At 64.8% G+C, this 43,345-nt stretch carries 30 protein-coding genes (1 of these 30 running past the window's edge); 19 read left to right on the top strand and 11 right to left on the bottom strand.

Annotation, left to right across the window (positions count from 1 at the left end; all coding sequences use genetic code 11):
• Positions 1–187 precede the first annotated feature (187 nt).
• From ACIQUS_RS19920 to ACIQUS_RS19910, 3 genes are all read right to left on the bottom strand, one after another.
• Complete coding sequence (locus tag ACIQUS_RS19920; RefSeq protein ID WP_403050221.1) at positions 188–1,534, bottom strand: MFS transporter; 1,347 nt, start codon at positions 1,532–1,534, stop codon at positions 188–190.
• A 108-nt stretch (positions 1,535–1,642) separates the two neighbouring features.
• Positions 1,643–2,122, bottom strand: a complete 480-nt coding sequence (locus tag ACIQUS_RS19915; RefSeq protein ID WP_403050218.1) for a histidine kinase — start codon at positions 2,120–2,122, stop codon at positions 1,643–1,645.
• A gap of 177 nt (positions 2,123–2,299) precedes the next feature.
• On the bottom strand, positions 2,300–2,776 hold the full coding sequence (locus ACIQUS_RS19910; RefSeq protein ID WP_403050215.1) for a sigma-70 family RNA polymerase sigma factor: 477 nt from the start codon (positions 2,774–2,776) through the stop codon (positions 2,300–2,302).
• A gap of 270 nt (positions 2,777–3,046) precedes the next feature.
• On the opposite strand from ACIQUS_RS19910, the gene ACIQUS_RS19905 reads away from it, so the two are divergent.
• The 3 genes from ACIQUS_RS19905 to ACIQUS_RS19895 are packed head-to-tail and all read left to right on the top strand — an operon-like array spanning position 3,047 to position 7,609.
• Entirely contained in the window at positions 3,047–4,225 is a 1,179-nt protein-coding gene (locus ACIQUS_RS19905) for an efflux RND transporter periplasmic adaptor subunit (protein WP_403050212.1), read from the top strand.
• Complete coding sequence (locus ACIQUS_RS19900; protein ID WP_403050209.1) at positions 4,226–6,193, top strand: MacB family efflux pump subunit; 1,968 nt, start codon at positions 4,226–4,228, stop codon at positions 6,191–6,193.
• Between the two features lie 3 nt (positions 6,194–6,196).
• Positions 6,197–7,609 (top strand): efflux transporter outer membrane subunit, encoded by a 1,413-nt coding sequence (locus ACIQUS_RS19895; RefSeq protein ID WP_403050206.1) that lies wholly within the window; start codon positions 6,197–6,199, stop codon positions 7,607–7,609.
• A 108-nt stretch (positions 7,610–7,717) separates the two neighbouring features.
• Here the strand turns inward: ACIQUS_RS19895 and ACIQUS_RS19890 are convergent, their stop codons facing one another.
• Complete coding sequence (locus ACIQUS_RS19890) at positions 7,718–9,340, bottom strand: twin-arginine translocation signal domain-containing protein (RefSeq protein WP_403050203.1); 1,623 nt, start codon at positions 9,338–9,340, stop codon at positions 7,718–7,720.
• A 145-nt stretch (positions 9,341–9,485) separates the two neighbouring features.
• Between ACIQUS_RS19890 and ACIQUS_RS19885 the strand changes: the two genes are divergently transcribed.
• Positions 9,486–10,457, top strand: a complete 972-nt coding sequence (locus ACIQUS_RS19885; protein ID WP_403050200.1) for a siderophore-interacting protein — start codon at positions 9,486–9,488, stop codon at positions 10,455–10,457.
• 119 nt (positions 10,458–10,576) lie between these two features.
• Here ACIQUS_RS19885 and ACIQUS_RS19880 read toward each other — a convergent pair whose 3' ends face one another.
• The 3 genes from ACIQUS_RS19880 to ACIQUS_RS19870 form a co-directional block, all read right to left on the bottom strand.
• Entirely contained in the window at positions 10,577–11,989 is a 1,413-nt protein-coding gene (locus ACIQUS_RS19880) for an aspartate aminotransferase family protein (RefSeq protein ID WP_403050197.1), read from the bottom strand.
• Between the two features lie 158 nt (positions 11,990–12,147).
• Positions 12,148–13,470 (bottom strand): ATP-binding protein, encoded by a 1,323-nt coding sequence (locus ACIQUS_RS19875; RefSeq protein ID WP_403050194.1) that lies wholly within the window; start codon positions 13,468–13,470, stop codon positions 12,148–12,150.
• Complete coding sequence (locus ACIQUS_RS19870; RefSeq protein ID WP_403050191.1) at positions 13,467–14,150, bottom strand: response regulator; 684 nt, start codon at positions 14,148–14,150, stop codon at positions 13,467–13,469. Before ACIQUS_RS19870 ends, ACIQUS_RS19875 begins: the two co-directional genes overlap by 4 nt.
• 172 nt (positions 14,151–14,322) lie before the next feature.
• Here ACIQUS_RS19870 and dsbD point away from each other — a divergent pair, with 172 nt between their 5' ends.
• Genes dsbD through dsbG form a run of 3 tightly spaced genes read left to right on the top strand, consistent with a single transcriptional unit; the run spans position 14,323 to position 17,632 of the window.
• Complete coding sequence (dsbD, locus tag ACIQUS_RS19865) at positions 14,323–16,026, top strand: protein-disulfide reductase DsbD (protein ID WP_403050188.1); 1,704 nt, start codon at positions 14,323–14,325, stop codon at positions 16,024–16,026.
• On the top strand, positions 16,026–16,883 hold the full coding sequence (locus ACIQUS_RS19860) for a prolipoprotein diacylglyceryl transferase family protein (protein ID WP_403050185.1): 858 nt from the start codon (positions 16,026–16,028) through the stop codon (positions 16,881–16,883). The genes dsbD and ACIQUS_RS19860 overlap by 1 nt, the downstream gene beginning before the upstream one ends.
• Positions 16,868–17,632, top strand: a complete 765-nt coding sequence (dsbG, locus tag ACIQUS_RS19855; RefSeq protein ID WP_403050182.1) for a thiol:disulfide interchange protein DsbG — start codon at positions 16,868–16,870, stop codon at positions 17,630–17,632. Before ACIQUS_RS19860 ends, dsbG begins: the two co-directional genes overlap by 16 nt.
• Positions 17,633–17,716: 84 nt before the next feature.
• Here the strand turns inward: dsbG and ACIQUS_RS19850 are convergent, their stop codons facing one another.
• Positions 17,717–30,646 carry a non-ribosomal peptide synthetase gene (locus tag ACIQUS_RS19850; RefSeq protein WP_403050179.1) on the bottom strand — a complete coding sequence of 4,310 codons (12,930 nt, stop codon included), beginning with the start codon at positions 30,644–30,646 and terminating at the stop codon, positions 17,717–17,719.
• 335 nt (positions 30,647–30,981) lie between these two features.
• Between ACIQUS_RS19850 and ACIQUS_RS19845 the strand changes: the two genes are divergently transcribed.
• Positions 30,982–31,512 (top strand): RNA polymerase factor sigma-70, encoded by a 531-nt coding sequence (locus ACIQUS_RS19845; RefSeq protein WP_403050176.1) that lies wholly within the window; start codon positions 30,982–30,984, stop codon positions 31,510–31,512.
• 59 nt (positions 31,513–31,571) lie between these two features.
• Here the strand turns inward: ACIQUS_RS19845 and ACIQUS_RS19840 are convergent, their stop codons facing one another.
• Both ACIQUS_RS19840 and ACIQUS_RS19835 read right to left on the bottom strand, forming a co-directional pair.
• Complete coding sequence (locus ACIQUS_RS19840; RefSeq protein WP_403050173.1) at positions 31,572–32,579, bottom strand: GNAT family N-acetyltransferase; 1,008 nt, start codon at positions 32,577–32,579, stop codon at positions 31,572–31,574.
• Between the two features lie 60 nt (positions 32,580–32,639).
• Positions 32,640–33,416 (bottom strand): substrate-binding periplasmic protein, encoded by a 777-nt coding sequence (locus ACIQUS_RS19835; protein ID WP_403050170.1) that lies wholly within the window; start codon positions 33,414–33,416, stop codon positions 32,640–32,642.
• Positions 33,417–33,612: 196 nt separating this feature from the next.
• Between ACIQUS_RS19835 and ACIQUS_RS19830 the strand changes: the two genes are divergently transcribed.
• Together ACIQUS_RS19830 and ACIQUS_RS19825 are read left to right on the top strand one after the other, a co-directional pair.
• Positions 33,613–34,164, top strand: a complete 552-nt coding sequence (locus ACIQUS_RS19830; RefSeq protein ID WP_403050167.1) for an exonuclease domain-containing protein — start codon at positions 33,613–33,615, stop codon at positions 34,162–34,164.
• A 70-nt stretch (positions 34,165–34,234) separates the two neighbouring features.
• Positions 34,235–34,519 carry a pyrimidine/purine nucleoside phosphorylase gene (locus ACIQUS_RS19825; protein ID WP_010225980.1) on the top strand — a complete coding sequence of 95 codons (285 nt, stop codon included), beginning with the start codon at positions 34,235–34,237 and terminating at the stop codon, positions 34,517–34,519.
• A 76-nt stretch (positions 34,520–34,595) separates the two neighbouring features.
• On the opposite strand, the gene ACIQUS_RS19820 is transcribed toward ACIQUS_RS19825, so the two are convergent.
• Positions 34,596–35,282, bottom strand: coding sequence for an alpha/beta family hydrolase (locus ACIQUS_RS19820; RefSeq protein ID WP_403050163.1), 687 nt, complete (start codon positions 35,280–35,282; stop codon positions 34,596–34,598).
• 49 nt (positions 35,283–35,331) lie between these two features.
• Between ACIQUS_RS19820 and ccoN (ACIQUS_RS19815) the strand changes: the two genes are divergently transcribed.
• The 9 genes from ccoN (ACIQUS_RS19815) to ccoG all read left to right on the top strand — a co-directional run.
• Entirely contained in the window at positions 35,332–36,756 is a 1,425-nt protein-coding gene (gene ccoN / locus ACIQUS_RS19815; protein WP_403050160.1) for a cytochrome-c oxidase, cbb3-type subunit I, read from the top strand.
• Between the two features lie 10 nt (positions 36,757–36,766).
• Entirely contained in the window at positions 36,767–37,375 is a 609-nt protein-coding gene (ccoO, locus tag ACIQUS_RS19810; protein WP_285862359.1) for a cytochrome-c oxidase, cbb3-type subunit II, read from the top strand.
• Between the two features lie 5 nt (positions 37,376–37,380).
• Positions 37,381–37,578, top strand: a complete 198-nt coding sequence (locus ACIQUS_RS19805; protein WP_403050156.1) for a cbb3-type cytochrome oxidase subunit 3 — start codon at positions 37,381–37,383, stop codon at positions 37,576–37,578.
• A complete protein-coding gene (gene ccoP / locus ACIQUS_RS19800) occupies positions 37,575–38,522 on the top strand; it encodes a cytochrome-c oxidase, cbb3-type subunit III (protein ID WP_403050153.1) in 948 nt (315 codons plus the stop codon). Before ACIQUS_RS19805 ends, ccoP (ACIQUS_RS19800) begins: the two co-directional genes overlap by 4 nt.
• Positions 38,523–39,009: 487 nt before the next feature.
• Positions 39,010–40,452: a cytochrome-c oxidase, cbb3-type subunit I gene (gene ccoN / locus ACIQUS_RS19795; RefSeq protein ID WP_403050150.1), complete on the top strand. Its 1,443-nt coding sequence runs from the start codon at positions 39,010–39,012 to the stop codon at positions 40,450–40,452.
• On the top strand, positions 40,452–41,060 hold the full coding sequence (gene ccoO, locus ACIQUS_RS19790; RefSeq protein ID WP_403050147.1) for a cytochrome-c oxidase, cbb3-type subunit II: 609 nt from the start codon (positions 40,452–40,454) through the stop codon (positions 41,058–41,060). The genes ccoN (ACIQUS_RS19795) and ccoO (ACIQUS_RS19790) overlap by 1 nt, the downstream gene beginning before the upstream one ends.
• A 5-nt stretch (positions 41,061–41,065) precedes the next feature.
• On the top strand, positions 41,066–41,263 hold the full coding sequence (locus tag ACIQUS_RS19785; RefSeq protein ID WP_028945389.1) for a CcoQ/FixQ family Cbb3-type cytochrome c oxidase assembly chaperone: 198 nt from the start codon (positions 41,066–41,068) through the stop codon (positions 41,261–41,263).
• Positions 41,260–42,240, top strand: a complete 981-nt coding sequence (ccoP, locus tag ACIQUS_RS19780; RefSeq protein ID WP_403050143.1) for a cytochrome-c oxidase, cbb3-type subunit III — start codon at positions 41,260–41,262, stop codon at positions 42,238–42,240. The genes ACIQUS_RS19785 and ccoP (ACIQUS_RS19780) overlap by 4 nt, the downstream gene beginning before the upstream one ends.
• A 262-nt stretch (positions 42,241–42,502) precedes the next feature.
• A protein-coding gene (gene ccoG, locus ACIQUS_RS19775) for a cytochrome c oxidase accessory protein CcoG (RefSeq protein WP_403050140.1) crosses the window boundary here: on the top strand, positions 42,503–43,345 show its 5' portion. 573 nt of this gene lie beyond the right edge of the window; 843 of the gene's 1,416 nt are visible here — the first part of the coding sequence; its start codon is at positions 42,503–42,505; its stop codon lies off the right edge, out of view.

The raw sequence follows: 43,345 nt of genomic DNA, 5'->3' as shown, positions 1-43,345 counted from the left end.
AAGCGCAGCGTAGGGCCGTATGCAGGAGCGAGCGGTTTTGCCTACTTTTTCCAAGAAAAAAGTAGGCCGCCGTAAAGGCGGAAGGGGCCAGCAGCCTCGCCGCATGAAACGGATAAGCCCGCAACACCAACCCAACCCAACCCAACCCAACCCAACATCGTCCCCAGGACTCCGTGAAGAACCCTCTTTATTCCTGTATTGGCCTGGCAAGCATTGCCACACCGCCCCCTCGCGACTCCAGCGTTTCGTCAGCACATTCGATAGGCTCCCGCGCGGAAAAATACATCGCCGTCAGCAACCCCACCGCCCCCATGACCAGACAGAACCCCACGCACACCCAGGGGCTCCAGGGCGTCAGCGCGATCAGCATCAGGGGCGTGGTACTGGCCCACAGCGCATAGGCGATGTTGTAGGTAAAGGAAATACCCGACACGCGGATGGCCGCAGGGAACAGCCCGACCATCACCGAAGGCACCACCCCCACGACGCCACAGGCAAGGCCAGCCAGGGCGTAGGCCAGCCCCGGCCACTGCCAACCCATCACCAGGCTTGCGTACAGGGCACCGATCCCCAGGGGCAGCAGCAGGCTGTAAATCATCAGGGCACGCCAGGCGCCAATCCGGTCCACCAGCAGGCCGGCCAGCACACAACCGATATTGAGAAAGACAATGCCCAGGCTGCTCAAGGCGAAGGTGTGCCCGGCGCTCATGCCGAAACGTTGCTGCATCAGGGTCGGGGTGATCACCACCAGCACCACCACTGCCGAGGTCAGCACGCAGGTCAGCAGCACCGCCGGAACCAGCGCCCGCCGGTGCTCGCTCAGCACGCTGCGCAAGGGAAAGGCCACCGGCTGCTCACGGCGTTCGCGCAAGGCCAGGAATACCGGCGTCTCGCTCAACCAGCGGCGCAACCAGACACCGATCACCCCGAACACACCACCGAGCAGGAACGGGTAGCGCCAGGCGTAGTCGAGGATCTCCTGCGGGGTGAACCAGTGCGCCAGCGCGGTGGCGGTCAGGGCGCCGAGCAGGTAGCCGAAGGTAAGCCCGGCCTGGAGAAAGCCCAGGGCATAGCCACGGCGCCCGAGCGGTGCGTGTTCGGCAACGAACACCCAGGCGCTGGGCACTTCCCCGCCCACCGCCGCGCCCTGCAGGATACGCAGAGCCAGCAGGATCAGCGGCGCGAAGTAGCCAATGTCGGCGTAGGTGGGCATGAGCCCGATCAGCAGGCACGGCAGGGCCATCATCAGGATGCTGAGGCTGAAGACCTTCTTGCGCCCCAGGTGATCGGCAAAATGCGCCATCAGGATCCCGCCCAAGGGCCTGGCCAGGTAGCCGGTGACGAAAATCCCGAAACTTTGCAGCAAACGCAGCCACTCGGGCATCTCTGGCGGGAAGAACAGCTGGCTCAAGGTCAGGGCGAAGAACACGAAGATGATGAAATCGTAGATTTCCAGCGCGCCGCCCAAGGCCGCCAGGCCCAGGGTCTTGTGGTCGCTGCGGCGCAGGCGTATCGCTGGCGTGGTGGCGGTCATAAGGGCATCCGTCTATCGGTGGGCAACGCAACGCGCACTCCGGCGCGCCAAGGCAAACGCAAGAGCATAGCAAAACGTGCCCGGGGAATGCGCAGCCGATGCCGCGGTTCAGGGCTGGCGGGAGAAGACCGTAGGCGCGAAGTTCATCCGCCGTGGCGTGTACGCCGGATGCGTTCGCTCAGGCACGGGCAACTGGCCGATGACCTTCGGCGAGTCGATGATCGCCATGAAGGTCTGCATGGTCTCGTTGTCCGGGACCTTGGGCAGGCTGACGTTCACCGCCTGGCGCTCGCCACTGGGAATGGCAGGGACCTTCAGGTGCTGGGACTGGTAAAGCAGGGCGTGCTGGATCTGGGGGTTGACCCGGCAGAAACGCTCGAGGTCGACACCGACATGACTGGCCAGGTCGATATTGCCGACCAACAGGTTGAATGGCTGCAGTGCGGCTTGCACCAGGCGCTGCAGGTCTTCGAAGCACTCCACCGGTGCAATGCGGTAATACCCCATGCCATTGAGCATCTTCTCCAACTGCAGAAGTTGCATCGGATGTTCATCGGCGATCAGGATCCGCATTGATTTGTTCGGCATCATCTATGACCAAGGCATAAGAGCGTGGGTGACGTTCCTTGACCATACGGCGCCGAATCACAACTACAGGCAGGTGGCGGGCACTTCGCCGGGTTTAGGGTCTTTATTGATAGTTGTTGGGAAACGTTCAGAAATCAAGGAAGCCCTGACGGAATTTTCACACTCCCTTCACCGACCTCAGGACTCCCACTGCTTCATCCGCACACGGCAATGCTTCATGGCATTGACGATGTGCTTTTCCACCAGGCTGCGGGAAATCCCCAATCGGTCGGCAATCGCCTGATGGGACAGGCCTTCGAGCTTGCGCAGCAGGAAACTGTCGCGACACGCTCCGCTCAATTCGTCGAGGGCCCGTTGCATCAGCTCCAGGCGCTGATGCAACTCCATGTCCTGGGAGGGCGCAGGGGAGAAGAATCGCTCGTCGCTGTCGAGCACGTCCAAGGGCTCGACCTGGCGCAACAGGCCACGGCGATGTCCGTCGATCACCAGATTCAGCGCAGTGCGGTAGAGAAAGGCGCGCGGGTGTTCGATTTCGGTGTCGCCCGTGCGCTCCAGCACCCGGGTGTAGGCGTCATGGGCAACGTCTTCCGCCGCCTGGCGGTTACCCAGGCGGGCGCAAAGGAAACTCACCAATTCTCGATAGTAGTTTTCCAATACAGCACCTGGCCGCGACATCGACGGAGTCTTCCTGACGCTTGTTGAGCGGATCTGAATGATGGCAGTTTGCAATAATACAAATTATAATGATTCTCAGCAAGATCAGGCCGTCGGATCTTTTCCACCGGCCAGCCGCTCATCCGCTGAACGCTTCCCACCACGGTAAATTCCGTCATGAGTCTCTCGTTTACCTGGGAGCCTCCCGTGTCTGTCGTGCGTACCCGACAGTCTGACTCCACGGCCCACCCCTTTTGGCTGGAACCCTGCATGAGACGTCCTTCGAACAAACGCCGCCTGCTGCTCTGCGGCCTCGGTCTGCTCAGCCTGAGCGCCCTGCTCGCCTGGAAAACCCTGCCCGCCGGTGGTGACCCGCGCAGTACCGTCAGCGTGACCCGCAACGATATCGAAAGCAGTGTCACGGCGCTCGGCACCCTGCAGCCGCGACGTTATGTGGATGTCGGCGCCCAGGCGTCCGGCCAGATCCGCAAGCTGCATGTCGAGGTCGGGGACCAGGTCAAGGCCGGCCAGCTGCTGGTCGAAATCGACCCTTCAACGCAACAGGCCAGGCTCGATGCCGGACGCTTCTCGATCGACAACCTCAAGGCCCAGCTCGCCGAGCAGCAGGCCCAGTTCCAGCTCGCCGAACAGCAGTACAAGCGTCAGCGCAACCTGGCCGCCGGCGGTGCGACCCGCGATGAGGATGTACAGATCGCCCAGGCCCAGCTCAAGGTCACCCAGGCGCGCATCGACATGTACCGCGCGCAGATCCGCCAGGCACAGGCCAGCCTGCGCAGCGATGAAGCGGAACTTGGCTATACACGCATCTATGCACCAATGGCCGGCACCGTGGTGGCCGTGGATGCCCGCGAAGGCCAGACCCTCAACGCCCAGCAGCAGACACCGTTGATCCTGCGGATCGCCAAATTGTCACCGATGACGGTCTGGGCCCAGGTCTCCGAAGCCGATATCAGCCATGTCAAACCCGGCATGTCGGCCTACTTCACCACCCTGGCCGGCGGCAAGCGTCGTTGGACCAGCACCGTGCGCCAGATCCTGCCCGTGCCCCCCAAACCCCTGGACCCGTCCGGCCAGGGTAGCAGCAGTGCTGCCAGTGCCGGCGGCAGCAGTGCCAGCAGCAAAGTGGTGCTCTACACCGTGCTGCTGGACGTGGACAACCCGGACAACGCGCTCATGGCAGAAATGACCACCCAGGTGTTCTTCGTCGCCGGTCGCGCCGACAAGGTGCTGACCGTGCCGGTGGCGGCCCTTGACGACGATGCCGGTGACGACAACCTGCGCATTGCCCAGGTGCTCGACGCCGACGGCAAGGTCGAGCAGCGCCGGGTGCGCACCGGCCTGAGCGACCGCCTGCGCGTACAGGTGCTCGACGGCCTGGCCGAAGGCGAGCGCTTGTTGATCGGCGCCCCTGCCGCCAGCGGAGGTTGAATGAACACGCCGTTGATCGAGTTGCGCGACATCCGCAAATCCTACGGCGGGGTCGACACCCCGAAAGTCGAAGTGGTACGCGGCATCAGCCTGGCGATTCACCCCGGGGAGTTCGTCGCCATCGTGGGGGCGTCCGGCTCCGGCAAGTCGACCCTGATGAACATTCTCGGCTGCCTGGACCGCCCGACGTCCGGCGACTACCTGTTCGCCGGCAAGGACGTGGCCAACCTGGACAGCGACGAGCTGGCCTGGCTGCGCCGTGAAGCCTTCGGTTTCGTGTTCCAGGGCTACCACCTGATTGCCTCGGGCTCGGCTCAGGAAAACGTCGAGATGCCGGCCATTTATGCCGGCACCCCCGCCAGCGAGCGCCATGCCCGCGCCGCCGCCCTGCTCGAACGCCTGGGCCTGGCCAGCCGCACCGGCAACCGCCCCCACCAGCTCTCCGGCGGCCAGCAACAGCGGGTGTCGATTGCCCGGGCGCTGATGAACGGCGGGCATATCATCCTCGCCGACGAACCCACCGGCGCCCTCGACAGCCAGAGCGGCGCCGAGGTCATGGCCTTGCTCGATGAGCTGGCCGCCCAGGGCCATGTGGTGATCCTGATCACCCATGACCGTGAAGTGGCAGCCCGTGCCAAGCGGGTTATCGAAATCCGCGATGGCCTGATCGTCAGCGACTCGGGCAACGAACCGCCAGCGTCCCCTGCCGGCGCACCGGGCCTGCAGGCCGAGGACCTGCGCCAGCGCCTGGACCAGGGCGCAACCCACAGCGGTGCCTGGAAAGGCGAGCTGGTCGAGTCCCTGCAAGCGGCCTGGCGGGTCATGTGGATCAACCGCTTTCGCACCGCCCTGACCCTGCTTGGCATCATCATCGGGGTGGCCTCGGTGGTGGTAATGCTTGCCGTCGGCGAAGGCAGCAAGCGCCAGGTCATGGCGCAGATGGCCGCCTTCGGCTCCAACATCCTCTACCTCAGTGGCAGCGCGCCGACCCTGCGCGAACCGGCCGGTGTCATCACCCTGGACGATGTTGCCGCAGTGGGTAGCCTGCCCCAGGTGAAGATGATCATGCCGGTGATCGGCAACAAGCTGATGGTTCGCTACGGCAACAACAACCAGCAGTTCTACGTCGGTGGCAACAACACCCACTTCCCCGAGATCTTCAACTGGCCGGTGGTCCAGGGCAGCTTCTTCACCGAGGCCGACGAGCAGGCGGCCGCCGCAGTGGCGGTGATCGGGCAAAAGGTCAGCGAGAAGTTGCTTGGCCCGAACATCGATCCGATCGGCCAGTACATCCTGGTGGAGAACGTCCCCTTCCAGGTGGTCGGCGTGCTGGAAGGCAAGGGCGCAAGCTCGGGCGAACAGGACAGCGACCAGCGCATCGTGGTCCCCTACTCGGCCGCCGCCATTCGCCTGTTCGGCAGCCGCGACCCGGAATACGTGACCATCGCCGCCGCCGACTCCGCACGCGTGGCGCAAACCGAAGCGGCCATCGACCGGCTGATGCGCAAACTGCACAACGGCAAGCACGACTACGAGCTGAGCAACGACGCCGCCCTGATCCAGGCCGAAGCGCGCACGCAGAACACCCTGTCGCTGATGCTCGGTTCGATCGCCGCGATCTCGCTACTGGTCGGTGGCATCGGCGTGATGAACATCATGCTCATGACCGTGCGCGAACGTACCCGCGAGATCGGTATCCGCATGGCCACCGGCGCCCGCCAACGCGACATCCTGCGCCAGTTCCTCAGCGAAGCGGTGCTGCTGTCGATGGTCGGCGGCCTTACCGGCATCGCCCTGGCCCTGGCGATCGGTGGCGGCTTGTTGCTGGCCGACGTCGCCGTGGCCTTTTCCCTGGCGGCCGTGCTCGGCGCCTTTGCCTGCGCAGTGGTCACCGGGGTGGTGTTCGGCTTCATGCCGGCGCGCAAAGCCGCCCGCCTCGACCCGGTCAAAGCCCTTACCAGCGAATAGTCCATGAACTTGCCCAGCCGTCTCAGTGTATTGTCCATCAGCCTGTTCATCGCTGCCTGCAGCGCCACGCCTGCCCCGCCGCAAAGCGGCCTGCAGCCACCCGGGCGCTGGCAAGGCAGCGACCGTAACCTCAACCAGCCGTTGCCGCAGCACGACTGGTGGCAACAGTTTTCCAGCGCCCCGTTGAACGCCCTGATCGAACAGGCTCGCCAGGGCAGCTTCGACCTCGCTGCCGCTGCCGCCCGGGTCCGCCAGGCCCAAGCCTCGGCGATCATCGCTGGTGCGCCGCTACTGCCGGAGGTCAAGTTCGGCCTGGACGCCAGCCGCCAGCGCCTGTTGCGTGGCGATGGCTTCGATCAGCTCGACGCCAGTGACCGCGAACGCACCAGTACCTCGTTCAACACGCGCCTGAGCGCCAGCTACGAAGTCGATTTCTGGGGCGGCAAGGCCGCCGCCCACGACAGTGCGCTCCATGGCCTGCAGGCCAGTCGCTTCGACCGCCAGACCGTCGAACTGACCCTGCTCAGCGGCGTTGCCACCAGTTACTTGCAGAGCCTGGCGCTGGCCGAGCAAGTGCGCATAGCCCAACTCAACCTGGCCAATGCCGAGGATGTGCTGCGCCTGGTACAGACCCGCCACGACGCGGGCTCGGCCACAGCACTGGAACTGGCCCAGCAGCGTAGCCTGGTCGCCGGCCAGGCGCGCCAGGTGCCGCTGTTCCAACAGCAACTGCAGGAAGCCCGGATCACCCTGGCGACCCTGCTCGGCGAACCGGTGCAGGGGCTGGCGCCGATTCGGGAGTCCATCGATGGGCTGCGCTGGCCCGGCATTGGCAGTGGCGTACCGAGCGATCTGCTCAGTCGCCGGCCCGACATCGCCGCCGCCGAGGCACGCCTGGCTGCCGCCCAGGCCGATGTCCAGGTCGCTCGCGCCGCCATGCTGCCGAGCCTGACCCTGGGCGCCGACCTGGGCTCCGGCGCCGACACCTTCGCACAGATCCTGCGCAGCCCCTACTACACCCTCACCGCCGGGCTGGCCGCACCTGTATTCAACAACGGTCGCCTGCGTGCCGAGCGGGACAAGGCCCGGGCCGTGCAGGAAGAGCTGCTGCAAGACTATCGCGCCAGCATCATGGCCGGCTTTGCCGATGTCGAGAAAGCCCTCAACGGCATCAGCGGGGTCGACAGCCAGCGGCAATGGCAGGATCAGGAAGTGGAGCAGGCGCGCCGGGCATTCGAACTGTCGCAAAGCCGCTACCGGGCGGGTGCCGAAACCTTGCTGACCGTGCTCGAAACCCAGCGCACCCTGTACCAGGCCCAGGACCAGCAGGTGCAGTTGCGCCTGGCCCGACTGCAAGGCAGTGTGGCCTTGTACAAGGCGCTGGGCGGGGGCTGGCAGACGGCGGCCACCTTGTAGGAGCGGGCTTGCCCCGCGATACGTCGCAGCGCTCAATCGCGGGGCAAGTCGAATCGTCGCACCGTCGCTCCCACCGATCGCAGCCTGGCGGCTGCGGTTACAGGGCGATCAGGTAACGATCCCGCGCAGCGACAGGTGCCGCGCATACCACGGCCGTTGCGGCACACGGCGAACCAGATCGCCGATCTTGTCGTCTTCGCCGAAGGTGATGCGTAGCGCCAGCTTCATGGTTTCCACGTCCATTTCCACCGACTTGCCCGGGGAAGTCCCCGGCACCGTGCTGCAACCATGGGTGTCCGGCCCCAGCCAGGGGTCCTCGATCTGGACCCAGCGTCCCGGCACGAACCACTGCACACCGTTGACCTCGCGCCTGCGCACCTGACCGGGGTTATGCTGTTCATGGGCGCGATACCAGTCCTCGATGCGGTCGTCGATCCAGCCATGAAAGCCCCAGAACACTGGATGCACGTGGGATGAAAACGGATCGCCGAGAAAGTCGTTGTCGGCACCGAACCAGCGCGAGGCGAAGTCGGCCGGGTCCCGGGCAAAGGGCACTGGCGCGCCGTTGACCGGATCCCTTGGCACCGATGCCCAGCACATGTGCAACCAGTCGTGCAGGTTCATCTCCAGCTCCGAGCCGAAGGCGCCCAGGGTCAGTTTCGACAGGTACAGCGGGTCGCGGTAGCGGGATTCCCAGACCTGGAAGTTGCTGCAAAACGTCTCGCCCGCCTTGATCGCCGACACCCACTGGCCATAAGCCGCATCACCCGGCGCCTGCCAGGTGGGGGGCACGCAGTTGCCGTCGTGATTGTTGAAGTAGCGGGCAAAGCCCTGGCGGTCCTGTTCAACGTTGGGCTGGGGTAGCGGAAAATGAGGCCAGGAGGGCAGGTCCTGCATCGAGCGGGCCGTGCCAAGCATGTGCCGGTGCATGAACAGGAAATCTTCGCCCGAGCCATTGCGGTGCTTGCGCGGGCCACGGGCATCGCGCTCCAGCTCCCGGGGTCCGGGCTGCCAACCCAACCCGCGCAAGGCGCCGCGCTTCTCTTCGGGCAGCTTGTGCCACTTGTCGCGTGAGGCATGCCAGAGCTGGTGGAACAGACGATGCTCGGCACTGACCAGCCAGGCCTGCAGTTGCGGGGTGTAGGGCAGCCGCTCGCGAGCTTCGGGAAACAGTCGCTTGACCGCAACGAAATGGCTGTCCAACAGCGGCAGGGCCATGGATCGATCCAGCGGCTGCAGACGACCGCTCAAGGTGCCGCTGCCGGCATTGCCAAAAGCGCCCCAGACCTCGTCCAGGCTGGCGATGCACTCGTAGTCCGTTGCCCCCCGATTGCTCAGCAGCCGCCAGCGCACCTGGGCGCTCGATGCGCCCACCAGGTCGCCCAGCACCCGGTAGGCAACCGGTCCCTGTCCCTCCAGGCGCCCGGGTTCATCGACGAAACCCCGCAACCCTCGCCCCTTGGTCGCCACATCCAGGTACATCTGCAGCCCCTGCTGCGGCAACCCGGCCAGGCCGGCCTGGGTACCGTGAAAGCGCAAATCCCAGATGCCACGCAGTTGGTCTGCCAATTGCTGGCCCGCGGCATCGGCCAACTCAACGCTGGCCTCGCCCGGTGTGACAATGTCGTCCTCGGGGTCATGGGTCAGTCGCTTGTGCGCGTAATAGGCCGCAGGCGCCGCTGCACCCGCCACTGCCAGCCCTGCAATGAATCCTCGCCGCGATATCGTCATCGTCCTACCCGTGTTTGCCATGAAGCAGGCTTTATCCCTGCTAGGACGTATGGCCGGCGGGGAAATTTAACGGGCGGCAACACGGTTAATTCGGCTCGGCGGGCGTTCGTTTCCAGGGAGAACTCTTTGCCAAAAGGTATCGCCCATGTCCTCCTCCACCTCCCTGGCCAGCGCCCTGGGCAACGGCCTGCGCAAGCTGGTGGGCAAGCCGGCCAAGGCCAGCGCCTATCGATTGTTTGATGTGCAGCTCAAGCGGATCATCGCCTTGAGCCCCTCCCTCGCCCGCTTCGTGTTCACGGGCGCAGAGGTCGGGCAGATCTGCACCCTGGCCGCCGACCAGCGCATCAAGATCTTCTTCCCCAGCGCCAATGGCCAACCGCCGCAGTTACCCAGGCAGGGCTCCTGGCAAACGGCCCGGCGCAACCTCGACGCGCAGAGTTGCCCGCCCATGCGCACCTATACGATTCGTGCCTTGCGCCGCGAAGCCCTGGAGCTGGATGTCGATTTTGTCCTGCATGGCATCAACGGCCCCGCCTCGGCCTGGGCAACCCGGGCCAGCATCGGCGATCGCCTGCAGATCTACGCACCCGACCGGGCGTTTGCCGGCGACCCTGGCGGCTACGAATGGCGACCGCCCCGTGACCTGCGCTCGCTCCTGTTGATCGGTGATGAAACCGCCCTGCCCGCCCTCGCTGGCATTCTCGAACACATGGCGCACGCCTTCCCCGAGGTGCCGGCACAGGTCTTTATCGAAGTGCCGGGCGAAGAGGACTGCCTGGAGTTGACCCGAAGTCCGGCGACCGAGCTGAACTGGCTGCCCAGGGGCCTGCTCGACGCCGGCCATGGCGAGGCGATGGTGCATGCCGCACGGGAGCTGGCACGGCTTCCCCGGCCAGATAGCCACGCGCGCAAGTGCAACGCCCTTGAAGAGATCGATATCGAACGGCAGATCCTGTGGGAACGCGGCGCACCCGACACGGGCGGATTCCATGCCTGGATCGCCGGCGAGTCGGCGGCGGTCATGCACATCCGCCGCCACCTGATCCAGGAACGCGGCCTGGACCGCAAGACCCTGACCCTGATGGGCTACTGGCGCGCCGGCCGTTCGTTCGATTGAAGCACGAGGGCCGCCCTGCGGCCCATCGCGGCCTATGGCCGCTCCCACAAGGCCAAGCCTGCCCCGCCTTTGTGGGAGCTGGCGAAGCCTGCGATGGGCTGCAAAGCAGCCCCTGTCCCTCAGAGACCGGCCACCGCCGCCGCCAACGCACGACCAAAGCGCGCCGCCACCTCATCGACCTGCTCGGCGGTGATCACCAGCGGCGGCAGGAAACGCACCACCGCACCGTGCCGCCCCCCAAGCTCCAGAATCAAGCCACGCTTGAGACACTCCCGCTGCACCAGCGGCGCCAGGCGCGCACACGCGGCCGGGTGCCCCTGGGCGTCGCGGGCACCGACCGGATCGACCAGCTCGACCCCAAGCATCAGGCCGCGGCCACGAATATCCCCCAACTGCGGGAAGTCCGCCTGCAGCTGGCGCAAGTGCCCGACCAGACGTTCGCCCATGCGCTGCGCATGGGCGCACAGGTCGTGGTCCTTGATGTATTTCATCACCGCCGACCCCGCCGCCATGGCCATCTGATTACCGCGGAAGGTCCCGGCATGGGCACCAGGCTGCCAGGTATCGAGCCACTCGCGGTAGACCACCACCGCCAGCGGCAGGCTGCCACCGATGGCCTTGGACATCACCACCACGTCAGGCGTAATACCGGCATGCTCGAAGGCGAACATCTTGCCGGTGCGGGCAAAACCACTCTGGATTTCGTCGACGATCAGGGCCACACCGGCCTTTTCGGTGATCCGCCGCACACCCCGCAACCATTCCAGGTCGGCCGGAATCACCCCGCCTTCGCCTTGTACGGCCTCGACGATCACCGCCGCCGGCAGTTGTACACCCGCTTCCGGATCGCTCAGCAGGTTTTCCAGATAATGCAGGTTGACCTTGACCCCGGCCTCGCCGCCCAGACCGAACGGGCAACGGTAATCGTAAGGGTACGGCAAGAACTGCACGCCATTGTTCAACAGCCCGGCCAGTGGCTTTTTCGGACCCAGGCTGCCCATCAGGCTCAAGGCGCCCTGGGACATGCCGTGGTAGCCGCCCTGGAACGACAACACGGTGGTGCGTCCGGTGGCCGTGCGGACCAGCTTCAAGGCAGCCTCCACCGCGTCGGTTCCGGTCGGCCCGCAGAACTGGATTTTCGCCTGATCGCGCAGCGCTTGCGGTAGCAGGCCGAACAGGTCCTGGACAAAGCGGTCCTTGACCGGTGTGGTCAGGTCCAGGGTATGCAGGGGTAGTTCGTCAGCCAGCACCTGCTGGATCGCGGCAATCACCACCGGGTGGTTGTGGCCCAGCGCCAAGGTGCCGGCACCGGCCAGGCAATCGATGAATTGACGCCCCTCGACGTCCTCGACATAGAGACCACGGGCCTTTTTCAGCGCCAGGGGAATACGCCGCGGGTAACTGCGCGCATTGGATTCCTGCTGCTTTTGCCGGGCCAGTAGCGGCGATTCATCGAAGTGGTAGAGCATTTCGGCAGCGGCCGCGTCCGAAGACACCGACAACGGCTGGGCAAGGCTGATAGCGACTGACATCTGGAGAAACCCTCGCAAGCAAGCGTATGTGCCCGTCACGCCCTGTTACCAGATGTGTGTCGGGTGGTTATCGCTTGAAAAACGCTTCAGCGCGCTACGGATTTAGCCGTATTCGCTGTCTCGCGTGGGATTTTTCCGAGATAGGCATCAGGCCTTGCTTAAACCGATTGCGTACGCAACGGCACCTGCAACAGCACCCGCAGGCCATCGCTGCGACTGTCGAACCGCAACGACCCGGCGCAACGCTGGACAATGGCCTGGACAATGGCCAGCCCCAGGCCGCAACTGCCACTCTGGCCACTGCGCCAGAAGCGCTCGGTCAGGTGCTCCAGGTCTTGTTCGGCGATGCCCGGGCCATGGTCGCGCACGGTAAAGGCCACCCGCCCTTCGTCCATGCGCACGGCCAGTTCCACCGGCTCGCTGCCCCGGGTATGGCGCAGGGCATTGTCCAGCAGGTTGCGCAACGCAGTGACCGCCAGCGGAGCCGGCATGCCCAGGTAGACCTGGGCGGTGCCTGGTGCCAGTTGCAGGTCGATGCGCTGCCCGACGCCAGTGTCCTGGATCGCCTGACGCGCCACCTGTTCGGCGCTGCATTGCACGCCATCCTCGAACGACAGGCTGCCTTCGACCCGCGCCAGCAGCAGCAACTGCTCCAGGGTCCGGTGCATGCGATCGGCGCCCTGCTCGGCGTGTTCCAGGGCCTGCTCGCGCGCGGCGCCCTCGGTCATTCGCGCCACCTGCAGGTGGGTCTTGATCGCGGTCAGCGGCGTGCGCAGTTCATGGGCGGCATCATCGGTCAGGCGCCGCTCGCGCTCGATGGTCTGGGCGATGCGCTGGAACAGCTGGTTCTGGGTGTCCTGCAAGGGTTGCAGCTCGCTCGGCAGGCCACGCACCTGCAAGGGTTCCAGGGCGTCGGGGCTGCGCCTGCGCAAGGCGTCGCGCATGCGGTTGAGCGGTGCCAGCCCCTTGCCGATCCCCAGCCACAGCAACCCCAGGCTGCCGAGCAAGGCCACCAGCACCGGGGCCGAGGCCGCCAACAGGATCGAGCGGTTCAGCGCCTCGCGCTCCTGGTGCCGATCGGCCGTGGTGATGCGAAAGTCGCCGCGGTAATAGGTGAAGGTGCGCCAGCGTGCGCCATCGATGGTCTGGTCGCGAAAGCCGCTGCGATCGTCATCCAGCGCGTGATCCTTGGTGTGGTTGCGGGCGATGATCTCGCCACGCAGCGAACTGACCTGGCAGGCCATGCCGTCCGGCACGCTGAGCTGGTCGGCGCTCAGTTTCGCGCCCTCGCCCCTGGCCACCAGCGGCTGCGGCATCTGGTCGATCAGGCCGGCCACCATCCGCGCCGAGGCCACCAGGCGCTGGTCCAGGGAAAACATCATCTGGTGGCGCAGGTCGCGCAGCATCCAGGCCGCCGCCAGTGCCCAGATCACGACGAAAGCAGCGCCCAGGATCAGGGTCAGGCGTACACGCAGGCTCATGGTTGTTCCACTTCGGGCAACTGCGCAGGCCCCAGGCGATAACCCAGGCCGCGCACGGTTTCGACAATGCCATTGCCGAGCTTGCGGCGCAGGTGATGGATATGCACGTTCAAGGCGTTGCTCTCGACCTCGTCGCCGAAGCCGTAGACGCTGTCCTTGAGCTGTTCGCTGGAGAGCACCCGGCCACGGTTGTGCAGCAAGGCCTGCAAGAGTGCCTGCTCGCGCCGCGACAGGTCGACCGGCACCCCGCCCAGGCAGGTTTCGCGGCTGCTGGGGTCATAGCTGAGCGGGCCGTGTTCGATGACATTGACCGCCCGCCCGGCCGCGCGCCGCAACAAGGTGTGCAGGCGCGCCGCCAGTTCGCGCAGGTCGAAGGGCTTGAGCAGGTAGTCGTCGGCGCCGGCCTGCAGGCCGTCGACCCGGTCGGTGACGGCATCGCGCGCGGTGAGCACCAGCACTGGCAGGCTCTCGCCCTGCTGACGCAGGCGCTCCAGCAGTTTGAGCCCGTCTTCGTCGGGCAGGCCCAGGTCCAGCACCATGACGTCGAAGGTCGCTGCCTGGAGCATCGCCTGGGCCGCGCCGGCCGTGGCGACCCGGTCGACGGTCATGCCCTGGGCGGTGAGCCCGGCGGCAATGCCGCTGGCAATCAGGTCGTCATCCTCGCAGAGCAATACGTGCATGGTGGGTCTCGCAACTGAAAGTGGCAGTGAAGCGCAGGCGGATTAAGCCAGGATTATGCCGTGCCGCCAGCGGATCGTCGCGGTTGGGGCGACAATCGAACCTTGCGGGTTAACACTCGGTTAATCGTACTCGGCCAACATCGACCGTTCATCGCACTGCCAAGGCTTGAAGATGCGCGTTCTACTGATTGCCCTCATGTTCCTGTTCAGCGGCCTGAGCCAGGCCAACCCCTTTGCCCAGAGCGACTTCCTGCCGGTGGACAAGGCATTCGTGTTCACCAGCGAGCGACTGGCCACCGGCGAGATGCGCCTGCACTGGAAAATCACCGAAGGCCACTACCTGTACCAGAAGCGCCTGAAGTTCGACGGCCTGCCCGCCGAGCAGCAGCCTGCCCTGCCACCGGCCCTGCCCCATCAGGACGAGTTCTTCGGTGAAACCCTGGTTTATCGCGGCGAGTTGCAACTGATACTGCCTGCCGGCGCCACAGGCCAATTGCGCATGGGCTGGCAAGGTTGTGCCGATGCCGGTCTGTGCTACCCACCGCAAACCAGCCAGGTCGACCTGGGCGGTACGCCTGTGGCCGGACAGGCCAGCGATCAGGCCCTGGCCGGTGGCCTGCAGCAATCGGGCCTGGCCTGGAGCCTGCTGGCCTTCCTTGGCCTGGGCGTGTTGCTGGCCTTCACACCTTGCTCGTTGCCGATGCTGCCGATTCTGGCCGGGCTGGTCCTGGGCAATGGCGCCAGCGCCCGTCGCGGCTGGGCCCTGGCCAGTGTCTATGTTTTGAGCATGGCGCTGGTGTATGCCGCCCTCGGGGTGGTCGCCGCCCTGCTGGGCGCCAGCCTGCAGGCCTGGCTGCAACAGCCATGGCTGCTCGGCACCCTGGCGGCCTTGTTCGTGCTGCTGGCCTTGCCGATGTTCGGCGTCTTCGAGCTGCAGTTGCCGGCCTGGCTGCGTGATCGCCTGGAGCGCGCAGGGCACGGCACCCGTGGCGGCAACCTGTATGGCGCCGCCCTGCTCGGCGCCTTGTCGGGGCTGCTGATGGGCCCATGCATGACCGCCCCGCTGGCAGGCGCCCTGCTGTACATCGCCCAGAGCGGCAACGCGGTGCATGGCGCCCTGGTGCTGTTCACCCTGGGCCTGGGCATGGGCCTGCCGCTGCTGTTGCTGGTCACCCTGGGCAATCGCTACCTGCCGCGCCCCGGCGCCTGGATGAACCTGGTCAAGGGCCTGTTCGGCTTCGTGTTCCTGGCCATGGCCCTGTACACCCTGCGCACGGTGCTGGAACCTTCGCTCTGGTTGGGGCTGGCCGGTGCCTTGCTGATCGCCCTGGCCTGGGCGGCCTGGCCGGTACTGCATGGCCTGCGTCCGATCCGCGCCTTGCCGCTACTGCTGGGTTTCTGGGGCAGCCTGCTGGTCATTGGCGCCGCCGCCGGTGGCAGTGACCTCTGGCAGCCGTTGCACCCCTTTCGCGCTGGCGGCGTCGCCGTAGCCAGCAGCGCTCACAGCGATGCGTTCATCACCGTCAGCCAGCCGGCCGACCTGCAACGTGAACTGGATACCGCCAAGGCCCAGGGCCAATGGGTGATGCTGGACTACTATGCCGACTGGTGTGTGTCGTGCAAGGTCATGGAGAAACAGGTGTTTGCCCGCGCCGACGTGCTGGCGGCCCTCGACGGGGTACGCTTGCTGCGCCTGGACGTCACCGCCGATGCCCCGTCCAGCCGCGAACTGCTGCAACGCTATCAGGTACCGGGACCACCGAGCCTGATCTGGATCGGGCCCGAAGGCAGCGAACGCCGTGCCCAACGGATCACCGGTGAAATCGATGCCGCCAACTTCCTCGAACATTGGGCCCGGACCCGGAGTCAAGGCTGATGCTGACGGTGAACCTCGGGCCGCTGACCATGGCCTTCAACCATTTGCTGCTGCTCTGTGCCCTGGCCCTGGCCAGCCTGGTGGGCTGGCGGGTCGCCCGGCGCGGGGGTGACAACCCCGAGTCGGTGTTGTTCTACCTGTTCCTGCTGGGCCTGCTCGGCGCCCGCCTGGGTTTTGTGCTCAGCTACTGGCCCCTGTACCGCGCCGACCCGCTACAAATCGTCGACCTGCGCGACGGCGGCTTCCTGCTCTGGCCGGGGCTGGCAGTGGTCGCGCTCGGCGCACTCTGGCAAGGCTGGCGGCGCCCCACCCTGCGCCGCCCGCTGGGCTGGGGCCTGTTCAGCGGCGCCCTGCTCTGGCTGCTCGGCAGCCTGGCCAGCCACCTGTATGAAACCGGCACGCAACTGCCCGAGGTGAGCCTGCGCAAGGGCAACGGCCAGGCCGTGCAACTGACCGAGTACCGTGGTCGGCCGCTGGTGATCAACCTCTGGGCGACCTGGTGCCCGCCGTGCCGGCGCGAAATGCCGGTGCTGCAACAGGCCCAGCACGAACATCCGGACATCACCTTCCTGTTCGTCAACCAGGGCGAATCCCCGCAGACGGTCAGCACGTTCCTCGCCACCACCGGCCTCAACCTGTCCCATGTGCTGTTCGACAGCGGCGGACAACTGGCGCAGAAAGTCGGTTCCATGGCCCTGCCCACCACCCTGTTCTACAACGCCGAGGGCCGCCTGATCGGCAGCCACCTGGGCGAGCTGTCGCGGGCGAGCCTCAGCCACGCCCTGGAATCTTTCGAGCGCACCCCCGCACCCGCTGTCACCGACACTGCAAGGAACGACACATGCACGCTTTGCTGAAACTGCCCCTGACCCTTACCTTCGGCCTGCTGGCCAGCCAGGCCGTGGTGGCCGAAGAACTGCCCAAGGCCGTGCAGCAGATGGAAGCCAAGGGCGTGAAGATCAAGGGCAGCTTCGATGCCCCCAACGGCTTGCGCGGCTACGCGGCCCAATACCAGAACCGTGGCATGGCCCTGTACTTGACGCCCGACGGCAAGCATGTGCTGGTCGGCAGCCTGTTCGATGAACAGGGCAAGGACCTGAGCGAGGCGCCCCTGGAGAAGCTGGTCTATGCCCCCATGGCCAAGGAAATCTGGGCGAAGATGGAAAAGACCGCCTGGATCGCCGACGGCAAGGCCGATGCGCCACGCATCGTCTACCTGTTCAGCGACCCCAACTGCCAGTACTGCAGCCTGTTCTGGCAACAGGCACGCCCCTGGGTCGAATCGGGCAAGGTCCAGTTGCGCCATATCATGGTCGGCATCATCCGTGAAGACAGCCCGGGCAAGTCGGCGGCGCTGCTGGCCAGCAACGACCCGGCACAGGCCCTGCTGCAACACGAAAAAGCCGGTAAGGCCAGCAAGCTCAAGGCCCTGGACAACATCCCCGCTGCCGTGCAGGCCAAGCTCGACGCCAACCTGGCACTGATGGAGGAAATGGGCCTGGCAGCCACCCCGGCGATCTTCTACCTGGATGAACAGCAACAGCTGCAGTCCCAGCAAGGCGCCCCCCGTCCGGAACTGCTCGGCAAGATCCTCGGCAAACGTTGATCCGGTGCTGTAACACCAGCCCCCACGGCGTCTGGAGAGTCCCCCTGACCGCAGAGGCACTCTCCATGACCCGGCCCGCCTACCTCATAGCCCTTCGAGCTCTGCCATCAGGTCGCTGAGACGATCGACCTTGTCGTCGCTCAGCACCCCGGCCTTGAGCCCCTCCACGTAGTTCGCCAGTTCCTCCACGGTGCTGCACTCGAACATCGCCCGCAGCGGCACGTTCAACTGCAGCGCCTTTTGCACCCGCGAGGCGATCTGGGTCGCCAGCAGGGAGTGTCCGCCCAGCTCGAAGAAATTGTCGCGTACCCCGACCCGCCCGGCCTTGAGTACCTCGGCCCAGATCGCCGCCAGGGTCTGCTCCAGCTCGTTACGCGGCGCCAGGTAGTCCTGGGAGTGCAGCGCACCGATGTCGATGGCCGGCAAGGCCTTGCGATCGAGCTTGCCGTTGGCATTGAGCGGCAGTTGCTTGAGCCAGGCCCAGTGCAGCGGGACCATGTACTCAGGCAACTCGGCGCGCAGGCGTTGCTTGATCGTGTCGAGCAGCGCCGTCGTGTCTGCCGTTGCATCCGCAGCCACCAGGTAGCCGACCAGGTGCATGCCGTTGGCGCCCTCCTGAACGCCTACGGCGCCATCGCGCACCTCGACCTGCTCATGCAGGCGCGCCTCGATTTCACCCAGCTCGATGCGGTAGCCGCGGATCTTCACCTGGTGGTCGATGCGCCCGACGTACTCGAGCACACCATCGGCACGGCGCCGGGCCAGGTCACCGGTGCGGTACAGACGCTCCCCCGGTGCCCCGAACGGATGCGGGATGAACGCCTGGGCCGTGCGCAGCGGGTCAGCCACATACCCGCGCCCCACGCCGGTGCCCGCCACACAGAGCTCACCCACGGCGCCCAGCGGCACCAGTTCCTGATCGTCACCCAGCAGGTACAGGCGGTTGTTGTCGGTCGGCGTGCCGATAGGCAGGTAGCTGCCGCGGGTCGAGGCCTCATCGACGCGGAAGAACGCCACGTCATCGGAACATTCGGCCGGACCATAGGCATTGACCAGGCCAATGTGCGGGTAGCGCTTGAGCCATTGCGCGGCCAGTTCCGGCGGCATCGCCTCGCCGGTCGGCAGCATCCAGCGCAGGCCGTCGAGTTGCTGGTGCTCGTTGGCAAGCATGCCTTGGATCAGCGAGGGCACGCTTTCCAGCACGGTGATGCCACAGGCCTGGACATGTTCGAGCAAGCCTTGCGGATCATGGGCCACGGCGTTGGGCACGATGGCCACCTGGGCACCGAACAGCGGCGCGGCGAGGAACTGCCAGACCGAGATATCGAAACTTTGCGAGGCGGTCTGGGCAATCACGTCCCGTTCATCGAGCTGCAGGTACGGCACCTTGCTCAACTGGTTATTGAGCATGCCGCGCTGCTCGACCATCACACCCTTGGGCAGGCCGGTGGAGCCGGAGGTGTAGATCACGTAGGCGAGGTTGTCCGGCGCGCTGTAAATACCCGGGTTGCTGTCGGCCAGCCCGGCCTCCTGCACCTGTTCCCAGACCAGCAGCTTCGGCCTTGCGGCGCAGGACAATTCGTCCAGCAAGGCACGCCCCTGCTCGGCACAGGCCGCGCTGCAGACCAGCACCGGCGTGCGGCTGAGCTCGACAATACGCTGCAGGCGCGCAGCAGGCAGACCCGGGTCCAGCGGCAGGTACCCGGCGCCGGCCTTGAAGCTGCCGATGATCATGCCCAGCAAGGGCACGTCGCGCTCGGCCAGCAACGCCACCGGCTGGTCGAGCGTCACCCCGGCGGCTACCAGGGCATGCCCCAGGCGGTTGGCCTGGCGGTTGAGTTCGACGTAGCAGATCGAGCGGTCCAGGCAACGCGCCACGGTGCGTTGCGGATGAGCGGCGACGCGCGCTTCGAACTGTGCCACATAGCTCTGTTCCAGGTTGTAGGCCCGCTCGCTGTGGTTGCACGCTTCGAGCAGGAAGCGACGCTCCTGCTCACCCAGCAACGGCAACTCGCTCATGTCGCCCTGGAAGCCATCGGCCAGGGCCAGCAGCAGGCGCTTGAACTCGGCCAGCAGGCGTTCCACGGTCGGGGTGTCGAAGTAGCGCTGGTCGAACGACAGGTGCAGGCCCAGGTCGTCGCCCGGGTAGCAGACCGCGGTCAACGGGAAGTTGGTGTGGGTGCGTCCGGAGTCGGAGCTGGCATTGAGGTGCTGGGCACGGTCGAGCACCGTCACTTCCACCGGCGCGTTCTCGAACACGAACAGGCTGTCGAACAACGGCTGTCCCTTGGGCAGCTCGCTGCATTCCTGGATGCTCACCAGCGGCAGGTACTCGTACTCGCGCAGCTCCATGTTGCGTTCGAGTAGGCCCTTGAGCCATTGCCGCACGCTGCAGCGCTCACCGGCTGCCGGCAGCTTCACCCGCAAGGCGATACTGTTGATGAACAATCCGACGGTGCGCTGCATCTGCGGCATGCTCACCGGGCGACCAGCCACAGTGACCCCGAACACCACGTCGCGCTCCCCGCTGAAGCGGCTCAACACCAGGGCCCAGGCCGCCTGGGCAAAGGTATTGACGGTCAACTGATGGGCCTGGGCCAGTTCTCGCAGGCGGGCACCGTCGGTTGCATCGAGGCGGGTGTAGCAGTCGCCGACGATCATCCCGGCGTTTTCGCCGCCATGGTCGCGCAGCAACGGACGGTCGCTGGGTACAGCCGTGCTGCGTTCGAAACCCTGCAGGTTATCGCGCCACCACCGGCGCGCTTCGTCCAGGTCCTGGTGCTGCAGCCAGCCGATGTAGTCGCGATAACGCGGCGGCACCGGCAATTGCGCCTCACGGCCCTCGCCCATGGCCATGTACAACTCGAAGAAGTCGTTCATCAGCAACGAACGGCACCAGGCATCGATGAGGATGTGGTGGTTGCTCATCATGAACCAGTAGCGGTCGGCCCCGACGCGGATCAGGCGCAGGTGGAAGGGTGCCTGTTGCAGCAGGTCGAAGCCGGCCTCGCGTTCGGTCTTGTGCAGGGCCTGCAGGCGTGCTTCCTGTTCGTCCTCGGCCATGTCGGCCCAGTCCTGGTAGTCGAGCGGCGTATTGCCTGGCTTGTGGATGATCTGCAGCATGGCTTCGCCGGCGTTCCAACTGAACGAGGCGCGCAGTGCTTCATGGCGTGCCACCACGACCTGCCAGGCCTGGGCGAAGCGTTGCGGGTCCAGGGCGCTGTGAATCCGGTAGCGGTCCTGCATGTAATAGATGCCGGTGCCGGGTTCGAGCAGGGTGTGCAGCAACAGGCCTTCCTGCATCGGCGTCAGCGGGTAGACATCCTCGATCTGCGCCATAGGCACAGGCAAGGCGTCGATCTGCTCCTGGCTCAAGTGTGCCAGGGGGAAGTCCGACGGTGTGAAGCTGCCATTGCCCGGGGCCAGGCAATGCTCGACCAGACCGAGCAACTCGGCCTTGTACGCCTGGGCCAGTTGCTCGATGGTGCGCTGGTCGTAGCGTTCACGGCTGAAGGTCCAGCGCAGCTGCAACTCGCCAGCGTAGACCTGACCATCGACACTCAGCCAGTTGGGCAGCGGCGCGTCCAGGTCATGGGCGCTGCCGGCCGGCTCATCCACCGGCTGGTAAAGGGCATCGGCCTGGAACTGCTGGTCGAACTGCCCCAGGTAGTTGAAGGTGATCCGCGCCTGGGGCAAGGCGGCCATGGCTTCGCGCACCGGGGTATCGGCCAGGTAGCGCAGCACGCCGTAGCCCAGGCCCTTGTGCGGCACCTGGCGCAGTTGTTCCTTGATCGCCTTGATCGAGTCACCCCGCTCGGCCGCCGGGCTCAGGCTCAGCGGATAGGCGCTGGTGAACCAGCCGACGCTGCGGGTCAGGTCCATGTCGTCGAACAGGTTTTCCCGGCCATGGCCTTCCAGCTGTACCAGCACCGAGCTGTCGCCACTCCAGCGGCACAGGACGCGCGACAGGGCGGTCAGCAACAGGTCGTTGACCTGGGTGTGGTAGGCCGCTGGCGCATCCTTGAGCAATTGCCGGGTGTGCTCGGCGCCCAGGCTCATGCTCAGGGTATGGGCCTGCCTGTGCAGGTTCGCCCCTTGCGGATGGTCGCAGGGCAACTCGCGGTGCGCAGTGCTCAACTGACGCTGCCACCAGTGCTGCTCATCACGCAGCGAATCGCTGCCGGCATAGACGGCCAGGCGCGCGGCCCAGTCGCTCATGGCACGGGTCCTGGCGCCCAGGGCCTGGCCACGGTACAGCGCCTGCAGGTCTTCGAGCAGTACCCGCCAGGACACTCCGTCGACCACCAGGTGATGAATCGCCAGCAGCAGGCGCTGCTGCCCCTGGCTGTCCTCGACCAGCAAGGCCCGCAGCAACGGTCCTTCCTGCAGGTCGAGGCTACGCTGCACATCGCTGTACAACGCCTGGCAATCGGCAAGGTTGCTGACCGAGGCCTGCCATAGCAATTCACGTTGCTGTGCCTGGACGTAGTCGCCCTGCCACTGCCCTTGCGGCGCGGTAAAGCGCAGGCGCAAGGCATCATGGTGTTCGACCAGTTGCCGCAGGGCCTGCTCCAGTGCCTTGGGCACCAGCGTCTGCACCGGCGCCAGCAGCACCGCCTGGTTCCAGTGCTGGGGCTGTGGCACTTCACTGTCGAAGAACCAATGCTGGATCGGTGTCAGCGCCGCCCGGCCGGTCATCGGCCCCTGGTCGACAGGACGTTCGTCACTGCAGCGCACCACCCCGGCCAGGGTCTGGATGGTCTGGTGCTGGAACAGGTCGCGCGGGGTGAAATGCAGGCCCGCCTGGCGGGCACGGCTGACCACCTGGATCGACAGGATCGAGTCGCCGCCCAGTTCGAAGAAATTGTCCTGCAGGCCGACCCGCTGCACATTCAATACATCGCGCCAGAGGTCCGCCAGTTGTTGTTCAAGCCCGGTGCGCGGCGCCTCGAAGCGCTCGCGGCCCTGTTCAAGATCCGGCGCTGGCAGTGCCCGGCGGTCGAGCTTGCCATTGCCGGTCAGGGGCATTTGCTCAAGCAGCAGCAGATGAGCCGGCACCATGTAATCCGGCAGGTGCAGGCGTAGCTGCGCCTTGAGCGCCTCGCGCAGCGTCGATGGCTCGCCGGCCTGCTCACACACCAGATAAGCCGCCAGTTGCTTGCCCCCCGGCATGTCCAGGGCCAGTACCACCGCCTCGCGAACCGCCGGGTGCTCCAGCAGGCGTGTCTCGATCTCGCCCAGCTCGATACGGAAACCGCGAATCTTCACCTGATGGTCGATCCGGCCGACGTACTCGACCAGACCATCGGCGCGCTGGCGCACCAGATCCCCCGTGCGGTACAGGCGCCCGCCGCGGGTGCTGAACGGGTCGGCGACGAAACGTTCGGCACTCAGGCCGGGGCGCTCATGGTAACCCTGGGCCACGCCCGCGCCGCCGACATACAACTCGCCAATGCCTCCCTGGGGCAACAACGCCAGCTCAGCATCGAGGACATAGGCCACCCGGGCACCGACCACGCTGCCGATCGGCACACTGCCGGCGCCAGCGTCCAGTTGCTCGGGTGCAAGGCAGGCCAATGGCATCACCACGGTTTCGGTCGGGCCGTAGGCGTTGAAGAACTGTTGCGGCGCAAACGCCTGGCGAATCCGCTGCAGGTGCTCGCCGGTCAATGCCTCACCACCGGTGATGCACAGGCGCACCGGCAGCGTCTCGTCGCGGCTGGCCAGCCATTGCGCCAACTGGCTGCCATAGCTTGGGGTAAAGCCGAGGACCGAGACCTGCTGCTCGCGAATCAAAGTGCAGATCTCTTCGGCGCCCCACTGCCCCTGCGCCCGCAACACCACCCGCGCGCCGCACAGCAGCGGCACCAGCAGGCGCTCGGTGGCAGCATCGAAGTTGATCGAATAGAAGTGCAGTTCGCAGTCGTCGCTGCGCATGCCGAAGCGTTCGATCACTGCCTGGCAATGCATGGCGATTTCGCCACGGCTGACCACCACGCCCTTGGGCTTGCCGGTGGAGCCTGAGGTATAGATCAGGTAGGCCTGGTGGCCTGGCAGACTCAGCGACGGCAGCGGCTCATCATTGACCCGGGCCAGTGCCGGACCGTCGTCTTCCAGGCTCCAGCGCTCGACAGCGCCCGGCAGTTCCCCCAACGCATCGAACAGGCTGCGCTGCCCGAGCAGCAGGCTGATGCCGCTGTCCTCGATCATGTAGTGCAGGCGCTCCAGCGGGTATTCCGGGTCCAGCGGCACGTAGGCGCCCCCGGCCTTGAGAATCGCCAGCAGGCCGATCACCATCTCCAGTGACCGTTCCAGCGCCAGGCCGACACGCACCTGCGGGCCGACACCGCGCTCACGCAGCACACGGGCCAACTGGTTGGCGCGGGCATCCAGCTCGGCGTAGCCCAGGTGCTGACCGGCAAAGGTCAGGGCCAGGGCCTCGGGGTGGCGCGCCACCCGGGCACTGAACAGGCCTTCGACGGTCTGCTCAAGATTCGCCCCGCCATCGCCTTCGAGGGTCGCGCGTTGCTGCTCTTCAGCGGACAACATGGGCAACTCGCAGAGACGCTGCAGGGGATCGTCGAGCATGGCCGCCAACAGGTTCTGCCAGTGCGCGGCCATCATCGCGATACGCGGCTCGTCGAACAGGTCGCGGCTATAGGTCAGGCAGCAGCCCAGGCGACGGTCCAGGTCGGTGACTTCCAGGTTGAGGTCGAACTTGGTCGCCCGGGCGTCATTGACCAGGTAATCCACCTGCATGCCAGCCAACTGCCGGCTCTGCTGGAACTCCCAGCGCTGGACGTTGCACATCACCTGGAACAGCGGGTTGTAGGCGGTGCTGCGCGCCGGCTGCAGGGCCTCCACCAGTTGATCGAACGGCAGGTCCTGGTGCGACTGGCCCTCGATCACGGTCTGACGCACCTGGTCGATCAGCTCGCCCACGCGCATCTGCCCGTCGAGCTGGCAACGCAGCACCTGGGTGTTGAGGAAGGCACCGATCAGCCCTTCGCTTTCCGGACGGATGCGGTTGGCCACCGGCGCACCGATGCGCAGGTCCTGCTGGCCGCTGTAGCGGTAGAGCAATACGGCCAATGTGGCGGTCATGGTCATGAACAGGGTCAGGCCACGCTCGGCATTGAAGGCCTGCACGCGCGCCGCCAGTTGTGGGCTCAGGTCGAAGCGATAGAGCTCGCCACGATGGCTCTGCACCACAGGACGCGGGCGATCGGCCGGCAGTTCCAGCACCGGATGCTCATCACCCAGTTTGGCTTTCCAGTAATCCAGCTGCCGCGACCCTTCCCCGTCCTCCAGCCACTGGCGCTGCCAGACGCTGTAGTCCAGGTACTGCACCGGCAACGGCGGCAACGGCGACTCGCGCTCGTCGACAAAGGCTTCATACAGCTCACCCAGTTCGCGGGCGAAGATGTCCATGGCCCAGCCTTCGGTGACGATATGGTGCAGGGTCAGGACAAAGTAGTGCTCGCGCTCGCTGGCCTTGACCAGGCAGGCCCGCAGCAGCGGACCGCGCTCCAGGTCGAACGGCTGGTGCGCCTGCGCGTCGGCGAAGGCCTGCAGGCGCTGTGCGCGCAGCTCGGCGCTGTCGGCGGAAAAGTCCTGCCAGTCCATCTGCACCGGGCTGTCGCTGTTGACGCACTGGTAGGGCACGCCATCGATACTCGGGAAGGTGGTGCGCAAGGTTTCATGGCGAACGATGAGCGCCTGCAGGGCGTGTTCGAAGCGGCTGACATCCAGCACGCCGCGCAGTCGCGCCATGCCGCCGACGTTGTAGGCCGGGCTGTCCGGCTCCATCTGCCAGAGGAACCACATGCGCTGTTGCGAGTATGACAACGGCACCGCCTGGCGCCGGTCGATGCGGGCGATCTCGCCCTGCAGGTTGTGCGCCCCGCTGTGCTGGATGCGCTCGACTTCGGCGCAGAAAGCGCCCAGCTCGCTGGCATCGAACAACACCCGCAGCGCCAGTTCGACATCGCAGGCCTGACGGGTGCGGGAAATGATCTGGGTGGCCAGCAGCGAGTGTCCGCCCAGGGCGAAGAAGTCATCCTGCAGGCCAACCTGCTGCAGGCCCAGCACATCGCGCCAGATGGCGGCGATCCGCTGTTGCAGCGCAGTACCCGGCTCGATGTGTTCGCGGGTGGTCCACACCGGTTCCGGCAGTGCCTTGCGGTCGATCTTGCCGCTCGGGCCCAGCGGCATTTGCACTACCTGCATCAACAGCGCCGGCACCATGTAGGCAGGCAGCTGCTCGCCCAGTGCGGCCAACAGGCTGGCCGTGTTTTCCACGCCGCTGTAGTAGCCGACCAACTGGGCGCCGGCGACGGTCTGGCGAATCAGCACCACCGCCTGATCGACACCGGCTTGTGCCAGCAGGCAGGCCTCGACTTCTTCCGGCTCGACACGAAAGCCGCGCAGCTTCACTTGCTGATCCAGGCGTCCCAGGTACTCCAGTGCCTCCAGCGAGGCAACCCAACGGGCCCGGTCGCCACTACGGTAGAGGCGCTGGCCATCGCCGTCGGGCTGCGGTACGAAGCGCTCGGCCGTGAGCCCGGCCCGGCCCAGGTAACCCCGCGCCAGCCCTGCCCCGCCCAGGTACAGCTCACCGGGAACACCCGGCGCGCTCGGTTGCAGTTCGTCGTCCAGCACCCGGCACAGCACGTTGGCCAGCGGCCGGCCGATCGGCGAACGCGTACCGTCGGTCCCGGCGCAGTGCCAGTGGGTGACGTTGATTGCGGTTTCGGTCGGCCCGTAGCGGTTGTGCAGTGCGACCTGTGGCAGCACCTGCAGCACGCGGTCACGCAGCGCGGCAGACAGCGCCTCGCCACCAGAGAACAGACGACGCAGGCTGGTGCAACCGGCTGCCAGCGGCTCCTGGATGAACACCTGCAACAGTGCCGGTACGAAGTGCAAGGTGGTCACGCCATGCTCGCGCACCAGCGTGGCGATGCGTTGCGGGTCGCGGTGCTCGCCAGGGCCGGCCAGCACCAGGCGGCAACCGGTGACCAGTGGCCAGAAGCACTCCCACACCGACACGTCGAAACTGATCGGCGCCTTCTGCATCAGCACATCGTGCTCGTCCAGCGCATACTGCGCCTGCATCCATTGCAGGCGCTCGGCCAGTGCCGCGTGGGTGTTGCCCACGCCCTTGGGCTGGCCGGTGGAGCCGGAGGTGTAGATCACGTAGGCCAGGTTGTCGCCGTGCAGGTGCAGGCCCGGTGGCTGGCACGGCCAGCTGTCGAGCTTGAGCCGGTCCATGGCGATGGCACTGACGCCCGTCACCTGCGGCAGGCGCTCCAGCACCTCGCTGTGGCTGAGCAGCAGGCTCGCGCCACAGTCGGCGAGCATGTAGGCCAGGCGCTCGGCCGGGTAGTCGACGTCCAGCGGCACATAGGCACCGCCGGCCTTGAGGATCGCCAGCACGCCAATGAGCAACTGCGGCGAACGTTCGGCGGCGATGGCCACGCAGACATCCGGGCCAACCCCCTTGTCGCGCAGGTAATGGGCCAGGCGATTGGCCTGCTGGTGCAGGCTGGCGTAGTCGAGGCTGCCACCGTCCCACACCAGCGCGGTGCGCTGCGGGGTCAGGCGGGCCTGCTCGTTGAGCTGCTCGACCAGCCACTGCCCAGGTTGCGGCGCGGGTGCCTGACCCCATTGCTGCAACTGCGCACGTCCTTGTGCATCGAGCAACTGGACGTCGCCAATGGCCAGGGCTGGCGCCGCACAGACCTGTTCCAGCAAGCCGAGCAGTTGCGCGCCCAGGCGCTGCACGCTGGCGGCATCGAACAATGCACTGGCGTAGTCGAAGGACAGGGTCAGGCGACCCTGGTGATCTTCCTCGCTGTGCAACTGCAGGTCGAACTTGGCCTCGCGGCTATGCCAGGGCAGTTCTTCGGCGAGCAGCCCGGGCAAGCGCCGCAGTGCCCCGAGGTCGCGTTGCTGGTGGTTGAACATGACCTGGAACAGGCCCTGCTCGCGGGCGTCGGGGAAGGCGGCGAGCAGCTGTTCGAACGGCAGGTCCTGGTGGGCCTGGGCCTCCAGTGTCGTCTGCCGGACCTGGGCCAGCAGGTCACTGAACGGCAGGCGCGAATCCAGCTGGGCGCGCAGCACCTGGGTATTGATGAAGAAGCCCACCAGCCCTTGGGTTTCCCGGCGGGGACGGTTGGCGTTGGGTACCCCGACACGAATATCGGACTGGCCGGTGTAACGGTGCAGCAGGCTCTGGAAGCCGGCCAGCAGGACCATGAACAGCGTGCTGTCATGCTGGCGGGCAGTGTTGCGCAGCGCTTCGCTCAAACCCGCCGGTACGCGCAGGCTCAGGCGTGTGGCAGCCTGGCTGTGCTGGCCTGAACGCGGATGATCGGTAGCCAGGTCGAGCACGGGATGCTCGTCACCCAGGTGCGCCTTCCAATAAGCCAGTTGTCGAGCCGCTTCACCCTCGGCCAGCCATTGCCGCTGCCAGGCGCCATAGTCGGCATAGTCCAGGCTCAATGCCGGCAGCTGCGCCTGCTGCCCCTGGCAGCGTGCTGCGTACAGGCGTGAAAACTCGTCGATCAGGATGTTCATCGACCAGCCGTCGGCGATGATGTGGTGCAGGGTCACCCACAGTTGATGATCTTCGTCATCGAGGCGCACCAGGGTCACCCGCAGCAGGGGGCCGGCCTGCAGGTCGAATGGCTGCCGGGCTTCTTCATCGCGCCGAGCCCGCACTTCGTCGCTGTCGACGCTGCAGAGGTCCAGGTGGCGGAGTTGGAATGGCGCTGCCGGCAGGATGCGCTGCAGTGCCTGGCCGTCCTCTTCGGCGAACACCGTACGCAAGGATTCGTGCCGCTCGACCAGGGCCTGGAAACTGCCTTGCAATGCGACCTGGTCCAGCTCGCCGCGCAGGCGCAGCGCGCCGGGAATGTTGTAGGCGGCGCTGTGCGGCTCCAGTTGCCAGGTCAGCCACAAGCGATTTTGCGCCAGCGACTGGGGCAAGGCCTGGGCACGGTCAAGCCGGCCGATCGCGGTGTGGCCGCCACCACCGAGCTGCTGCACTGCAGCCACCGCGGCGCAGAAGTCGGCCAGGGTGGGCGATTCGAACAGCAGGCGCAGCTCCAGCTGCAGGCCCAGCTCATCATTGAGCCGGGCGGTGAGCGCAGTGGCGGCGATGGAGTTGCCGCCGAGCAGGAAGAAGTGATCGTCGCTGGCGACCTGCTCCACCCCCAACTGTTCACACCAGCGGCGGGCAATCACGCTGTACAGGGCATCGCCCTGTACCGCTGCGCTCGTCGCCTCGGTTGCTTGTGCATCCGGGAAGCGCGCATAGCAATCCAGGCTGCCATCGTTCATGCGCAGGCGGCAGGCCGAGCGTTGCAGCTTGCCGCTGGAAGTCTTGGGCAATGCGCCCGGGTTGAGCAGCAGCACCACTGCCGGGGCCTGCTGGCAGGCATCGGCGACGACCTGGCGCAGGGTCTTGATCAGGCTTGCAGGGGGCACGGCCTTTTGTACGTTGCGGCTGATTTCCACGGCAACGCCGATCCCCTCCTCGCCCTGGTCGTCGACGGCGAACACCGCGACCCGGCCCTTGCGCAGCACCTCGACTTCACGCTCCAGGGTCTTTTCCAGATCCTGCGGGTAGAGGTTGTGACCGCGCACGATCAGCAGGTCCTTGAGGCGGCCGGTGACGAACAGCTCACCCTCGCGCACAAAGCCCAGGTCGCCGGTGCGCAGCCAGGTGTGGCCGCCTTGCTCGACGAAGGTCCGCGCCGTGGCTTCGGGGTTGCGCCAGTAGCCTTTGGCAATGCTCGGCCCACGCGCCCAGATCTCACCGACCCGGTTGTCGGCCAGCACATCCAGGTTCTGCGGATCGACAATCTGCACACCATGCTCGGGCTGGCTGCGACCGCAGCTCATCTGTACCGAATCAGTGCCCGGCTGCGCACTGTTGCGCGCCAGGGCCTGTGCATCGAGCGTCAAGGCGCCGATACCCTGGCCCCGCGTGCCGCCGCTGACAAACAGGGTCGCCTCGGCCAGGCCGTAGCTGGCGAAGAAGCTGTGCTCGGCAAAGCCGCAGGCGGCAAATTTTTCCGCGAAAGCCTGCAGGCTGTCCTGACGGATCGGCTCGGAGCCGGAATAGGCCACGCGCCAGCGGCTCAGGTCGAGGCTGGCCAAGGCGGCATCGCTGACCCGCTCACTGCACAGCCGATAGGCGAAGTCGGGGCCACCGCTGATGGTGCCGCCATGGTCGCTGATCGCCTGCAGCCAGCGCTGCGGCCGAGCGAGGAAGTAGGCCGGCGCCATCAGCACGCAAGGCACGCCACTGAAGATCGGTTGCAGCAGGCCGCCGATCAGGCCCATGTCGTGGTACAGCGGCAACCAGCTGACAATCACGTCGTCCGGGTTCAGGTCGATGCCGAAGCCATGACGGATCAACACCTCGTTGGCCACCAGGTTGCCGTGGCTGACCTGCACGCCCTTGGGCAAGGCCGTGGAACCGGAGGTGTATTGCAGGAAGGCGATGTCATCGGCCTGCAACCCGGGGGCCTGCCAGCGGCCGGCCAGGTCCGCGCCCAGGTGATCGACCGCCAGCAACTGCGGTGCCGCTTCCCCGCCCAGCACCTCCAGGGCCTGGAGGCTGTCGTGCAGGGCGCTGGTGGTGAGCAGCAGGCGCGGCGCGGCGTCGTCGATTATCGACAGCAGCCGCTCCTGGTGATGACGGCGCGACGACTCGGGTGGATAGGCCGGCACGGCAATGACGCCGGCATACAGGCAGCCGAAGAACGCCGCGACGTAGTCCGGGCCGCTGGGAAACAACAGGATCGCACGATCGCCGAAGTCGGTACGCGCCTGCAGCGCTGCTGCGATGGTTCGCGCGCGCAGGTCCAGGTCCTGGTAGGTCAGCACGGCTTCCTCCCGCGGGTCGTCGGCCAGAAAGCGCAAGGCAACCCGCTCCGGGGTTTGCGCAGCACGTTGTGCCAGTGCCTGGACCAGCGTAACCGGGAGTTCGAAGGCGTCCGTCATGGGAAGGTTCCTGCCAGAGTCTGTACGTGAAATCAGGGCCCGACCGTCGCGCCTGCCACGGGTACGGCAAGCGGGTGCGCGTCGGGCGCCGGGGGATGTACACAGAGGAACGGATGGCCAGGGCAAATAATTAGGTGGATGCCTGCCGGGAACAGGAGGCCCGGAACGAAGGATTTTTGAAGCGGATCACAATCCCGGGCTTAGAACAAAAAGATATGAAGAAACATTACTTTTCGCATTTGACAATAATTATCATTACGAATAGTTTGTCGCACGTCGTAGGAAGCCTCCTAGTTTGGAGTGCTTCCCTTCCCTCATAGAGCAAGGTGATTTCCATGGCGGAACAACTATCCACAAGTAAGTGCGATTCACCGTTACTCCAGGCGTTCGTCGACAACCGCAGCATCCTGGTCAAGATTGCCGCACGTATCACCGGCTGCCGTTCCCGCGCCGAAGACGTGGTGCAGGACGCCTTCTTCCGGCTCAACTCGGCCCCCCAGATCACCTCCTCGTTCAAGGCCCAGCTCAGCTACCTGTTCCAGATCGTGCGCAACCTGGCCATCGACCACTATCGCAAGCAGGCCATGGAGCTCAAATACTCCGGCAGCGAAGAGGAAGGCCTGAACGTGGTGGTCCAGGGCGCCTCGCCGGAAGCCACGCACATCAACTACGCCACCCTGGAACACATCGCCGAGGCGCTGAACGACCTGCCCCAGCGCACCCGCTACGCCTTCGAGATGTACCGCCTGCATGGCGTGCCGCAGAAAGACATCGCCAAGGAACTGGGGGTTTCGCCCACCCTGGTCAATTTCATGATCCGCGACGCCCTGGTGCATTGCCGGAAAGTCTCAAGCCAGAAGGTTTGAGCGCTACACGCCGCAAGCTTCAAGTTGTGCACGCCCGCTTGCAGCTTGAAGCTTGAGCCTCAGGCGAGCCTGCTCCGCTCGAAGAAGCGCTCCCTGCCCAGAATCATCAACGCCGCACGCTTGTGCGGGAAATCGAACTCCTTCTCGCAGTGAAAGCACTGGTCGTGCATGTAGCCGATCATCTTGCCGTTGTCGGCGCGCGGTTCGGCTACCACTCGCTGGGTACGCGGATCATCGAGGAACAGGTAGTGGACCAGGGCCGACAACCAACTGGCCACCTTGTGCGGCCCGCGGTGCTGTTCTTCACCCACCAGCATATGGATGCCGCGGTCGTAGTCATCGACGGCATAGAAGGGAGCGATGCGGTCTTCCTTGGCCCAGTAGGCCTCGAAGTAGGCGAAGGGCTCGTTGTCGAAACAGCCGATCAGGGTCAGGCTGTGCGGGTCGGCCGCGAGCTTGCCCAGGTAGTCGCGATGCTGTTCCAGGCTGCCGCCTTCCTGCCAGAAGTTCAGGACCCTGGGATTGTTCTGCCAACGGTTGAAACGCTCCAGGTCCTGGTCGATTTCCAGCGTGCGCAGCGACACCCAGGCGCCCAGCCTGGCGTCGAACCGGCGATACACTTCGCCCCGGGGTTTCGGCGCGCGACGTGGATGGCGCTTGCCCTCGGTAATCTGCATCTGCTGCGGGTAGGCACCACTGTAGGTCTGGCCCAGCCAGGGCTGCGGCAACTGCCAGAACAGTGTGCGCTCGCAGTTGTAGAGGCCGGCCTGGCCCTGGGCAACCAGCAAGCCGCTGCGCAAGGCTTCGATGGGCGCCGGGTCCAGGTGCCAGGTCAGTCGCTGGCAATCGGGATCACGGGCAAAGAGCCAGTAGCACGCGGCCCACAAGGCCTGCTGCGGGCGGTCCCGGGCGAAATCTTCAAGATATACCTGCAAGGTTTCGCCGCGTTCCAGGCGCACGCGAATCAGCGGGCTGCCTTCGAGCACCAGGCTCAGACGGCAATCACGTTCATCGGCGGCCAGGTCGCGCCAACGGGGCAAGGTGTGCGAAGCAGTGTCGAACGGCATGATCTGGGCTCACGAAGGAAAGAGTGCTCACCCTTGTGAACGTGGCCGCCGTGGGCAAATTTAGTCGGTCGTGGGCGACGTGACGTCAATGCGATAAGGCTGGAAAATCCGCAGCAACTCACCCTGCTCGCGCAATTGCTGCAACAACCTGGCAAAGTCCTGGGCACTGATCGGCGCGCCGGGGCGCAGCAAGGCGTAGTGGTGATAGACCTGATCGAACCGCTCGGAAGCCAGCAGCTGCCCGACACTCTTGGGGTTGCGCGCAAGAAAATCACTGAGGTAGGAGCGCGTCACCAGGGCGATGTCCGACCGTCCACGCTGGACCATCTGCAGGTTGCTGTCATGGGAGTAGGTCAGGGTCGCGTTGTAATGTCTGGCCAGGTACCCGGGATCGGAATTGAAGTCGGCGAATGCATAGTGATAACCGCTATACAACGCCAGACGCTTGCCTCGCAGGTCGGCAAAATACTGCTCGCCGCGATCGGGTTGTCGGTGGGTGACGTACAGTTCGGCATCCTCCAGCCCCATGTCGACCGCCTCATGGGCAATGCCCTCCCAGCCCCAGCGAGGATTCTCGAAAATCGCCATGTCGGTGCGCCCCTGCTGGAGATCACCGAATCGACGGGGAATGGAGGTGGGGACCAGGACGAAACGGTAACGCTGCTGGATAGTGTTCAGGGCGTGGACCAGCTGCGGCAACAGTCCGGTATCGTCACCTTTTTCAGGACGCACCGTATAAGGAGGGAAATGTGCCGCCCCCACCTTGACTTCGACTTCTTCCAGCGCCCGGGCCGGTGACACCACCCACAAGGCGGCGAACATGATCAGGACGGACATCACCTGCGGCTTGGGCGTTGGAATCAAAGCAACACACTCTTTGTGGGTTTGAGTCGGAATCCCCTTAAGCTAGGCGTTTTCCGGACACCGCACAACTGGCAGATGTGCCAGTTGACGCATACAGGCAAAATGCCAGGGTGTATCGTGAGCGCCCGAGTTTGGCTACGCTCTAGCGAGTCTTGGAGGGGAGCCTACTATGGGCCATTGGCTGGTGATCGACCTGGAAGCAACCACCGACGATGGGGGTTGGCCGGTCACGGATATGGAAGTCATCGAAATCGGTGCGACACTGGTCAATCGCCAGGGGCGTGAGATCGACCATTTCCAGCGTTTCATCAAACCGCGGCGACGCCCGCAACTGACCCCCTTTTGCCGTGAATTGACCCATATCAGCCAGGCCAGTGTCGACTCGGCTGCCGCCTTCAGTGACGTCTGGAGTCAGTTCGAACGCTGGATCGGTCACCATAAGGCACACCTGCAAGCCTGGGTCAGCTGGGGCGACTACGATCGCCAGCAATTGCTCCAGGAATGGCAGCAACACCAGATCCACAGCCTGCTGGAGGCGGTACCGCACATCAACCTCAAGCAGCGCTTCGCCAAGGCTCGCCAGCTCCAGCGCCCACTGGGCCTGAACGGCGCCCTGCAACTGGCCGGGCTGCAGTTCAGCGGCCAGCAGCACCGGGCCCTGGAAGATGCCCGCAACACCGCACGCTTGCTGCCCCTGAGCCTGCCGGCGGTTGGCACCTGAAAGCGGATGACGGCGCCGGGAGCCTTGGGCATACTGGCCAGCCTTTTCAGCCCCTTTTCAGGAGTCGCCCATGTTTAAGGTCAACGAGTACTTTGATGGCACCGTCAAGTCGATCGCGTTCGGCACCGCCGAAGGCCCGGCCACCGTCGGCGTAATGGCCCCCGGCGAGTACGAATTCGGCACTGCCCAGCGTGAAATCATGCACGTTGTTTCCGGCGCCCTGACCGTCAAGCTGCCAGACAGCGACAACTGGGAAACCTTCAGCGCCGGCAGCCAGTTCAATGTACCGGCCAACAGCAAGTTCCAGCTGAAGGTGGCCGTGGATACCGCCTACCTCTGCGAATACCGCGGCTGATACAACAACTGTAGGAGCGGGCTTGCCCCGCGATGCGATGCGCCTGACAAAACGCAATCGCGGGGCAAGCCCGCTCCTACAGGAATGCTGCAATCCTCTGCGCAGCCGTCTGCAGATGATCCCCATGGCTGAACCCCGACGCCTTCAAGGGCTTGAGGTCATGGTCCCCCGCCTCCAGCCAGCACAGCTCGATCGCCGGCGATAGTTCATACCCCTCCACCGCCTGGCGGTTACCCAGCGCATCCCGCTCACCCTGGATGATCAAGGTGCGCGTCTTCAATCCGGCCAAATGCGCGACCCGGGGCTTTTCCGGCTTGCCCGCGGCATAGAAGGGATAGCCCAGGCACACCAGCGCATCGGCCCCCAGTTCATCGGCCACAAGGCTCGCCATGCGCCCGCCCATGGACTTGCCACCAATGGCCAGCGGCCCCGTGACCCAAGGTCGCACCTGGGCATAGACCTCACGCCAGCACTCCAGCAATTTGGCCTGGGGATTCGGAGGCCTTTTGCCACCATCGACGCGCCGCTGAGCCATGTAGGGAAACTCGAAGCGCAGCACCCCCAGCCCTTGTGCGGCCAGCCTTTGCGCCATCTCGTCCATGAATCCGCTGTCCATCGGCGCACCCGCGCCATGGGCCAGGATCAAGCATCCAACCCGTGCGCCATCCCCCTGATTTTGCGGGGTATTCCAACGCCAGCCGCGACTTTCGACCAGCCGTGCCCATTGATCCCCGTCAATACCGGCCAGTTGCCCATTACTCATGCTTGCCTCGCTAATTAGTCTGCCTATAACCGTGGATGGGAACCCATACATGAACACAACCAGCAGTACCGCCTACAACTACAAGGTGGTCCGCCAATTCGCCATTATGACGGTGGTGTGGGGAATAGTCGGGATGGGGCTCGGCGTTTTTCTCGCCGCGCAACTTGTCTGGCCTGCGCTCAACTTCGACCTCCCCTGGACCAGCTTCGGCCGTCTGCGACCGTTGCACACCAACGCGGTGATTTTCGCCTTCGGTGGTTGCGCGCTGTTCGCGGCGTCGTACTATTCGGTGCAGCGCACCTGCCAGACCACCCTGTTCTCGCCGCGCCTTGCCGCCTTCACCTTCTGGGCCTGGCAGCTGGTGATCGTGCTGGCCGCCGTCAGCCTGCCGCTGGGGTACACCAGCTCCAAGGAATACGCCGAACTGGAATGGCCGATCGATATCCTGATCACCATCGTCTGGGTCGCCTATGCCGTGGTGTTCTTCGGCACCCTGATGAAGCGCACCACCAAGCACATCTATGTGGGCAACTGGTTCTTCGGTGCGTTCATCATCACCGTGGCGATCCTGCACATTGTCAACAACCTGGAACTGCCGGTCAGCCTGACAAAGTCGTACTCGCTGTACAGCGGCGCCACCGACGCCATGGTCCAGTGGTGGTACGGCCACAACGCCGTAGGCTTTTTCCTCACCGCAGGCTTTCTCGGCATGATGTACTACTTCGTGCCCAAGCAGGCCGAGCGGCCGGTGTATTCCTATCGCCTGTCGATCGTGCACTTCTGGGCGCTGATCACCCTGTACATCTGGGCCGGTCCCCACCACCTGCACTACACCGCCCTGCCCGACTGGGCGCAATCGCTGGGCATGATCATGTCGTTGATCCTCCTGGCGCCAAGCTGGGGCGGCATGATCAACGGCATGATGACCCTCTCGGGCGCCTGGCATAAGCTGCGCAGCGACCCGATCCTGCGCTTTCTGGTGGTCTCCCTGGCGTTCTACGGCATGTCGACCTTCGAAGGTCCGATGATGGCGATCAAGACCGTCAACGCGCTGTCCCACTACACCGACTGGACCGTCGGCCACGTACACGCCGGCGCCCTGGGCTGGGTGGCGATGATCTCCATCGGCGCGCTGTACCACATGATCCCGAAAGTCTTCGGTCGCGAGCAGATGCACAGCATCGGCCTGATCAACGCGCACTTCTGGCTGGCCACCATCGGCACCGTGCTGTACATCGCCTCGATGTGGGTCAACGGCATCGCCCAGGGCCTGATGTGGCGCGCGGTCAACGCCGACGGCACCCTGACCTACTCCTTCGTCGAAACCCTGGTAGCCAGCCACCCTGGCTTCATCGTGCGCTTCGTCGGCGGGGCGATCTTCCTGTCCGGCATGTTGCTGATGGCCTGGAACACCTGGCGCACCGTGCGTGCCCCGGTGACCGCGACTGCCCCTGCCGCCGCGCAGCTGGCCTGAGGAGACCCAGATGAAACACGAAGTAATCGAGAAGAACGTCTTCCTGCTGGTGCTGTTGATGGTATTTGCCGTCAGCATCGGCGGCCTGACCCAGATCGTCCCGCTGTTCTTCCAGGACGTCACCAACAAGCCGGTCGAAGGCATGAAGCCCTACACCGCGCTGCAACTGGAAGGCCGTGACATCTATATCCGCGAAGGCTGTGTGCAGTGCCACTCGCAGATGATCCGTCCGTTCCGTGCCGAAACCGAACGTTACGGCCACTACTCGGTCGCCGGTGAAAGCGTCTGGGACCACCCGTTCCTGTGGGGTTCCAAGCGTACCGGCCCGGACCTGGCCCGTGTCGGCGGCCGCTACTCCGATGACTGGCACCGCGCCCACCTGTACAACCCGCGCAACGTCGTGCCCGAGTCGAAGATGCCGGCCTACCCCTGGCTGGTCGCGAGCCAGGTCGACAGCAGCCACACCGAAACCAAGCTGCGCACTATGCGCACCCTGGGCGTGCCCTACACCGATGAGGACATCAGCGGTGCGGTGGCCTCGCTCAAGGGCAAGTCGGAAATGGATGCGCTGGTCGCCTACCTGCAGGTGCTGGGCACCGCGATCAAGAACAAGAGGTAAGGGCCATGGAACTGACATTGGATATCGGCCAGCTGCGCGGCCTGGGCACCCTGCTGGTGGCCATCGCGTTCATCGGCCTGTCGTTGTGGGTGTTCAACGGTCGGCGTGACCGCGAGTTCGCCGAGGCCAGCCTGCTGCCCTTCGCCGATGACCGCCTGACACCTGCCGCCAACGAACCCGAATCGAGGAGTAACGGGCAATGACCACCTTCTGGAGTACGTACATCTGCGTACTGACCATCGGTAGCCTGATCGGCCTGACCTGGCTGCTGCTGGCCACGCGCAAGGGTGAAAAGCCCGGAACCAGCGACCAGACCATGGGCCACAGCTTCGACGGCATCGAGGAGTACGACAACCCGCTGCCCAAATGGTGGTTCTGGTTGTTCGTCGGCACCCTGGTGTTCTCGGTGGGCTACCTGATCCTCTACCCTGGGCTGGGCAACTGGAAAGGCATCCTGCCAGGCTACGAGAATGGCTGGACCGGGGCCAACGAATGGCAGAAGGAAATGGACAAGGCCGACGCCAAATTCGGACCGATCTTCGCCAAGTTCGCCGCCATGCCGGTGGAAGAAGTGGCCAAGGATCCCCAGGCACTGAAAATGGGCGGTCGCCTGTTCGCCTCCAACTGCTCGGTCTGCCACGGCTCGGACGCCAAGGGTGCCTACGGCTTCCCCAACCTGACCGACAAGGACTGGCGCTGGGGCGGTGACCCGGACACCATCAAGCAGTCGATCATGGCGGGTCGTCACGGGGTGATGCCAGCCTGGGCCGAGGTGATCGGCGAGCAAGGCGTGGCCGATGTGGCCGCCTTTGTCCTGACCAACCTCGATGACCGCACCCTGCCGGAAGGCGCGAAAGCCGACCCGGCCAACGGCCAGAAGCTGTTCGCTGCCAACTGCGTGGCCTGCCACGGCCCCGAAGGCAAAGGCACGCCGGCCATGGGCGCACCGGACCTGACCCATCCGCAGGCATTCATCTACGGTTCGAGCTTCGCCCAACTGCAACAGACCATCCGCCATGGCCGCCAGGGCCAGATGCCGGCGCAGCAGGACCTCCAGGGCAACGACAAGGTCCACTTGCTGGCCGCCTATGTCTACAGCCTGTCCCAGGAGGAAGAAGTCGTAGGCGAAAGCCTTTCTGCCAAGTAAAAAGTTCGACTGACTGAACCTTGACGCAAACCGCCGCACCTGCCCGGGTGCGGCGGCCTTTCTCGCCCCTTGCGACCAAGTGTCGCACCTCCCCCGCCCCCCTGCTTGCACCCCTCCTGATCGCAACTAAGCTTGTTGCCACAGTGGCTCCAGTAAAGGCTGTGGCCTTTCCTTGCTGACAAAGTGCTCATTGAAGAATGAGTGCAAAGGCAGAGGGGACCGGCACGACCTCCTTTGCGGACGCCGGCGGGCGAAACAACCTGTCCACAACAAGCCTGACCGATTGGACAAGAAAATATGAATTACGGTACACATATCAATAAGATAATTGTGTACACTTCCGCCACCAAGAGCGTCCGAAACAGCGGTAGATCGGGCTTTGGCAAGGGTCGGCGCGAGTGCCATCGCGTTGCAATAACCACACGGTTTATACATACTTGCGCCGATTTTTTAACCTACAAAAACACCCAAACCGTGGAACCTTAGAATGAGCACAGCAATCAGTCCGACTGCTTATAACTATAAGGTCGTCCGCCAGTTCGCCATCATGACGGTGGTCTGGGGGATCCTTGGCATGGGGCTTGGCGTCTTCATCGCCTCGCAACTGGTATGGCCCCAGCTGAACCTGGACCTGCCATGGACGAGTTTTGGACGACTTCGCCCATTGCACACCAACCTGGTGATCTTCGCCTTCGGTGGCTGTGCGCTGTTTGCCACTTCCTACTACGTCGTGCAGCGAACCTGCCAGACGCGACTGATCTCCGACAGCCTCGCGGCCTTCACCTTCTGGGGTTGGCAAGCGGTGATCGTCGGTGCGCTCATCACCCTGCCACTGGGTTACACCACGACCAAGGAATACGCCGAGCTGGAATGGCCGATCGCCATTTTGCTGGCCATTGTCTGGGTCACCTACGGTGTGGTGTTCTTCGGTACCATCGTCAAGCGCAAGACCAAGCACATCTATGTCGGTAACTGGTTCTACGGTGCCTTCATCGTGGTCACCGCGATGCTGCACATCGTCAACCACATGTCGCTGCCGGTGAGCCTGTTCAAGTCCTACTCGGCCTACTCGGGCGCCACCGACGCGATGATCCAGTGGTGGTATGGCCACAACGCCGTGGGCTTCTTCCTGACCACCGGCTTCCTGGGCATGATGTACTACTTCGTGCCGAAACAGGCCGAGCGTCCGATCTACTCCTATCGCCTGTCGATCGTGCACTTCTGGGCACTGATCACCCTGTACATCTGGGCCGGTCCTCACCACCTGCACTACACCGCCCTGCCGGACTGGGCGCAGTCGCTGGGCATGGCCATGTCGATCATCCTGCTGGCACCGAGCTGGGGCGGCATGATCAACGGCATGATGACCCTGTCGGGCGCCTGGCATAAGCTGCGCACCGACCCGATCCTGCGCTTCCTGGTGGTCTCCCTGGCGTTCTACGGCATGTCGACCTTCGAAGGTCCGATGATGGCGATCAAGACCGTCAACTCGCTGTCGCACTACACCGACTGGACCGTCGGCCATGTGCACGCCGGTGCCCTGGGCTGGGTCGCAATGATTTCCATCGGCGCCCTGTACCACCTGATTCCGAAAGTCTACGGCCGCGAGCAGATGCACAGCGTCGGCCTGATCAACGCGCACTTCTGGCTGGCTACCATCGGTACCGTGCTGTACATCGCCTCGATGTGGGTCAACGGCATTACCCAGGGCCTGATGTGGCGTGCGATCAACGACGACGGCACCCTGACCTACTCCTTCGTCGAAGCCCTGCAAGCCAGCCATCCAGGCTTCATGGTGCGCGCCCTGGGCGGTGCGTTCTTCGCCTCCGGCATGCTGCTGATGGCCTACAACGTCTACCGTACCGTACGCGCTTCGAAACCGGCCGAAGCTGAAGCCGCCGCTCAGATCGCTGTAGTTGGAGCCCACTGATGAAGCATGAAGCAGTCGAGAAGAATATTGGCCTGCTGGCCTTCTTCATGGTCATCGCCGTGAGTATCGGCGGCCTGACCCAGATCGTCCCGCTGTTTTTCCAGGACGTCACCAACAAGCCGGTCGAGGGCATGAAGCCGCGCACCGCGCTGGAGCTCGAAGGCCGGGACATCTACATCCGCGAAGGCTGCGTGCAGTGCCACTCGCAGATGATCCGTCCGTTCCGTGCCGAAACCGAGCGCTACGGCCACTACTCGGTCGCCGGTGAAAGCGTCTGGGACCACCCGTTCCTGTGGGGCTCCAAGCGTACCGGCCCGGACCTGGCCCGTGTCGGCGGTCGTTACTCCGACGACTGGCACCGCGCCCACCTGTACAACCCGCGCAACGTCGTGCCCGAGTCGAAAATGCCGGCCTACCCATGGCTGGTCGAGAACAAGCTCGACGGCAAGGACACGGTCAAGAAGATGGAAGTCCTGCGTACCCTCGGCACGCCGTACACCGATGCCGACATCGCCGGTGCCCGCGACGCGGTCAAGGGCAAGACTGAAATGGACGCCCTGGTTGCCTACCTGCAAGGCCTTGGCACCATCATCAAAAGCAAACGGTGACATTGATGGATATCGGGATGATTCGAGGCCTGGGCACCGTCGTCGTGATGGTGGCGTTTGTCGGCCTGGCGTTGTGGGTGTTCAGTTCTCGGCGCAAGTCCGAGTTCGACGAAGCGACCATGCTGCCCTTCGCGGATGATCCCGAAGCCAGCAAGCACGTCGAGCAAGCGCAAGCGAAAGCGTCTAGGAGTAACAACGAATGACTACCTTCTGGAGTCTGTACGTCACCGTTTTGAGTCTGGGCACCATCTTCGCCCTGACCTGGCTGCTGCTGTCCACCCGCAAGGGCCAGCGCAGCGAACCCACGGATGAAATCGTGGGCCACTCGTTCGATGGTATCGAGGAGTACGACAACCCGTTGCCCAAATGGTGGTTCTGGCTGTTCGTCGGCACCATCGTCTTCGCCCTGGGTTACCTGGTGCTGTACCCGGGCCTGGGTAACTGGAAAGGCGTGCTGCCGGGCTACCAGTACCTGGACAACGAGAAGAAAACCGAGTTCGCCAACGGCCAGGCCGGCTGGACCGGCGTGCACGAGTGGGAAAAGGAAATGGCCCGTTCGGATGCCAAGTTCGGACCGATCTTCGCCAAGTTTGCCGCCATGCCCATTGAAGAAGTGGCCAAGGATCCGCAAGCCCTGAAGATGGGTGGCCGCCTGTTCGCCTCCAACTGCGCGGTCTGCCACGGTTCCGACGCCAAGGGTTCCTACGGTTTCCCCAACCTCACCGACAACGACTGGCGCTGGGGCGGCGAGCCGGCAACCATCAAGGCCACCATCATGGGCGGTCGTCACGGGGTGATGCCGGCCTGGGCCGAAGTCATCGGCGAGCAAGGCGTTGCCGATGTGGCCGCCTATGTCCTGACCAACCTCGATGGCCGCACCCTGCCTGAAGGCGCGAAAGCCGACCCGGCCAACGGCCAGAAGCTGTTCGCTGCCAACTGCGTGGCCTGCCACGGTCCGGAAGGCAAAGGCACCCCGGCCATGGGCGCGCCGAACCTGACCCACCCGCAGGCGTTCATCTACGGTTCGAGCTTCGCTCAACTGCAGCAGACCATCCGTTACGGCCGTCAGGGCCAGATGCCTGCCCAGGAAGCGATCCAGGGCAACGACAAGGTCCACCTGTTGGCCGCCTACGTCTACAGCCTGTCGCACCCCGCTGAAAAGACTGCCGACGCGAAGTAACTTGTGCGGCAATAAAGGGCCCCGTCAGCGAAGGCTGGCGGGGCTTTTTTGTGGGAGCGGCGGTGCGACGACGCCCACCATGACCTGCGTCAATTGACAGGGGCCAATACACTAATACCCGCAATTCCCCAACGCGGCCAAAGGTCGCACCCCTCCCCCTGACCGGCGGGACAGGCGTATCATGCGCCCTAGAGCATCAAGCTTCCGACTGCGGCCGGCATGTACTGGCCGCGGCACCCCTCCACTGCCGTGGGACTCAATGATGAGCAAGCAGATTCCGGTACATGATGTCACCCCGCCTGCCAGCAAGGACAAAGACAGCGTCGATCTCTACGCCTCCCGGGAGAAAATCTACACCCGGGCCTTCACCGGCGTGTTCCGCAACTTGCGCATGGTCGGCGGCGCCGTCCTGTTCCTGTTGTACTTCGGGACGGTCTGGCTGAACTGGAGTGGCCACCAGGCCGTCTGGTGGAACCTTCCGGAGCGCAAGTTCTACATCTTCGGCGCCACCATCTGGCCCCAGGACTTCATCCTGCTCTCGGGCCTGCTGATCGTTGCGGCCTTCGGCCTGTTCTTCATCACTGTGTTCGCCGGGCGCGTCTGGTGCGGCTACACCTGCCCGCAGAGCGTCTGGACCTGGATCTTCATGTGGTGCGAAAAGGTCACCGAGGGTGATCGCAACCAGCGCATGAAGCTGGACAAGGCGCCCATGAGCGCCAACAAGTTCCTGCGCAAGGCCACCAAGCACAGCCTGTGGCTGCTGATCGGCTTCGTTACCGGCATGACCTTCGTCGGCTATTTCTCGCCGATTCGCGAGCTGGCGGTGGAGTTCTTCACCGGCCAGGCCGACGGTTGGGCCTACTTCTGGGTCGGTTTCTTCACCCTGGCCACCTATGGCAACGCCGGCTGGCTGCGCGAGCAGGTCTGCGTGTACATGTGCCCCTACGCCCGCTTCCAGAGCGTGATGTTCGACAAGGACACCCTGATCGTTTCCTACGACCCGCGCCGCGGCGAAACCCGCGGCCCGCGCAAGAAAGACCTCGACTACAAGGCCAAGGGCCTGGGTGACTGCATCGACTGCACCATGTGCGTCCAGGTCTGCCCG

Origin of the sequence: Pseudomonas sp. NPDC090755 (genome assembly GCF_044769005.1) — a bacterium.
Classification (GTDB): domain Bacteria; phylum Pseudomonadota; class Gammaproteobacteria; order Pseudomonadales; family Pseudomonadaceae; genus Aquipseudomonas.
The sequence above is the reverse complement of the archived record's forward strand: the minus strand, read 5'-3'. Positions and strand labels throughout refer to the sequence as shown.

Excerpts from the sequence above, each read along its gene's own strand:
- ACIQUS_RS19890 (WP_403050203.1), bottom strand. The coding sequence starts at position 9,340 with ATGACGATATCGCGGCGAGGATTCATTGCAGGGCTGGCAGTGGCGGGT.
- ccoO (WP_285862359.1), top strand. The coding sequence starts at position 36,767 with ATGAAACACGAAGTAATCGAGAAGAACGTCTTCCTGCTGGTGCTGTTG.
- dsbG (WP_403050182.1), top strand. The coding sequence starts at position 16,868 with ATGCACGCTTTGCTGAAACTGCCCCTGACCCTTACCTTCGGCCTGCTG.
- ACIQUS_RS19820 (WP_403050163.1), bottom strand. The coding sequence starts at position 35,282 with ATGAGTAATGGGCAACTGGCCGGTATTGACGGGGATCAATGGGCACGG.
- ccoN (WP_403050150.1), top strand. The coding sequence starts at position 39,010 with ATGAGCACAGCAATCAGTCCGACTGCTTATAACTATAAGGTCGTCCGC.
- ccoN (WP_403050160.1), top strand. The coding sequence starts at position 35,332 with ATGAACACAACCAGCAGTACCGCCTACAACTACAAGGTGGTCCGCCAA.
- ACIQUS_RS19915 (WP_403050218.1), bottom strand. The coding sequence starts at position 2,122 with ATGCCGAACAAATCAATGCGGATCCTGATCGCCGATGAACATCCGATG.
- ccoP (WP_403050153.1), top strand. The coding sequence starts at position 37,575 with ATGACCACCTTCTGGAGTACGTACATCTGCGTACTGACCATCGGTAGC.
- ACIQUS_RS19850 (WP_403050179.1), bottom strand. The coding sequence starts at position 30,646 with ATGACGGACGCCTTCGAACTCCCGGTTACGCTGGTCCAGGCACTGGCA.
- ccoO (WP_403050147.1), top strand. The coding sequence starts at position 40,452 with ATGAAGCATGAAGCAGTCGAGAAGAATATTGGCCTGCTGGCCTTCTTC.
- ACIQUS_RS19830 (WP_403050167.1), top strand. The coding sequence starts at position 33,613 with ATGGGCCATTGGCTGGTGATCGACCTGGAAGCAACCACCGACGATGGG.
- ACIQUS_RS19805 (WP_403050156.1), top strand. The coding sequence starts at position 37,381 with ATGGAACTGACATTGGATATCGGCCAGCTGCGCGGCCTGGGCACCCTG.
- ACIQUS_RS19895 (WP_403050206.1), top strand. The coding sequence starts at position 6,197 with ATGAACTTGCCCAGCCGTCTCAGTGTATTGTCCATCAGCCTGTTCATC.
- ACIQUS_RS19785 (WP_028945389.1), top strand. The coding sequence starts at position 41,066 with ATGGATATCGGGATGATTCGAGGCCTGGGCACCGTCGTCGTGATGGTG.
- ACIQUS_RS19835 (WP_403050170.1), bottom strand. The coding sequence starts at position 33,416 with ATGTCCGTCCTGATCATGTTCGCCGCCTTGTGGGTGGTGTCACCGGCC.
- ACIQUS_RS19885 (WP_403050200.1), top strand. The coding sequence starts at position 9,486 with ATGTCCTCCTCCACCTCCCTGGCCAGCGCCCTGGGCAACGGCCTGCGC.
- ACIQUS_RS19860 (WP_403050185.1), top strand. The coding sequence starts at position 16,026 with ATGCTGACGGTGAACCTCGGGCCGCTGACCATGGCCTTCAACCATTTG.
- ACIQUS_RS19900 (WP_403050209.1), top strand. The coding sequence starts at position 4,226 with ATGAACACGCCGTTGATCGAGTTGCGCGACATCCGCAAATCCTACGGC.
- ccoP (WP_403050143.1), top strand. The coding sequence starts at position 41,260 with ATGACTACCTTCTGGAGTCTGTACGTCACCGTTTTGAGTCTGGGCACC.
- ACIQUS_RS19905 (WP_403050212.1), top strand. The coding sequence starts at position 3,047 with ATGAGACGTCCTTCGAACAAACGCCGCCTGCTGCTCTGCGGCCTCGGT.
- ACIQUS_RS19880 (WP_403050197.1), bottom strand. The coding sequence starts at position 11,989 with ATGTCAGTCGCTATCAGCCTTGCCCAGCCGTTGTCGGTGTCTTCGGAC.
- ACIQUS_RS19845 (WP_403050176.1), top strand. The coding sequence starts at position 30,982 with ATGGCGGAACAACTATCCACAAGTAAGTGCGATTCACCGTTACTCCAG.
- ACIQUS_RS19870 (WP_403050191.1), bottom strand. The coding sequence starts at position 14,150 with ATGCACGTATTGCTCTGCGAGGATGACGACCTGATTGCCAGCGGCATT.
- ACIQUS_RS19875 (WP_403050194.1), bottom strand. The coding sequence starts at position 13,470 with ATGAGCCTGCGTGTACGCCTGACCCTGATCCTGGGCGCTGCTTTCGTC.
- dsbD (WP_403050188.1), top strand. The coding sequence starts at position 14,323 with ATGCGCGTTCTACTGATTGCCCTCATGTTCCTGTTCAGCGGCCTGAGC.
- ACIQUS_RS19840 (WP_403050173.1), bottom strand. The coding sequence starts at position 32,579 with ATGCCGTTCGACACTGCTTCGCACACCTTGCCCCGTTGGCGCGACCTG.
- ACIQUS_RS19825 (WP_010225980.1), top strand. The coding sequence starts at position 34,235 with ATGTTTAAGGTCAACGAGTACTTTGATGGCACCGTCAAGTCGATCGCG.
- ACIQUS_RS19920 (WP_403050221.1), bottom strand. The coding sequence starts at position 1,534 with ATGACCGCCACCACGCCAGCGATACGCCTGCGCCGCAGCGACCACAAG.